49 protein-coding genes, 2 tRNA genes and 1 riboswitch (1 of these 52 only partly in view) are annotated in these 57375 nt (G+C 61.4%); of the genes, 35 read left to right on the forward strand and 16 right to left on the reverse strand.

All coding sequences use genetic code 11. From position 1 onward, the window contains the following. The first annotated feature begins 69 nt into the window (after positions 1 to 69). A complete protein-coding gene (hldE, locus tag RB216_RS02290) occupies positions 70 to 1494 on the forward strand; it encodes a bifunctional D-glycero-beta-D-manno-heptose-7-phosphate kinase/D-glycero-beta-D-manno-heptose 1-phosphate adenylyltransferase HldE (RefSeq protein ID WP_016975611.1) in 1425 nt (474 codons plus the stop codon). Continuing rightward, complete coding sequence (pgnE, locus tag RB216_RS02295) at positions 1487 to 2422, forward strand: UDP-N-acetylglucosamine epimerase PgnE (RefSeq protein WP_305383447.1); 936 nt, start codon at positions 1487 to 1489, stop codon at positions 2420 to 2422. Before hldE ends, pgnE begins: the two co-directional genes overlap by 8 nt. 66 nt (positions 2423 to 2488) lie before the next feature. Here the strand turns inward: pgnE and RB216_RS02300 are convergent, their stop codons facing one another. The 4 genes from RB216_RS02300 to RB216_RS02315 all read right to left on the reverse strand — a co-directional run bounded on the left by RB216_RS02300 (position 2489) and on the right by RB216_RS02315 (position 5939). Then, a complete protein-coding gene (locus RB216_RS02300) occupies positions 2489 to 3448 on the reverse strand; it encodes a hypothetical protein (RefSeq protein WP_028615485.1) in 960 nt (319 codons plus the stop codon). 41 nt (positions 3449 to 3489) lie between these two features. After that, positions 3490 to 4302 carry an aldo/keto reductase gene (locus RB216_RS02305; protein WP_028615486.1) on the reverse strand — a complete coding sequence of 271 codons (813 nt, stop codon included), beginning with the start codon at positions 4300 to 4302 and terminating at the stop codon, positions 3490 to 3492. Then, positions 4299 to 5474 (reverse strand): NAD(P)/FAD-dependent oxidoreductase, encoded by a 1176-nt coding sequence (locus RB216_RS02310; protein ID WP_028615487.1) that lies wholly within the window; start codon positions 5472 to 5474, stop codon positions 4299 to 4301. The genes RB216_RS02305 and RB216_RS02310 overlap by 4 nt, the downstream gene beginning before the upstream one ends. 129 nt (positions 5475 to 5603) lie before the next feature. Next, positions 5604 to 5939 (reverse strand): DMT family transporter, encoded by a 336-nt coding sequence (locus RB216_RS02315; protein ID WP_010213655.1) that lies wholly within the window; start codon positions 5937 to 5939, stop codon positions 5604 to 5606. 102 nt (positions 5940 to 6041) lie between these two features. Here RB216_RS02315 and RB216_RS02320 point away from each other — a divergent pair, with 102 nt between their 5' ends. Together RB216_RS02320 and waaA are read left to right on the forward strand one after the other, a co-directional pair. Then, positions 6042 to 6932, forward strand: a complete 891-nt coding sequence (locus tag RB216_RS02320; protein ID WP_122730552.1) for a LysR family transcriptional regulator — start codon at positions 6042 to 6044, stop codon at positions 6930 to 6932. A 23-nt stretch (positions 6933 to 6955) separates the two neighbouring features. After that, positions 6956 to 8233, forward strand: coding sequence for a lipid IV(A) 3-deoxy-D-manno-octulosonic acid transferase (gene waaA, locus RB216_RS02325; protein WP_028615489.1), 1278 nt, complete (start codon positions 6956 to 6958; stop codon positions 8231 to 8233). Positions 8234 to 8303: 70 nt separating this feature from the next. On the opposite strand, the gene RB216_RS02330 is transcribed toward waaA, so the two are convergent. Further along, a complete protein-coding gene (locus RB216_RS02330) occupies positions 8304 to 9743 on the reverse strand; it encodes a TolC family outer membrane protein (protein WP_028615490.1) in 1440 nt (479 codons plus the stop codon). 196 nt (positions 9744 to 9939) lie between these two features. Then, positions 9940 to 10045: riboswitch (TPP riboswitch) on the forward strand. A gap of 149 nt (positions 10046 to 10194) precedes the next feature. Between RB216_RS02330 and thiC the strand changes: the two genes are divergently transcribed. Beyond that, positions 10195 to 12084, forward strand: coding sequence for a phosphomethylpyrimidine synthase ThiC (gene thiC / locus RB216_RS02335; RefSeq protein WP_028615491.1), 1890 nt, complete (start codon positions 10195 to 10197; stop codon positions 12082 to 12084). A 140-nt stretch (positions 12085 to 12224) separates the two neighbouring features. Continuing rightward, positions 12225 to 13514, forward strand: coding sequence for a putative hydroxymethylpyrimidine transporter CytX (gene cytX, locus RB216_RS02340; RefSeq protein WP_028615492.1), 1290 nt, complete (start codon positions 12225 to 12227; stop codon positions 13512 to 13514). On the opposite strand, the gene RB216_RS02345 is transcribed toward cytX, so the two are convergent. Continuing rightward, entirely contained in the window at positions 13483 to 14220 is a 738-nt protein-coding gene (locus RB216_RS02345; RefSeq protein ID WP_028615493.1) for an RsiV family protein, read from the reverse strand. The two genes, cytX and RB216_RS02345, sit on opposite strands and share 32 nt — an antisense overlap. Before the next feature lie 192 nt (positions 14221 to 14412). On the opposite strand from RB216_RS02345, the gene RB216_RS02350 reads away from it, so the two are divergent. The 8 genes from RB216_RS02350 to RB216_RS02385 all read left to right on the forward strand — a co-directional run bounded on the left by RB216_RS02350 (position 14413) and on the right by RB216_RS02385 (position 23212). Next, entirely contained in the window at positions 14413 to 15030 is a 618-nt protein-coding gene (locus RB216_RS02350; RefSeq protein WP_028615494.1) for an NUDIX domain-containing protein, read from the forward strand. After that, positions 15021 to 15470 (forward strand): DUF1249 domain-containing protein, encoded by a 450-nt coding sequence (locus tag RB216_RS02355; protein WP_003171323.1) that lies wholly within the window; start codon positions 15021 to 15023, stop codon positions 15468 to 15470. Before RB216_RS02350 ends, RB216_RS02355 begins: the two co-directional genes overlap by 10 nt. A 97-nt stretch (positions 15471 to 15567) precedes the next feature. Then, complete coding sequence (cpdA, locus tag RB216_RS02360; RefSeq protein WP_308908277.1) at positions 15568 to 16383, forward strand: 3',5'-cyclic-AMP phosphodiesterase; 816 nt, start codon at positions 15568 to 15570, stop codon at positions 16381 to 16383. 50 nt (positions 16384 to 16433) lie between these two features. Next, positions 16434 to 17042: a YqiA/YcfP family alpha/beta fold hydrolase gene (locus tag RB216_RS02365; RefSeq protein WP_028615496.1), complete on the forward strand. Its 609-nt coding sequence runs from the start codon at positions 16434 to 16436 to the stop codon at positions 17040 to 17042. A gap of 45 nt (positions 17043 to 17087) precedes the next feature. Further along, positions 17088 to 18992 (forward strand): DNA topoisomerase IV subunit B, encoded by a 1905-nt coding sequence (gene parE / locus RB216_RS02370; protein ID WP_028615497.1) that lies wholly within the window; start codon positions 17088 to 17090, stop codon positions 18990 to 18992. Then, entirely contained in the window at positions 18992 to 19987 is a 996-nt protein-coding gene (locus RB216_RS02375; protein WP_028615498.1) for an esterase-like activity of phytase family protein, read from the forward strand. The genes parE and RB216_RS02375 overlap by 1 nt, the downstream gene beginning before the upstream one ends. Before the next feature lie 73 nt (positions 19988 to 20060). Beyond that, a complete protein-coding gene (parC, locus tag RB216_RS02380) occupies positions 20061 to 22325 on the forward strand; it encodes a DNA topoisomerase IV subunit A (protein ID WP_308908278.1) in 2265 nt (754 codons plus the stop codon). Positions 22326 to 22501: 176 nt separating this feature from the next. Continuing rightward, complete coding sequence (locus tag RB216_RS02385; RefSeq protein WP_028615500.1) at positions 22502 to 23212, forward strand: PqiC family protein; 711 nt, start codon at positions 22502 to 22504, stop codon at positions 23210 to 23212. 158 nt (positions 23213 to 23370) lie between these two features. Here the strand turns inward: RB216_RS02385 and RB216_RS02390 are convergent, their stop codons facing one another. Continuing rightward, the gene (locus RB216_RS02390) at positions 23371 to 24873 is read right to left on the reverse strand and encodes an AhpA/YtjB family protein (RefSeq protein WP_028615501.1); all 1503 of its coding nucleotides are present in this window, start codon (positions 24871 to 24873) and stop codon (positions 23371 to 23373) included. 133 nt (positions 24874 to 25006) lie between these two features. Here RB216_RS02390 and serB point away from each other — a divergent pair, with 133 nt between their 5' ends. After that, complete coding sequence (serB, locus tag RB216_RS02395; RefSeq protein WP_028615502.1) at positions 25007 to 26221, forward strand: phosphoserine phosphatase SerB; 1215 nt, start codon at positions 25007 to 25009, stop codon at positions 26219 to 26221. A gap of 130 nt (positions 26222 to 26351) precedes the next feature. Here the strand turns inward: serB and asd are convergent, their stop codons facing one another. From asd to RB216_RS02410, 3 genes are read right to left on the reverse strand one after another with little or no spacing between them, the layout of a single operon-like run. Continuing rightward, positions 26352 to 27212, reverse strand: a complete 861-nt coding sequence (gene asd, locus RB216_RS02400) for an archaetidylserine decarboxylase (protein WP_028615503.1) — start codon at positions 27210 to 27212, stop codon at positions 26352 to 26354. A gap of 15 nt (positions 27213 to 27227) precedes the next feature. Next, positions 27228 to 28043, reverse strand: a complete 816-nt coding sequence (locus tag RB216_RS02405) for a rhodanese-like domain-containing protein (RefSeq protein WP_028615504.1) — start codon at positions 28041 to 28043, stop codon at positions 27228 to 27230. Between the two features lie 57 nt (positions 28044 to 28100). After that, positions 28101 to 29636, reverse strand: coding sequence for an HDOD domain-containing protein (locus RB216_RS02410; RefSeq protein ID WP_068932623.1), 1536 nt, complete (start codon positions 29634 to 29636; stop codon positions 28101 to 28103). Between the two features lie 166 nt (positions 29637 to 29802). On the opposite strand from RB216_RS02410, the gene motA reads away from it, so the two are divergent. After that, a complete protein-coding gene (gene motA, locus RB216_RS02415) occupies positions 29803 to 30654 on the forward strand; it encodes a flagellar motor stator protein MotA (RefSeq protein WP_016976894.1) in 852 nt (283 codons plus the stop codon). A 3-nt stretch (positions 30655 to 30657) separates the two neighbouring features. Continuing rightward, positions 30658 to 31677: a flagellar motor protein MotB gene (motB, locus tag RB216_RS02420; RefSeq protein ID WP_028615506.1), complete on the forward strand. Its 1020-nt coding sequence runs from the start codon at positions 30658 to 30660 to the stop codon at positions 31675 to 31677. Positions 31678 to 31836: 159 nt separating this feature from the next. On the opposite strand, the gene rsgA is transcribed toward motB, so the two are convergent. Then, the gene (gene rsgA, locus RB216_RS02425) at positions 31837 to 32868 is read right to left on the reverse strand and encodes a small ribosomal subunit biogenesis GTPase RsgA (RefSeq protein WP_003171340.1); all 1032 of its coding nucleotides are present in this window, start codon (positions 32866 to 32868) and stop codon (positions 31837 to 31839) included. A gap of 108 nt (positions 32869 to 32976) precedes the next feature. Here rsgA and orn point away from each other — a divergent pair, with 108 nt between their 5' ends. Then, positions 32977 to 33519 carry an oligoribonuclease gene (gene orn / locus RB216_RS02430; RefSeq protein WP_010563317.1) on the forward strand — a complete coding sequence of 181 codons (543 nt, stop codon included), beginning with the start codon at positions 32977 to 32979 and terminating at the stop codon, positions 33517 to 33519. Positions 33520 to 33688: 169 nt separating this feature from the next. After that, on the forward strand, positions 33689 to 34303 hold the full coding sequence (locus tag RB216_RS02435; protein ID WP_028615507.1) for a trimeric intracellular cation channel family protein: 615 nt from the start codon (positions 33689 to 33691) through the stop codon (positions 34301 to 34303). On the opposite strand, the gene queG is transcribed toward RB216_RS02435, so the two are convergent. Next, positions 34300 to 35364 (reverse strand): tRNA epoxyqueuosine(34) reductase QueG, encoded by a 1065-nt coding sequence (gene queG, locus RB216_RS02440; protein WP_122814976.1) that lies wholly within the window; start codon positions 35362 to 35364, stop codon positions 34300 to 34302. The two genes, RB216_RS02435 and queG, sit on opposite strands and share 4 nt — an antisense overlap. Before the next feature lie 63 nt (positions 35365 to 35427). Here queG and RB216_RS02445 point away from each other — a divergent pair, with 63 nt between their 5' ends. The 12 genes from RB216_RS02445 to RB216_RS02500 all read left to right on the forward strand — a co-directional run bounded on the left by RB216_RS02445 (position 35428) and on the right by RB216_RS02500 (position 49777). Continuing rightward, positions 35428 to 36288: an NAD(P)H-hydrate dehydratase gene (locus RB216_RS02445; protein ID WP_068932624.1), complete on the forward strand. Its 861-nt coding sequence runs from the start codon at positions 35428 to 35430 to the stop codon at positions 36286 to 36288. After that, positions 36276 to 36746 carry a tRNA (adenosine(37)-N6)-threonylcarbamoyltransferase complex ATPase subunit type 1 TsaE gene (gene tsaE / locus RB216_RS02450; RefSeq protein ID WP_068932625.1) on the forward strand — a complete coding sequence of 157 codons (471 nt, stop codon included), beginning with the start codon at positions 36276 to 36278 and terminating at the stop codon, positions 36744 to 36746. Before RB216_RS02445 ends, tsaE begins: the two co-directional genes overlap by 13 nt. Positions 36747 to 36761: 15 nt before the next feature. Next, positions 36762 to 38183: an N-acetylmuramoyl-L-alanine amidase gene (locus RB216_RS02455; protein ID WP_028615511.1), complete on the forward strand. Its 1422-nt coding sequence runs from the start codon at positions 36762 to 36764 to the stop codon at positions 38181 to 38183. Then, complete coding sequence (gene mutL / locus RB216_RS02460; RefSeq protein ID WP_032864089.1) at positions 38183 to 40099, forward strand: DNA mismatch repair endonuclease MutL; 1917 nt, start codon at positions 38183 to 38185, stop codon at positions 40097 to 40099. Before RB216_RS02455 ends, mutL begins: the two co-directional genes overlap by 1 nt. Continuing rightward, entirely contained in the window at positions 40099 to 41070 is a 972-nt protein-coding gene (gene miaA / locus RB216_RS02465; RefSeq protein ID WP_028615513.1) for a tRNA (adenosine(37)-N6)-dimethylallyltransferase MiaA, read from the forward strand. Before mutL ends, miaA begins: the two co-directional genes overlap by 1 nt. Before the next feature lie 94 nt (positions 41071 to 41164). Continuing rightward, complete coding sequence (gene hfq / locus RB216_RS02470) at positions 41165 to 41425, forward strand: RNA chaperone Hfq (RefSeq protein WP_028615514.1); 261 nt, start codon at positions 41165 to 41167, stop codon at positions 41423 to 41425. A 12-nt stretch (positions 41426 to 41437) separates the two neighbouring features. Continuing rightward, complete coding sequence (gene hflX, locus RB216_RS02475) at positions 41438 to 42739, forward strand: ribosome rescue GTPase HflX (protein ID WP_016976905.1); 1302 nt, start codon at positions 41438 to 41440, stop codon at positions 42737 to 42739. A 96-nt stretch (positions 42740 to 42835) separates the two neighbouring features. Further along, positions 42836 to 44011, forward strand: a complete 1176-nt coding sequence (gene hflK / locus RB216_RS02480) for an FtsH protease activity modulator HflK (protein ID WP_028615515.1) — start codon at positions 42836 to 42838, stop codon at positions 44009 to 44011. After that, the gene (hflC, locus tag RB216_RS02485) at positions 44011 to 44877 is read left to right on the forward strand and encodes a protease modulator HflC (protein ID WP_010213607.1); all 867 of its coding nucleotides are present in this window, start codon (positions 44011 to 44013) and stop codon (positions 44875 to 44877) included. Before hflK ends, hflC begins: the two co-directional genes overlap by 1 nt. A 294-nt stretch (positions 44878 to 45171) precedes the next feature. Continuing rightward, complete coding sequence (locus RB216_RS02490) at positions 45172 to 46359, forward strand: ATP phosphoribosyltransferase regulatory subunit (RefSeq protein ID WP_028615516.1); 1188 nt, start codon at positions 45172 to 45174, stop codon at positions 46357 to 46359. A gap of 54 nt (positions 46360 to 46413) precedes the next feature. Beyond that, positions 46414 to 47703: an adenylosuccinate synthase gene (locus tag RB216_RS02495; RefSeq protein WP_003217505.1), complete on the forward strand. Its 1290-nt coding sequence runs from the start codon at positions 46414 to 46416 to the stop codon at positions 47701 to 47703. A gap of 139 nt (positions 47704 to 47842) precedes the next feature. Then, the gene (locus RB216_RS02500; protein WP_028615518.1) at positions 47843 to 49777 is read left to right on the forward strand and encodes a methyl-accepting chemotaxis protein; all 1935 of its coding nucleotides are present in this window, start codon (positions 47843 to 47845) and stop codon (positions 49775 to 49777) included. Between the two features lie 77 nt (positions 49778 to 49854). Here the strand turns inward: RB216_RS02500 and RB216_RS02505 are convergent, their stop codons facing one another. The 4 genes from RB216_RS02505 to RB216_RS02520 form a co-directional block, all read right to left on the reverse strand. Beyond that, a complete protein-coding gene (locus RB216_RS02505; protein ID WP_028615519.1) occupies positions 49855 to 51420 on the reverse strand; it encodes an ABC transporter permease in 1566 nt (521 codons plus the stop codon). Beyond that, positions 51420 to 52445 (reverse strand): extracellular solute-binding protein, encoded by a 1026-nt coding sequence (locus tag RB216_RS02510; protein WP_016976911.1) that lies wholly within the window; start codon positions 52443 to 52445, stop codon positions 51420 to 51422. The genes RB216_RS02505 and RB216_RS02510 overlap by 1 nt, the downstream gene beginning before the upstream one ends. A gap of 158 nt (positions 52446 to 52603) precedes the next feature. Further along, positions 52604 to 52690: transfer RNA gene (locus RB216_RS02515), tRNA-Leu, on the reverse strand. Positions 52691 to 52842: 152 nt separating this feature from the next. Then, a tRNA-Leu gene (locus RB216_RS02520) sits at positions 52843 to 52929 on the reverse strand. 225 nt (positions 52930 to 53154) lie between these two features. Here RB216_RS02520 and rnr point away from each other — a divergent pair. The 4 genes from rnr to rpsR all read left to right on the forward strand — a co-directional run. Then, positions 53155 to 55782, forward strand: a complete 2628-nt coding sequence (gene rnr, locus RB216_RS02525; RefSeq protein ID WP_308908279.1) for a ribonuclease R — start codon at positions 53155 to 53157, stop codon at positions 55780 to 55782. Beyond that, entirely contained in the window at positions 55779 to 56534 is a 756-nt protein-coding gene (gene rlmB, locus RB216_RS02530) for a 23S rRNA (guanosine(2251)-2'-O)-methyltransferase RlmB (RefSeq protein WP_005784248.1), read from the forward strand. Before rnr ends, rlmB begins: the two co-directional genes overlap by 4 nt. 271 nt (positions 56535 to 56805) lie before the next feature. Continuing rightward, positions 56806 to 57228, forward strand: a complete 423-nt coding sequence (gene rpsF, locus RB216_RS02535; protein WP_003236224.1) for a 30S ribosomal protein S6 — start codon at positions 56806 to 56808, stop codon at positions 57226 to 57228. A 28-nt stretch (positions 57229 to 57256) separates the two neighbouring features. Next, on the forward strand, positions 57257 to 57375 hold the 5' portion of the coding sequence (rpsR, locus tag RB216_RS02540) for a 30S ribosomal protein S18 (protein ID WP_002551829.1). It continues 112 nt past the right edge of the window; the window shows 119 of its 231 coding nt (coding positions 1-119); the start codon lies at positions 57257 to 57259; its stop codon lies off the right edge, out of view.

Genomic DNA, 57375 nt, shown 5'->3' on the forward strand with positions numbered 1-57375 from the left:
CCTCCCGCAATCCTCCTGTAACCCTGTGCTAATATCGCGCCCCTGTTCATTTTGTATGTGGGTTGCTCCATGAAGTTGTCCATGCCGCGATTCGATCAAGCCCCTGTCTTGGTGGTCGGCGATGTCATGCTCGACCGTTACTGGCATGGCGGTACCTCACGGATTTCCCCTGAGGCGCCGGTACCGGTAGTCAAGGTCGAGCAAATCGAAGACCGTCCAGGCGGCGCTGCCAACGTTGCCCTCAATATTGCCGCCCTCGGCGCCCCGGCCTCCCTGGTGGGTGTGACCGGCGACGATGAAGCCGCCGACAGCCTGGCCAATAGCCTGCGCGGTGCTGGCGTGCGCGCACTGTTCCAGCGCATTGCCCACCAGCCGACCATCGTCAAGCTGCGGGTCATGAGCCGGCACCAGCAATTGCTGCGTATCGATTTCGAAGAACCCTTCAGCACCGACGCCCTCGCCCTCAGTAGCCAGGTCGACCAGTTGCTCGAAGGCATCAAGGTGCTGGTGTTGTCCGACTACGGCAAAGGCGCCTTGAAGAATCACCAGGAACTGATCCAGGCCGCCAAGGCCAAGGGCATTCCGGTATTGGCCGATCCCAAGGGCAAGGACTTCTCGATTTATCGCGGAGCCAGCCTGATCACGCCGAATCTCAGCGAATTTGAAGCCATCGTCGGCGGTTGCACCGATGAGCACGACTTGGTGACCAAGGGCGCGGCGTTGATGGCCGACCTCGACCTGGGCGCCTTGCTGGTGACCCGTGGCGAGCACGGCATGACCTTGCTGCGTCCCGGCCACCCGGCGATGCACCTGCCGGCACGTGCCCGTGAAGTGTTCGACGTTACCGGCGCCGGCGACACCGTGATCTCCACCCTGGCCGCCTCGATTGCGGCGGGCGAAGAACTGCCCCACGCCGTGGCCCTGGCCAACCTGGCGGCGGGCATTGTGGTGGGCAAATTGGGTACTGCTGCCATCAGCGCGCCTGAGTTGCGTCGTGCGATCCAGCGCTCCGAAGGTTCGGAACGCGGTGTGCTGACCATCGAGCAACTGCTGCTGGCGATTGACGATGCCCGCGCCCATGGCGAAAGCATTGTGTTCACCAATGGCTGCTTCGACATCCTGCACGCTGGTCATGTGACTTACCTGGAGCAAGCAAGCGCCCAAGGCGACCGCCTGATCGTGGCGGTCAACGATGACGCTTCGGTGAGTCGCCTGAAAGGCCCTGGCCGTCCGATCAACAGCGTCGACCGTCGCATGGCGGTGCTGGCTGGCCTGGGCGCGGTGGACTGGGTGATCAGCTTCCCTGAAGCGACCCCGGAAAACCTGCTGGCCCAGGTCAAGCCGGACGTTCTGGTCAAGGGTGGCGATTACTCCGTCGATCAGGTCGTAGGGGCGGATATCGTCAGCGCCTACGGCGGCAAGGTCAAAGTGCTGGGCCTGGTCGAGAACAGCTCGACCACCGCCATTGTCGAGAAGATCCGCAACAATGAGTAACGCTGATAAGTGGGTCCTGATCACCGGCGGTGCCGGCTTTATCGGTTCGCACCTGGTCGATGCACTGCTTGCCAAAGGCTATGGCGTGCGAGTGCTGGATAACCTGTCCACCGGCAAGGGCAGCAATTTGCCGCTGGACAATCCACGCGTCGAACTGCTGGAAGGTGATGTGGCCGATGCCGAGCTGGTGGCCCGTGCCGCTGTCGGCGCAACGGCGGTGGTGCACCTGGCGGCAGTGGCCTCGGTGCAGGCCTCGGTGGATGATCCGGTCAGCACGCACCAGAGCAATTTCGTCGGCACCTTGAATGTCTGCGAAGCCATGCGCAAGGCCGGCGTAAAACGCGTGGTGTATGCCTCCAGCGCGGCGGTCTATGGCAACAATGGCGAAGGCGCTTCGATTGACGAGGACACCACCAAGGCGCCGTTGACGCCCTATGCGTCCGACAAGCTGGCCAGTGAGTTCTACTTCGACTTCTACCGTCGCCAGCATGGCCTGGAACCGGTGATCTTCCGCTTCTTCAATATCTTCGGGCCCCGCCAGGACCCGTCATCGCCGTATTCCGGCGTGATCAGCATCTTCAGCGAACGCGTGCAGCAGGGCGTGCCGATTGCCGTGTTTGGCGATGGCGAGCAAACCCGTGACTTCATGTACGTGGAAGACCTGGTGGACGTGTTGGTGCAGGCCATCGAAGCGCCGGACGCACCGGTGGGCGCGATCAACGTGGGCTGGAACCGCACGACCACCCTCAAGCAGGTGCTGCAGGCGTTGGAAGAAATTGTCGGCAAGTTGCCGACGGTCACTTACGGGCCGGCGCGTTCCGGGGATATTCGCCACTCGCGGGCGAATAACCAGCGCTTGCTGGCGAGCTTCAGGTTGCCCGAGCCCACACCGTTGAAGGTGGGGCTGGAACGCTTGCTCGAAGGCTGAACGCAATCAAATGTGGGAGCTGGCTGGCCAGCTTCCACAATAGCCAGTTCCCATATCGCGTTGGCGTCAGGCCTTTGCTTTTTTCTTGGGCACAATCTTGCGCAGTACCCGCTGTGCCAGGCGCTTCAATTTCGACTCCTTCTCCGGCTCCGCCAAGCCCTGCTGGCGTAGCCAATCCTTCCAGCGAATCCGCTCCTCACGCACCAGCCAGCCTTCCTGCTGGGCGAAGCTTTCCGCCAGGTACAAACCCCGTGTACTCGCCGGGTACAGCTGGTCTTTCTTGACGGTGTACAGCTCGGCCAGAGGCTGGCCGTCTTTCAACGGCATCAGGTACAGGTCAGGACGCTGGCGGTCCAGGCGTGCCACCAGTTGATCGCCTTCCAGGCGCTCGTCCACATGGAACAGGCTCAGGGACTTGGCTTCCTTGGGCACTTCCAGACGCAGGTCATAGATCAGTTGCAGGGAGGCGGTGGGCAGGTGCACATAAGCGCGTGGGCGCTCGATCAATTGGGTGGTGGCGCAACGTACCGGGCGGGCGGCACCGGACAGCGGGCTGAGGCGAAAGGGCAGGGCTTCACGGTAATGCAGCGCTGCGGAATAGGGCGCGGGTAGCCAGGTGTCGTTGAAGCGTCCGCCCAGCCAGCCTTCCGGCGTCTCCAGCAGGCACTCTTCGGCGATTTCCTGGATGGCGGTGTGCAGCGGCAGGTTCAGTTCATGGGCGGGCACGTAGCCGGAGATCAGCTTGAGCACCACATCGCCACGGTCCTGGCGGCGTTGGCGCACCAGCACCCAGTAATCGCGGTTCTGCCAGTGCAAAGTCAGGCGAACCGATACGCCGAGGTTGGCCAGTTCCAGGGCGAAACGTTCTGGGTCGGCCACTTCCACCGGTTTGCGCCGTTGCAGGGTCTGGGCAAAGTTGAGCGGCATGCCGACGCTCTGGTAACTCAGGCCTTCGGGGGTGGCTTCGACGTGCAGCGGCAGTGTCTTGAAGTTGCTGGGGTTTTTTCTTATGAGCGTTCGCGGCATGTCGGCTCCTTCTTGCGACGGGGTCGGCCGCATGGGCGGCATCAGAGTTGACGAATGACCTGGGCAGCGGTCGCCACGTTATGGGCCAGGTGCAGCGGATTAATGGTCCCGACAATAGCACTGGCGACGCCCGTTTGCGCAAACAACAGCATGAAACTCGCACGAATTGGATCCATTCCAGGCTCCAGACAAACATGGCCACTGGCCAAGGCCTTTTTCACCAGGATGCCTTTGCCGTGGACCGCCGCATAATCAATGACGGCTTTCTCGGCCTGTTCGTTCAAATTGTAGGTGACCATGGCGCAATCGCCCTGTTCCAGAGCCTTCACCCCGCCTTCGACGGTTTTGCCGGAGAAGCCGAAACCACGGATCTTGCCTGCCTTTTTCAGCTCGGCCAGGGTCTGGTAGACCTCACAGTCGTTGAGGATATGCAGGTCGTTACCGTCGGAGTGCACCAGCACCAGGTCGATAAAATCGGTTTCAAGTCGTTTCAAACTGCGCTCGATCGACAGGCGGGTGTGGGCCGCGCTGAAGTCGTGACTGGACAGGCCATTTTCGAACTCTTCACCGACCTTGCTGACAATCACCCAGTCCTGGCGTTGACCGCGCAACAGTGGCCCCAGGCGTTCCTCGCTCATGCCATAGGCCGGCGCGGTGTCGATCAGGTTGATGCCCAGTTCGCGTGCCTGTCGCAATAGCATGCGCGCCTCGTCGTCACCAGGAATCTGGAAGCCGCTGGGGTACTTCACCCCTTGGTCGCGGCCCAGCTTGACGGTGCCCAGGCCCAGTGGCGAGACCATCAGGCCGGTGCTGCCCAGGGGGCGATGCAGGTCGTGCAGGGTGGGCAGGCTCATGGCAACAGTTGCTCCCAGGCAGGTACGCCGATGGCGGGTTTTGGCAGGTCGGGCAGGGGCTCGCTGGCGCTTGGGCGGATGCCGTCACGTTCCAGGCTGGTGATCACCCGATCGGCGAAGTCCGGCGCCAGGGCCAGTTTGGTCGGCCAGCCCACCAACAGGCGGCCTTCCTCGGCGATGAAGGCGTTGTCGGGACGGGTCAGGCCCGATTGCAGTGGCTCGGCACGGTCGACCCGCAGGGTAGCCCACTGGGTTTGGCTCATGTCGATCCACGGCAACAGCTGAGCAAGCTCTTTCTGCGCGGTGGCGATCTGCTCTTCCGGCGTGCGCGCTACGCCGTCGGCTTCGGCAATGTCGCCGCCCATGTACCACACCCAGTTGCCATCGGCGGCCGGGTGAGTGGTGACGGTAATGCGCGGCTTGGTGCCGCCGCCCAGGCAGTGGGCGTACAACGGCTTCAGGCCAGGCCCTTTGGCGATGATCATGTGCAGGGGGCGCGTTTGCATCGCCGGCTGGCTCAGGCCCAGCGCGGTCAGCAGATCCGCCGTGCCCGCGCCGGCACTCAACACGATGCGCTGGGCGCGGATCTCGCGGCCGTCTACTTTCAAACCGATGAGTGTGTTGCCTTCCAGCAAGGGTTCGATGTGCTGCCCAGCGAGCAAACCATCACCGGCCAGCTGGGCCAGTCGCTTGATCAGGCTCGGTACGTCGATAACCAGCTCTGCCAGGCGATAGACCTTGCCCTTGAAGCGACGGTCTTGCAGGGCTGGCGGCAGGTCGTCGCCCTTGACCTGATCGACACGGCCGCGCACGGCCTTGCTGGCGAAGAAGCTGGTGAGGTTGCCAGCAATCGTACCGGGCGACCACAGGTAATGGGCTTCGGACAGCAGGCGCACGCCGGTCAGGTCCAGCTCACCGTTGCCTGCCAGCGCTTCACGCCAGCGGCGCGGCATGTCGGCAATGGCTTCGGAGGCGCCAGTGAGGGCGCCGTGCAGAGCGTATTTGGCACCGCCGTGAATGATCCCCTGGGACTTCACGCTTTGCCCGCCACCCAAGGTGGCGCTTTCCACCAACACCGTGGAAAACCCCTGGCGGCGCAGGCGCGCATTCAGCCAGAGGCCGGCAACCCCGGCGCCGACAATCAGAACGTCGGTGGAAATAACGGATGGCATGGGCGACCTCAGTGTTCAAGACAAGAGGCGCAGTATACAGGGATCACTATTTGTAGGAGCCCGGCTTGCCGGCGATGGCGTCTGAGAGACCGCCATCGCCGGCAGGCCGGGCTCCTACAGGTGTGTAGTTCAGTGCCCGGCGGTTTTCGAGAACAACTGGATCACCACCACACCCAGTACAATCAGGCCCATCCCCAGCATCGCCGGGATATCCAACTTCTGCCCGTAGATAAACAGCGCCGCGATGCTCACCATCACGATGCCCATCCCGGCCCACACGGCGTAGGCCACGCCCACCGGCACCGTACGCACCACCAGCGTCAGCATCCAGAACGCCACGCCGTAGCCGACGATTACCAGCAGCAGTGGGATCGGCGTGCTCCAGCCCTTGATGGCTTTCATGGAAACGGTGGCGATCACTTCCGAGCAGATGGCAATGGCCAAGTAGTAGTAAGCGACGTTCATGGGGTAATCCTCGGGGTAAAGCGATCAGATAAGGCTGGCATTCTAGAGTCTAATCAGATGGGGTAAAGTCATTACCTATCCGAATAAGAGATAGGTTGAGCCATGAGCGTGCAGTGGGATCTTGAGCAAATGCGTCTGTTTGTCAGCGTCGCCGAGCAGCGTTCGTTTTCGGCTGTGGCGCGTCAGCAGCGCAAGGCGCAGTCAGCGGTAAGCAATGGGATTGCGATGCTGGAGGCGGACCTCGGCGTCAGCCTGTTCGAGCGCAGTAGCGGGCGCCAACCACGACTGACCGAAGCCGGCAGCGTGTTGCTGGAGGAAGCGCGCGAAGTGCTGCGCCAATGTGAGCGGCTCAACGGCCGGGCGCTTTCACTGACGCGCGGCGAAGAGGCGTGTCTGCGCCTGGCCCAGGATGAGGCCATGTTGTTTCAGCCGGTACTCGACAGCCTGGAGGCGTTGGCGGGCAAGTACCCGTTGCTGGAAGTGCAGCTATCCAGCGCCGCCCAGGGCGACGTGGCGCGCAAGTTGGTAGAGCGCAAGGCCGACCTGGGTCTGCTGTTCTACCACGACCAGATTCCCGAAGCCCTGGAGCGGCGTGTGGTCGGCAGTGTGGAGATGGTCACGGTGTGTGGCGTCAATCACCCGCTGGCCAAGGAAAAGTACGTGACGTGCCAGCGCCTGGCGCAGTTCCGCCAGCTACTGATGTCGACCCAGACCAGTGTCTACCCCGGCAGCGAAGCGGCCAGCCCGTTGGTGTGGCGCGCCGACAGTTTCTACGTGTTGGCCGAGTGGCTGATGAGCGGCCTGGGCTGGGCCTGGCTGCCCCGACATATCGTGCAGTACCCGACGTATCAACAACAAATGATCGAGTTGGACAGTGAATGGACGCCGCCGGCCCTGGTGGTGGAGTTGGTCTGGCGCCGCGACGAACACCTGGGACCTGCCGCACGCTTCCTGGCCAAACGATTTGCCGAGTGCTTGCAGGCGATCGACTGAAAAAGCCGATAAACTCCGCCGCCATGAATAGAACTCTCTATAGCTGTCTGTTTTACCTGGCGCTGCCCTTGGTGGCTTTACGTCTGTGGCTGCGTGCGCGCAAGGCGCCGGCCTATGCCGAGCGCGTCGGTGAGCGCTTCTCCTATGGCTTGCCGGTGATGCAGCCCGGCGGGATCTGGGTGCATGCCGTGTCGGTAGGCGAGAGCATTGCCGCCGCACCCATGGTGCGCGGGTTGCTGGCGCGTTATCCGACGCTGCCGATCACGGTTACGTGCATGACGCCCACCGGGTCCGAGCGCATCCAGGCGTTGTTCGCCAACGAGCCGCGCATCCAGCATTGCTATTTGCCGTATGACTTGCCGTGCGCGGCCAAGCGTTTCCTCGACCGTGTGCAGCCGAAACTGGCGGTGATCATGGAAACCGAGCTGTGGCCCAACCATATCCACGCCTGCGCCCAGCGTGGGATTCCGGTGGCATTGGCGAATGCGCGGCTGTCGGCGCGTTCGGCCAAGGGCTACGCGCGCTTTGCCAGGCTGACGGCGCCGATGTTGTCGCAAATGAGCCTGTTTGCCGTACAGACGCACGCCGAAGCCCAGCGCTTCCTGAGCCTCGGTGCTCGCCCGGAAACCGTCGAAGTCACCGGCTCGATCAAGTTCGACCTGACCATCGACCCCGAACTGCCCGTGCGGGCGGCTGCGTTGCGCGAGCAATGGGGCGCCAGCGAACGTCCGGTGTGGATCGCCGCGAGCACCCATGAAGGTGAAGATGAAGTCGTCTTGGCAGCCCATCGCCAATTGCTCGACAGCTATCCCAACGCACTGCTGATTCTGGTGCCGCGCCACCAGGAACGCTTCGGGCCGATGTTCGAGCTGTGCCAGCAACAAGGTTTTGCCACCGTGCGCCGTTCCAGCGGCGAAGCGGTCACCGCGCAAACTTCGGTACTGCTCGGTGACACAATGGGTGAACTGCTGTTTCTCTACGCCTTGGCCGACAGCGCTTTTGTCGGCGGCAGCCTGGTGGCGACCGGCGGGCATAATCCACTGGAGCCGGCGGCATTGGCCAAGCCTGTGATCATGGGCCCGCACGTATTCAACTTCCTCGAAATCACCGCGATGATGCGCGAAGCCGGGGCGCTGCGAGAGGTGGATGACGCCGAAGGCTTGGCCGAAGCCGTGCGGCAATTGTTCGAATTGCCGCAGGATGCGCGCAAGATGGCGCAGGCGGGTCTCAAGGTGATGCAGGCCAACCAGGGCGCGTTGAAGCGCTTGCTGGATGGCCTTGATCGACTCATCACCCTGTAGGAGCCGGTTTGCCGGCGATGGCGATCTTAGGGACGCCATCGCTGGCAAGCCAGCTCCTACAGAAGGTATGTCAGTAGCCGGGGCGGGCCTTGAGCTGCTCGGCCGCAGCCTTGGCCAGATCTGGCGGCAGGAAGTCGCGGTCCGGGTTGTAGTCAGCCTTGAGGTAGCGCGCCAAATCCTGCAAGTCGCCTGGATTCAAAGTGCCCGCCGCCTGCTTCAAGCGCAAGTTGTCGAGGATGTAGTCATAACGGCTGTTGTTGTAGTTGCGCACCGACGCATAGAGCTGGCGTTGTGAATCCAGCACATCGACGATGTTGCGCGTGCCCACCTGGTAACCGATTTCCGTGGCTTCCACCGCACTCTGGTTGGAGATGATCGACTGGCGGCGCGCCTGTACCTGCTCCACATCAGTGTTGACTGCACGGTGCAGGTTGCGGGTGTTTTCCACTACCTGGCGGCGCAGGCCTTCGCGCTGTTGCTCGGTCTGGCCAAGGCGTGAGTAGGACTCGCGCACTTGCGAACTGGTCAGCCCGCCGCTGTAGATCGGGATGCTCAGGCGCAGGCCGATGGTGCGTTGTTCCACATCGCCACGGTACGGCGTGCCGAACGCATTCGGGTTGCTGAAGCCCAGGGCGTCGTTGTCGCCTTTTTCGTATTGCGCCACGGCGTCCAGGGTCGGCGCATGCCCGGCCTTGCGCTGCTTGAGGGTTTCCTCGGCGGCGGTGACGGCGTAGTTGCTGGCGAGCAGATTGAGGTTCTGGCGGCCGGCGGTTTCGACCCAGGCCTTGGCGTCGTTCGGCAGCGGCGGCAACACCGGCAGGGTGTGGACAATGCCCTGGATCGAGTTGTACTGGCGGTTGGTCAAGGTGATCAAGGCTTCGAACGCGTCTTCCACCTGGCGTTGGGCCAGGATGCGGTTGGCGCGGGCGGTGTCGTAGCTGGCCTGGGATTGCAGCACGTCGGTCTTGTCCGACAGGCCGACGTCGAAGCGCTCGTTGGACTGGTCCAGTTGGCGCTTGAATGCGTTCTCTTCGGCCTTGGTCGACGCCAGGTTGTCCTGGGCGCGCAGCACGGCGAAGTAATTTTCGGCACTTTGCAGGATCAGGTTCTGCTCGGTGGCCGACAGTTGCAGCGCGGCCTGCTCGTTGGTGGCCTCGGCCGCCTGCAATTGGAACCAGCGGTCGGCGCGGAACAGCGGCTGGCTCAAGGTGGCCCGCCAGGAATGCGCATCGCGGTTGGCGGTAGCGGCGGGCGTGTCGATCTGGGTGCGTACGTTATTGATATCGGCGCCACCGGTCAGGTTTGGCAGCAGCCCGGCGCGGGCCTGGGGCACCACTTCTTTTTGCGCGCCGTATTGGGCGCGGGCGGCGGCCAGGTCGGCGTTGTTGTCCACCGCTTCCTGGTAGACGCTGACCAAGTCAGTTTTAGCGGACAAGGGCGCTTCTGCTGCCCAGACCATTCCGTTGGTCGCACAAGACACGGCGAGCGCCAGTGAGAGTTTGCGCAGCATGAGGCGATCCCTAGTTTTAATATTACGGTGATAATTTAGCGCCCAAGGCTAAGGCGGCCCATTCCTGGCGTCAAGCACTGTAGCGGCAACCGAGTGTAGTGGTGCTGACTCGGCGCAACAATCCCGCAATCACGCCATTCATCACGCTGAATGCACCGCTATTGGCAATTTGCCCACGCCATGGTCTAGACTGGCCGCGTTCTTGTCGGGGTGCCTTGTTGGAAGGCTGAGATCGGTAAATACCGGATCCCGTTGAACCTGATCAGGTTAGCGCCTGCGTAGGGAACAAGATTTCTCGTCACCCGGCGAGTCCTCTTGTGCTTCGTCCGGGATGCTGTTCATTTATTGAACAGCCCTCGTGCACAGAGCACAGCACTGGTTTCAGTGCGTCCATCCGTCACAGGTTCGCTCCGACAAAAATCCACCGCCTGGATAAGTTGGAGAGCCCGTGATGAGTACAAGACCAAAAAATACCGTGCACCTGAGTGAGTCGGCCAAAGTCGACTCCGGCTCCGTGCAACCCTTTACCCGCTCGCAAAAAATCTACGTACAAGGCACCCGCCCGGACATTCGTGTGCCGATGCGCGAAATCAGCCTGGACGTGACCCCCACCGACTTCGGCGGTGAAATCAACGCGCCGGTCGTGGTTTATGACACCTCCGGCCCGTACACCGACCCTAACGTCATCATCGACGTGCGCAAAGGCCTTGGCGATGTGCGCTCGCCGTGGATCGAAGTGCGTAACGACACCGAGCGCTTGCCAGGCCTCAGCTCCCACTTCGGCCAGCAGCGCTTGAGCGATGCCGAACTCACCGCGCTGCGCTTCGCCCATGTGAAGAACCCGCGCCGTGCCAAGGCCGGCGCCAACGTCACGCAGATGCACTACGCGCGCAAAGGCATCATCACCGCCGAGATGGAATACGTCGCCATCCGTGAAAACATGAAGCTGGAAGAAGCCCGCGCCACTGGCCTGCTCGACCAGCAACACGCCGGCCACAGCTTTGGCGCCAGCGTGCCGAAGATCATCACGCCTGAATTTGTGCGCGAAGAAATCGCCCGTGGCCGCGCGATCATCCCGGCCAACATCAACCATACCGAACTGGAACCGATGATCATCGGCCGTAACTTCCTGGTGAAGATCAACGGCAACATCGGCAACAGCGCACTGGGTTCGTCCATCGAAGAAGAAGTGGCGAAACTGACCTGGGGCATTCGCTGGGGTTCCGACACCGTGATGGACTTGTCCACCGGCAAGCACATCCACGAAACCCGTGAGTGGATCATCCGCAACTCGCCCGTGCCGATCGGCACCGTGCCGATCTACCAGGCCCTGGAAAAAGTCGGCGGCGCCGCCGAGGACCTGACCTGGGAGTTGTTCCGCGACACCCTGATCGAACAGGCCGAGCAGGGCGTGGATTACTTCACCATTCACGCCGGCGTACTGCTGCGCTATGTGCCGCTGACCGCCAAACGCGTGACCGGCATCGTGTCCCGTGGCGGTTCGATCATGGCCAAGTGGTGCCTGGCGCACCACAAAGAGAACTTCACCTACACGCATTTCGACGAAATCTGCGAAATCATGAAGGCTTATGACGTCAGCTTCTCCCTCGGCGACGGCCTGCGCCCTGGCTCGATTGCCGACGCCAACGACGCCGCGCAATTCGGCGAGCTGGAAACCCTTGGCGAGTTGACCAAGACCGCCTGGAAGCACGACGTGCAAACCATGATCGAAGGCCCTGGCCACGTGCCGATGCAGTTGATCAAGGAGAACATGGACAAGCAGCTCGAGTGCTGCGACGAAGCGCCGTTCTACACCCTCGGTCCACTGACCACCGACATTGCGCCTGGCTACGACCACATCACTTCCGGCATCGGCGCGGCGATGATCGGCTGGTTCGGTTGCGCCATGCTCTGCTACGTCACGCCCAAGGAACACCTGGGCCTGCCGAACAAGGATGACGTGAAGACCGGGATCATCACCTACAAGATCGCCGCCCACGCGGCTGACCTTGCCAAAGGCCATCCGGGCGCGCAGATCCGCGATAACGCCTTGAGCAAGGCGCGCTTCGAATTCCGCTGGGAGGACCAGTTCAACCTCGGCCTGGACCCGGACACGGCGCGTTCGTACCACGATGAAACCCTGCCGAAGGACTCGGCCAAGGTCGCGCATTTCTGCTCGATGTGCGGGCCGAAGTTCTGCTCGATGAAGATCACCCAGGAAGTGCGTGAGTACGCGGCCAACCAGCGCATTGAAGCGGTGGATGTGGATGTGGCCAAGGGCTTGGCGGAGCAGGCGGAGCGGTTCAAGCAGGAAGGTAGCCAGTTGTACAAGAAGGTCTGATCCAGAGGCGGCGGTGACTGTGCCGCCGCCATCGCGGGCAAGCCCGGCTCCCACATTTGAAATGCATTCCGGTGTGGGAGCCGGGCTTGCCCGCGATAGCGATCGGCCAAACATCAAAGTGTCCCTCAGAGATAACACCCTTGAGCATTCAACCCAGCACCTACTCCCCAGACATCGCGGTTCCCGCTGACAAAAGAGTCTTCGGCGCTCGCGACCTGTTCTCCCTCTGGTTCTCCCTCGGCATCGGCCTGATGGTCCTGCAAACCGGCGCATTGCTCGCGCCGGGCCTGGGCCTGTCCGGTTCGTTGCTGGCGATTTTCCTCGGCACCCTGGTGGGCGTCCTGTTACTGGCCGCCGTCGGCGTGATCGGCAGCGACACCGGCCTGTCCGCCATGGCAGCCCTCAAGCTCAGCCTCGGCGCCAAAGGTGCGAGTGTGCCGGCGCTGCTCAACCTGCTGCAGCTGATCGGCTGGGGTTCGTTCGAAATCATCGTGATGCGCGACGCGGCCAGCTTGCTAGGCACGCGGGCCTTCAGTGACGGCAGCCTGTTCGCCAGCCCATTGTTGTGGACCCTGTTCTTCGGTGGTCTGGCGACGCTGTTGGCGGTCAGTGGCCCGCTGACCTTTGTGCGTCAGATCCTGCGCAAATGGGGCATCTGGCTGCTGCTCGCCGCTTGCCTGTGGCTCACCTGGAACCTGTTCGCCAAGGCCGACCTCGCCGCACTTTGGGCCAAGGCGGGTGACGGTTCGATGCCGTTTGCGGTGGGTTTTGATATCGCCATCGCCATGCCGCTGTCGTGGCTGCCGCTGATCGCGGATTACTCACGTTTCGGCAAGCGCGCCAAAAGTGTGTTCGGCGGCACGGCGCTTGGGTTCTTTATCGGAAATTTCTGGCTGATGGGCCTGGGTGTGGCCTACACCCTGGCGTTTGCGCCGAGCGGTGAAGTCAACGCGCTGTTGCTGGCATTGGCCGGGGCTGGCCTGGGGATTCCGCTGCTATTGATCCTGTTGGATGAATCGGAAAACGCCTTCGCCGATATTCACTCGGCGGCGGTTTCCAGCGGAATATTGTTGCGTTTGAAGGTCGAGCACCTGGCACTGGCTATCGGTGTGATCTGCACGCTCATTGCCTGCTTTGCGCCATTGGCCCAGTACCAGAACTTCCTGCTGCTGATCGGCTCGGTATTCGCGCCGCTGTTTGGCGTGGTGCTGGTGGATCACTTCATTCTGCGCCGTCGTAGCGCGGGTGCAGTAGCCAGTCTGCGCTGGCCGGCATTGGTCGCCTGGCTGGGCGGCATTGCGACTTACCACCTGCTGGCCAATCTGTATCCGGACGTCGGCGCGACCCTGCCGGCTTTGGTGCTGGCAGGGCTGTTGCAACTCATCCTGGGCCGGGCCTTCAGCGGCGCGCGGGCACCAGTTCAGGCTTGAGAATGCCGTCCAGGCGCGAGTAGGGAATCTGCAACTCGACGTGGCCCAAGGCATACGGCGCAATGGTGGTGGTGGGGTACTTGAGGATCACGCCACCGTAGGTGAGCGCCACGTTAGGGGTTTTCTGGAAAGGGTACTGTTTCACGTACTCCGGCTCCAGGCTCAGGCGGGTGCTGATCAGCCAGCTGTTATGGGCCACCTGGGCGGCTTTCCAGAACGCGTCTTCCTTGCCGGGCAACAACATGTCGGTGAGGGTCAGGGCTTTCTGCTGCTGGCGCGAATAGTTGATGAACGCACGGCCTGGTTCGCCGTGGGTGGCGCCCTGGTCCAGGTAGCTGGAGAGTTCGATGATCACCAAGCCGTCATGCTGCTCACGTACCTTGGCCTGCAAGTACATGCTGTTGCGTGGGGCGGCGGTGCGCAGGAACTGCTCGCTGTACGTCGCGAGGCTGCTCGGCAGCGGGTCGGTCTGGGTCATTTCCAGCAGGCGCTGTTCGATCAAGGCGTCCAGCTTGGGTTCCTTGGCAAAGTGCACCGTGTCGATGTTCACCAGCGGGCAGTCGGCGCTGGCGCAGCCTGGCTTGCTTTGCTCGGTGGCGTCGCGGGTGGCGTCCAGCGGGGTTTTGTAGCTTGGCTGGAACAGGCTTTGGCAGGCACCGAGGGTCAATGCGATGCAGGCCACGGAGGCGATTTTTAAAAGCGACATGTAGGGTCTTCGTCCGTCGATAAGAGCGAAATTGTGCAGCTTCGACTACCGGCAAGGCAGTCAGTTCGCCACTAAGCTGATTAGAGTGAGTTTGACGCCCGCCGTCTATCCCGGCAACTGGAAAGGGGCTGCATCTGGAGGCATGAGCGCGTTAGGATGGCGCCAAATGCGCAGGCTCAATGAGGAAGGGATATGACGGACATTGCAAAATCGACGCCGAGCACCATCGAGATTGTTCAGCGCGACAATGCGTATCAGGGCTTCTACAAGCTTGATCGCGTGCAACTGCGTCACGAGAAATTCGATGGCGGCATGAGCCGGGTGATCAACCGCGAAGTCTTCGTTCGTCATGATGCCGTGTGTGTATTGCCTTACGACCCGCAGCGCGACGAAGTGGTGCTGATCGAGCAGTTCCGCGTAGGTGCCATGGGCCGAACCGACAACCCGTGGCTGGTGGAGATGGTTGCCGGCCTGATCGACAAGGATGAAGAGCCGGAGGAGGTTGCACACCGCGAAGCCGAGGAGGAAGCTGGGCTGACATTCTCCGCGCTGTGGCCGATCACCAAGTATTTCCCGTCGCCCGGCGGCAGTACCGAATTTGTCCACTTGTACCTGGGCCGTTGCGACAGCTCGGGCGCCGGTGGCGTCCATGGACTGGAAGAGGAAGCTGAAGATATCCGTGTCACCGTCTGGGCTTTCGAAGATGCCCTGCAAGCGGTGCGCGACGGCAAAATTTCCAACGCAGCCAGCATTATCGCCCTGCAATGGCTTGCGCTTAATCGCGCGGAAGTGAGGGGGTTATGGCAGTAAAGGCACGGGAACGTTATCGAGTCGACCTGATCGGGTTGCAAGCGGCCTGCGAGGCCAACTATGCGCGGCTGATGCGCCTGCTCCCCGACATGCGCCATGCTCCCGAGGCGCGGCGTATCGGCGTGACCCACGGCGACCAGATGCTCGGCGTGCTGGCGCTGGAAGTCATCGTCAATTGCCCGTACACCACCACCCTGCGTGTGCGCCAGGAACACAGCCTGCCGTGGCTGCCGGTGCCGCAACTGGAAGTGCAGGTGTACCACGACGCGCGCATGGCCGAAGTCATCAGCGCCGAACATGCACGACGCTTTCGCAGCATCTATCCTTACCCCAACGTGTTCATGCACCAGCCCGATGAGAAAGCACAGCTCAATGTGTTCCTCGGTGAGTGGTTGAGCCATTGCCTGGCCCTGGGCCATGAGTTCGAAGTTGTGCGGTAGATGTGAACTGCATCTGCTTCCTATGGTTTCCTCTTGTGTCCTGCCCCAGCATAATCACGCCAAACGTCCATTCCTGTGATTGCCTTGGGAGAGCGCCTTGCCGAGCGTATCCACTGTGAGTCCCGATGCGCCCGCATTGCTGGTGCAGCTGTCTGATAGCCATTTGTTTGCCGAGGCCGACGGCACGCTGCTGGGCATGAACACCCGTGAAAGCCTGCAAGGCGTCATCGAATTGGTGCGCGCGCAGCAGCCGCACATCGATTTGGTGTTGGCTACGGGGGACCTGTCACAGGACGGCACGCTGGAGTCGTACCAGCAATTTCGTGACATGACCCGGCAGATCGACGCCCCGGCGCGCTGGATTCCCGGTAATCATGACGAACCGCAGATCATGGCCCGCGCCGCGGTGCACAGCGATTTATTGGAGCCGGTGGTCGATATCGGCAACTGGCGCGTCACCCTGCTGGACTCCGCTGTTCCCGGCTCCGTGCCGGGCTACCTGCAGGATCAACAACTGCAACTGCTCGTCCAGGCCCTGAGCGAAGCGCCGAACCGTCATCATCTGGTGTGTTTTCACCATCATCCGGTGTCCATCGGTTGCGCCTGGATGGAGCCCATTGGCTTACGCAATCCTGAGGCGTTGTTTGCCGTGCTCGACCGTTTCCCGCAGGTGCGGGCGGTACTGTGGGGGCATGTGCACCAGGAGATCGACCGCGAACGCAACGGCGTACGCCTGCTGGCATCGCCGTCCACCTGCATCCAGTTCGCACCGGGCAGCGAGGATTTCAAGGTCAGCGAGCAGGCGCCGGGCTACCGCTGGCTGCGGCTGCATGCCGACGGACGGTTGGAAACGGGCGTAGAACGCTTGGCCGGCTTCGTGTTTACAGTGGATTACGGTAGCAACGGCTACTGAGATTTACCTGTAAACTGCGCCTTTTTTGGCGCAAGCATGGAGAGCCCGGCATGTCCGCTTCGATCCTGTATATCCACGGTTTCAACAGTGCGCCGGCGTCCAATAAGGCCAGCCAACTGATCACCGTGATGGACACTCTCGGCCTGGCCGACCAACTGCGCGTACCGGCCCTGCATCACCATCCCCGTCAGGCAATTCCGCAATTGGAAGCAGCGATCGCCGAGCTGGGGCGGCCACTGCTGGTCGGCAGCTCACTCGGCGGCTACTATGCAACCCATCTTGCCGAGCGCCATGGCCTCAAGGCGTTGCTGGTGAACCCGGCGGTCAGCCCTCATCGGATGTTCGACGGTTACCTGGGCACCCAGAAGAACCTCTACACCGATGAAACCTGGGAACTGACCCACGACCACGTTACGGCGCTGGCCGAGCTGGAAGTGCCGGCGCCCCAGGATGCGGCGCGGTATCAGGTGTGGTTGCAGACCGGGGATGAAACCCTGGACTATCGCCTCGCCCAGCAGTACTACCGGGCCTGTGCCTTGCGCATCCAGGCCGGGGGCGACCATGGTTACCAAGGGTTCGCCCAGCAATTGCCGGCCATGTTGAGCTTTGCCGGTATTGGCGCAGATCAGTATCAATCCTTCGATTTTTCTTCATTGTGAGAATCGCAGGTCACTTTTTAATCGAACGACTCACGACGAGACCCCATGGCCACTCCCAGCGCTAGCTCTTATAACGCCGACGCCATCGAAGTCCTCTCGGGCCTCGACCCGGTGCGCAAACGCCCCGGCATGTACACCGACACCAGTCGGCCGAACCACCTTGCCCAGGAAGTCATCGACAACAGCGTCGATGAAGCCCTGGCCGGCCACGCCAAGTCGGTGCATGTCATTCTCCACGCTGACCACTCCCTGGAAGTGTCCGACGATGGTCGCGGCATGCCGGTGGACATCCACCCGGAAGAGGGTGTGTCGGGCGTCGAGCTGATCCTCACCAAGCTCCATGCGGGCGGCAAGTTCTCCAACAAGAACTACCAGTTCTCCGGCGGCCTGCATGGCGTGGGTATTTCGGTGGTCAACGCCTTGTCCACGCTGGTGCGGGTCAAGGTCAAGCGCGACGGCAACGAGTACCAGATGACCTTCGCCGATGGCTACAAAGCCACCGACCTGGAAGTAATCGGCACCGTGGGCAAGCGCAACACCGGCACCAGCGTGTACTTTGCGCCGGATCCGAAATACTTCGATTCGCCAAAATTCTCCATCAGCCGCCTCAAGCACGTGCTCAAGGCCAAGGCTGTACTGTGCCCAGGCCTGCTGGTGACTTTTGAAGACAAAGGCACCGGTGAGAAGGTCGAGTGGCACTATGAAGACGGCCTGCGTTCGTACCTGGAAGACTCCGTCAGCGACTTCGAGCGCCTGCCCAACGAGCCGTTCTGCGGCAGTTTGGCCGGTAATAAAGAAGCTGTGGACTGGGCGCTGCTGTGGTTGCCGGAAGGTGGCGACAGCGTGCAGGAAAGCTACGTCAACCTGATCCCGACGGCCCAGGGCGGCACCCACGTCAACGGTTTGCGCCAGGGCTTGCTGGATGCCATGCGCGAATTCTGCGAATACCGCAGCCTGCTGCCGCGCGGTGTGAAGCTGGCGCCGGAAGACGTGTGGGAGCGCATCGCGTTCGTGCTGTCGATGAAAATGCAGGAGCCGCAGTTCTCCGGCCAGACCAAAGAGCGCCTGTCGTCCCGCGAGGCGGCGGCGTTTGTCTCCGGCGTGGTCAAGGATGCCTTCAGCCTGTGGCTCAACGAGCATCCTGAATTGGGCCTGGCCCTGGCGGAGTTGGCGATCAACAACGCCGGTCGTCGTTTGAAGGCCAGCAAGAAGGTCGAGCGCAAGCGCATCACCCAGGGCCCGGCATTGCCCGGCAAGCTGGCCGATTGCGCCGGGCAAGACCCGATGCGCTCCGAGCTGTTCCTGGTGGAAGGTGACTCCGCCGGCGGTTCCGCCAAGCAAGCGCGGGACAAGGAATTCCAGGCGATCCTGCCGTTGCGCGGCAAGATCCTCAACACCTGGGAAGTCGATGGCAGCGAAGTCCTGGCCAGCCAGGAGGTGCACAACATCGCCGTGGCCATTGGCGTTGATCCCGGCGCAGCGGACATGAGCCAACTGCGCTACGGCAAGATCTGCATCCTCGCCGACGCCGACTCCGACGGCCTGCACATCGCCACGCTGCTGTGCGCGTTGTTCGTTCAGCACTTCCGCCCGTTGGTGGATGCCGGTCACGTCTACGTTGCGATGCCGCCGTTATATCGGATCGACCTGGGCAAGGAGATTTACTACGCCCTGGACGAAGCCGAGCGCGATGGCATCCTCGATCGCCTGGTCGCCGAGAAGAAACGCGGCAAGCCACAGGTCACGCGATTCAAGGGCCTGGGTGAAATGAACCCGCCGCAGCTGCGCGAAACCACCATGGACCCGAATACCCGGCGCCTGGTGCAGTTGACCTTGGAAGACTACGCCGCCACCTCGGAAATGATGGACATGCTGCTGGCGAAGAAACGCGCGCCTGACCGTAAGTCCTGGCTGGAGTCCAAAGGCAACCTGGCCGAGGTTCTGGGCTGATGCGCACAGGTTTCGCCCTGGCGATCCTGATGTTGAGCGGGTTGGTGGCTACCACGGTAGTTGCCGCGCCCGTGGCTGAGCTAAAGCTGATGTCCGAACACCCGGTGGACGGCATGCGCGGCGGCAACCTGTCGGGCCTGGCCTTGTGTGGCAAGGAGTTGTGGACGGTTTCCGACCGCGATGACGACCAGATCTACCGCCTGGATGTCAGTGCGCCAACCTGGCAGGCCGAGGCGGTAAAGATCGACGTGCCACCGGTGCCGGAATCCGGACTGCCGTGGGGTTTGCGTTCGCGCACCAAGGCTGCATCGTTCATTCGCGGTGGCGATTTGGACTTTGAAGGCATCACCTGCGATGCCGCCGGCAACCGCTACGTAGTCAGCGAAGCCCATGCGGCGGTGCTGCAAGTGCCGGTGACGGGTTCGCCTGAGTGGTTGAAGATCGCGCCGGGCATGGTGCGTGAAGCGCGGGCCAGCGGCATGTTACTGCACTTCAACGCCTTGTTTGAAGGCCTCGCGATCAATCCCGAAGGCAATCAGATTTGGCTGGCAGCCGAGCGCGAACGACGGGGGCTAATTTCGATCAAGCGTCCGCAAAGCCTGTGGGATTGTGACGGCCCCTGCGTATTGTTGAGCGAAGCCGGCCAGGAAGTGCAACCGGCCCAGTTCCCGAACCCCAAGGCGGTGTCCAAGGACTTCGCCGACCTGGCGCTGTTCAACGGCAAGCTGTTTACCCTGGAGCGCAATGCGTTCCAGATTTGCCGGCGTGATGCGGTCACGGCCAAGGTCGAACTGTGCTGGTCGTTTGCCGACGAGACCCTGACGCCCGAGCGGCGTTATCCTCAGCCCTATGGCCTGGCAGAAGCCCTGGTGGTGGACGCCGACGGTGCCTGGCTGGGCATCGACAACAATTTCGGCCCGCGTGCCGATGGTGAAAAGCGCCCCGTGGTCTATCGTTTCGCCGCCCCTGTCGGTGGCTGGAGCGCTCGCCCATGAGCCCCTGTTTTTTTGAATTGACCCGGTGCAGCGGCAGTTCCGCAGCACCTTACCCGACCATGATGAGGCCCGCATGAGTGACATCCTCGCAGACAGCTTAGATGGCGTAGAACGCCGGTCGCTGGCTGACTTCACCGAAAATGCCTACCTCAACTACTCCATGTACGTGATCATGGACCGTGCCTTGCCGCATATCGGCGACGGCCTCAAGCCCGTACAACGGCGCATCATCTACGCCATGAGTGAGTTGGGCCTGGACGCTGATTCCAAGCACAAGAAGTCGGCGCGTACCGTCGGTGACGTGCTCGGTAAGTTCCACCCCCACGGTGATTCCGCCTGCTACGAAGCGATGGTGCTGATGGCGCAGCCGTTCAGCTATCGCTACACACTGGTAGACGGCCAGGGCAACTGGGGTGCGCCGGACGATCCCAAATCGTTCGCTGCGATGCGATACACCGAAGCGCGTCTGTCGCGTTATTCGGAAGTCCTGCTGAGCGAATTGGGCCAGGGCACCGCCGACTGGGGGCCTAATTTCGACGGCACCCTCGACGAGCCGCTGGTGTTGCCGGCACGTTTGCCGAATATCCTGCTCAATGGCACCACCGGTATTGCTGTGGGTATGGCCACTGACGTGCCGCCGCATAACCTGCGTGAAGTCGCCACCGCCTGCGTGCGCTTGCTCGATGAGCCCAAAGCCACGGTAGAACAGCTCTGCGAGCACATCCAGGGGCCGGATTACCCGACCGAAGCGGAAATCATCACGCCGCGCGCCGACCTGCTGAAGATGTACGAAACCGGCAAGGGTTCGGTGCGTATGCGCGCTGTTTACCACATCGAAGATGGCGACATTATCGTCACCGCGTTGCCGCACCAGGTGTCCGGTGCCAAGGTGCTGGAGCAGATCGCCGCGCTGATGCAGGCCAAACCGTCGAAATTGCCGCAGGTTGCCGACCTGCGTGACGAATCCGACCACGAAAACCCTTGCCGCATTGTGATCATCCCGACCAACAGCCGGGTCGACCACGAAGTGCTGATGCAGCATCTGTTTGCCAGCACGGACCTGGAGTCCAGCTACCGGGTCAACGTCAACATCATCGGCCTGGACGGCAAGCCGCAGCTGAAAAACCTGCGCAACCTGCTGGTGGAGTGGCTGGAGTTCCGGGTCAACACCGTGCGTCGCCGCCTGCAATTCCGCCTGGATAAGGTCGAGCGCCGCCTGCACCTGTTGGACGGCTTGCTGATTGCCTACCTCAACCTGGATGAAGTGATCCACATCATCCGTACCGCCGAGCACCCGAAAGCCGAGTTGATTGCGCGTTTCGAGTTGAGCGAGATTCAGGCTGACTACATCCTCGACACCCGCTTGCGTCAGTTGGCGCGACTGGAAGAAATGAAGCTGCGCGACGAACAGGACGCGCTGCTCAAGGAGCAAGCCAAGCTGCAAGCGCTGCTGGGCAGCGAAGCCAAGCTGAAGAAGCTGGTGCGCAGCGAGCTGATCAAAGACGCCGAAACCTACGGCGATGACCGTCGTTCGCCGATCGTGCAGCGCGCAGAAGCGAAAGCGCTGACAGAAACCGAGTTGCTGCCAAACGAGAAAATTACCGTCGTTCTGTCGGAAAAGGGTTGGGTTCGCTCCGCCAAAGGGCATGATATTGACGCCACTGGCTTGTCGTACAAGGCGGGTGACGGGTTCAAGACCGCTGCCGCCGGGCGTTCCAACCAGTTTGCGGTGTTTATCGATTCCACCGGGCGCAGTTATTCGGTACCGGCCCACACCTTGCCGTCTGCACGGGGGCAGGGTGAGCCATTGACCGGGCGCCTGACGCCGCCGCCAGGGGCGAATTTCGAGTGCGTGCTGCTGCCGGACGACGATGCGCTGTACGTGATCGCCTCCGACGCGGGCTATGGGTTTGTGGTGAAAGGTGAAGACCTGCAGGCCAAGAACAAGGCGGGCAAGGCTCTGCTGAGCTTGCCTAACCACGCCAAGGTGATCCTGCCGCGGCCGGTGGACGACCGAGAGAGCAACTGGCTGGCGTCGGTGACTACCGAGGGGCGTTTGCTGGTATTCAAGATCAGCGACCTGCCGCAGTTGGGCAAAGGCAAGGGCAACAAGATCATTGGCATTCCCGGCGAGCGAGTGGCCAGTCGCGAAGAGTATGTGACCGACATCGCAGTGATCCCGGAAGGCGCGACGTTGGTGCTTCAGGCCGGTAAACGTACCCTGTCGTTGCGTCCTGACGACCTTGAGCATTACAAGGGTGAGCGCGGTCGGCGTGGTAACAAATTGCCTCGTGGCTTCCAGCGCGTGGATGCTTTGCTGGTGGAAACGCCGGTTTAACGCGTATTAGAGCCCTCGATCTACGATTTAACGCGTAGATCGACGCTTTGGCGCTGGAGTCATGGCGCATATTCACGGATGATATGGCCTTTCCAGCGCCGGCGTGGCCGAGCGTGTTTAGGTTATTTTTAGTATTACATTGTGGTTCGCCTTGTGGCAGCCACCTGGATGGGATGATGACTGCTCCACGCCTTCCTTTATTTTTCGTGCTCGCTGGCCTTTTGGGGCTGGCGGGTTGCAGCACACATCAACCGGTGTCGCTGTACCAGCTGGACAGCGGAAGTCCGGCTCAACCTGCACAGACCGCCGGCATGGCCGTCTTGCTGGGCCCGGTAGTTGTCGCCGACTACCTGCAACGCGAAACGCTGCTACAACGTCAGAACGACGGCAGCCTGCAAGGTTCCACCGATGGTCGTTGGGCGGGCAGTTTGTCGTCCGACATCAACCAATTGATGTTGCGTCAGGTCGCAGGTCAACTGGACAGCCAGCGTGTGGTGCTGGCGCCCGCGCCGACCGGGTTTACTCCGGACGTGCAGGTGTTGCTGACGATCACCCGTCTTGACTCCGGTACGTCGCAGCCGGCGATTCTCGATGCGCAATGGCGCTTGATCGATCGTCGTGGCCAGGTACGCGATAACCGCATCGTGCACCTGCAGGAGCAGCACACCGGCACCACCGCGTCCCAGGTCCAGGCCCAGGGCGTGTTGTTGCAACATCTGGCACAGCAGTTGTCGGTGGCCCTCAAGCCATTGGCCAACCAACCGCCGATTGCCGAAGCGCCGCGCAAGCAGAGCGCCCCTGCGCAGGCTAAGCCGGCAGAACCGCAGAAGCCGAAGATGCCAATGGCGACGCCGATTCGCACGGATATGGAAGTGTTCAGGTTCTGATCTGAATCGCAGATACAAAAAAGGCCCGCTGATTCAGCGGGCCTTTTTATTGGCTGTAAACCCGATCCCTGTAGGAGCCGGCTTGCCGGCGATAAGGTCGTCGAGGCCGGTGGTGATGGTGAGATGGCCATCGCCGGCAAGCCGGCTCCTACATAAGATCAGGGCTTGCGGGTCTCGTGCATCCGCGCCAACTGCCGCTCCAGCATCGAGGGATACGGCTCCATCAACCGCTCCACACAGCTTGCACCCTCTGGGCTGGCAATCGGGCGGATGCGTGCGCGCTGGCGGATCAGTGTGTCTTCACTGATCTTACGTTCCACCAGCAACAGGTTGCGGCTGTGCTGCGACAGCGCCAGGGCGTCCTGGGCGCTTTCGGTGAGCAGCAGGTCGATCTGGCTCATGCCAAACAGGTCATCGCTCACCGTCAGGCCCAACTGCAGTTGCAGCGTGATGCCACTGTCGGCCACTTCGATCTGCAGGGCATGGCCCAGGGCGCGAAGCAACTCGCCGCAGCAGATGGCGTTGGTCAGGTAGTCTTCGCCGCTGTCTTCACTGTGGAACAGCATCAGCGTGCTGCCGTCGTTCAGGGTGTGCAGCTCGCTCTGGTACAGCGAAGCGGCCTGGTCGAGGCAGTCGCGGTAGCGCTCCAGCAGCTCGGTCAGGCGTGCGCGGGGCAGGCGACGCAGTTGGTCCTGAGCGCCCAGTTGCACAGCCAATACGGCGCTGAACTGGGGTTCGGTGTTCTTCACCGGGACTGGCTTCGGTGCGACGGCCGGTTCGCTGGCCGAGGTGTCGCGCAGGTCGGCGAAGGGGTCTTCGTCGTCCAGTTCGTCTTCTTCGGCTTTGAACGCCTGGCGGGTGGCAGGCTTCAGGCCCGCTACCGGCGCTTCTTGTACTTCAAACGCAGGCTCGTCGTCGTAGTCTGTTTCGTCGAACTCAGGCTCTGGCTCTACTTCGCGCACCACCGGTTCCGGGGCGAAACTGGCGTGCAACTGGCGGGCGAGGTCACCGATCTCATCCTGGCGTTCAGTGGCCGGGGTGTGTTCGTCGATATCGCGCAGCCAGATGCGCAACTGCATCAGTGGCGTGGAGATGTGTCGACCCAGGCGCAGACTCAACGCCAACGCCAGTGCCAGCAGGATCGCGCTCAAGATGCCCATGCTTTGCAGGCTGATGGTCATCGGCTGCTGGAATTGCTGCATGTCCAGGCTGATGCGCAGTTGGCCGGCCTTCACATCCTGAAACGTAATATTGCTCTGGTAGAGACCTTCGGCTTCACCCAGCAGGCCGTTTTTCGGGCGTTGCCCGGCTTCGGCCATGATCCGGTTGTCCACGCTGTAGATGGCGGCGTGGGCCACCAGCGGGTTCTTGGTCAGGTTGTTGAGCAGCACGTTGAGGCTGAGGATGTCATTGGACACCAACAACTCAGTCGCCGAGGTGGCGGTCTGGGTGGTCAAGCTCTCGCCCAGGGCGTCGGCTTGCTCATGCATGGCCTGTTTGAACTGCAAACCCATCACGCAGGCGTAGATCACCAGGGCCAGGGCGACCAGGATCACGTTATGGCTGGCGATGCGTAATGCGATCGGTACACGGCGGTGGCGCAGTGCCCGGAAGATCAGCAGGAAGAAATTATCGGTTTTTACTGGCGTGGGCCGGTTCACTTGCGCTCGGCTCTTGGTCCGTGAAGTTGACGCGCAGTATAGCGACAGCCCTAGAACCGGCAAAGCGCTGGCTGTGCCCGATGGTCACTGAAAGTGGGTAGAATGCGGTTTTTTTCCAGCCTGGGGGTGCGCCTTGCGCGAAATTGTCCTGATAAACATCACGGGGGAAGACCGCCCAGGTCTGACCGCAGCCATTACCGGTGTTCTGGCCCAGGGTGGTGTGAACATTCTCGACATCGGTCAGGCGGTGATCCACGACACCTTGTCCTTCGGCATCCTGGTCGAGATCCCGAGCACTGAACAGGCGTCTTCGGTGCTCAAGGACATCCTGTTTACGGCGTACAAGCTGGATCAACAGGTGCGTTTCACCCCGGTCTCCGAGGAGGACTACCAGCAATGGGTCGCCGGCCAGGGCAAGAAACGCCACATCGTGACGCTGCTGACCCGCAAGGTCACCGCCGAACAGTTGCAGCGCGTCAGCTCCATTACTGCGCAATACGGCCTGAATATCGACCATATTGACCGTCTGTCGGGTCGTATGCCGCTGGACACCCCGGCCGACAAAGGCAAGGGCTGCATCGAGTTCTCCGTGCGCGGTGAACCGGCCGACCCGCAAGCCCTCCGCGCCGAGTTCCTCAGCGTGGCCCAGGAGCTGAATGTCGATATCGCGTTCCAGGAAGACTCGCTGTTCCGCCGCAACCGCCGTCTGGCGGTGTTCGACATGGACTCCACGCTGATCGAGGCTGAAGTCATCGACGAGTTGGCCAAAGCCGCCGGTGTGGGCGAGCAGGTTTCCGAAATCACCGAGCGCGCCATGGCCGGTGAGCTGGATTTCCGCGCCAGCTTCAAGGAGCGCCTCGCGCTGCTCAAAGGTCTGGATGTGAGCGTGCTGGACTCCATCGGCGCCTCCCTGCGCCTGACCGAAGGCGCCGAGACCCTGTTCGCCGAACTCAAGCGCCTGGGTTACAAGACCGCGATCCTGTCGGGTGGCTTCACCTACTTCGCCAAGCAATTGCAGGCCAAGCTGGGCATTGACTACGTGTTCGCCAATGAGCTGGAAGTGGTGGATGGCAAGGTGACCGGCGTGGCCGTGGAGCCGATTGTTGACGCGCAGCGCAAGGCGGACCTGTTGAAGGAGTTGGCCCACAAGGAAGGGTTGCGTCTGGAACAGACCATTGCGGTCGGCGACGGTGCGAATGACCTGCCGATGCTGGCGATCGCCGGGTTGGGTGTGGCGTTCCGTGCCAAGCCGCTGGTGAAGCAGTCGGCCAAGCAGGCGATTTCGACGCTGGGGCTCGATGGCGTGCTGTATCTGCTGGGCTTCCGCGACCGCGACGGCCAGCTTTAGGCCGTCACGCCACCCCCTGTAGGAGCGAGCTTGCTCGCGAAAATCGTCAACGATTACACGGGCATTCTGGATGCCCGCGGTGTTCTTGAGTTCTTCGCGAGCAAGCTCGCTCCTACAGGGTCTGTGTCGATCAGGCTTTAGGTGCGGCGATGCCTTGGCCCATCTGTACCGGAGTACCAGCGGCCAGTTCTTCAGCCCACTTCACCTGATCCGGCCCGAACAGTACGATTGCGGTCGAACCCAGCTTGAAGCGACCCAACTCCGCACCTTTTTCCAGATGAATCGGCGCACGTGCAGCCTCGTCGTAGCGGAAGGTTTTCAGCTCGCGCTTCGGCGGTGTCACCAGGCCGGCCCATACGGTTTCAATCGACGCGACGATCATCGCGCCCACCAATACCACGGCCATCGGGCCGCGCTCGGTGTCGAAAATGCAGGCAACGCGCTCGTTGCGCGCGAACAGTTCAGGTACGTTTTCAGCGGTAGTCTGGTTCACCGAGAAGATGCGACCCGGGATGTAGACCATCTCACGCAGCGTGCCGGCCAGCGGCATGTGCACCCGGTGGTAGTCCTTCGGCGACAGATAGATGGTGGCGAAATCACCACCCATGAACGGCGCTGCTACGGCCGAATCACCACCTAGCAACTCCAGCACGCTGAAGCTGTGGCCCTTGGCCTGGAACACCCGGCCATGCTCGATCGGGCCCAGTTGGCTGACCGCACCATCGGCAGGGCTCAACACCGCGCCTGGGGTTTGATCCAGTGGGCGCGCGCCGTCTTTCAGGGCGCGGGTGAAGAAGGCATTGAAGTGCTCGTAAGCGGTCAGGTCCTCAACCAGGGCTTGGGACATGTCCACTTGATAACGCTTGGCGAACCACGTGGTGAACGCATTTTTGAACCAGCGCACGCGGCACTCGGCAACGCAACCGGCCAGGCGCGACAGCAAGTGGTGCGGCAGCAAGTACTGGCTGAGGATAAACAACTGCTTTTTCATAACTGTCCTTAAACCTTAAATCTCGACGGGGGTGTCGGGGTGGTTGCCCCATTCGCCCCAGGAACCGGCATAACCTTTGACTCGCGGATAACCGAGCGCCTTGGCCACCAGGTAGGTGAAGCCAGAGCGGTGGTGAGTCTGGCAGTGGGTGATGATTTCTTTGTCGCGGGTCAGCCCGAGGTCTTCGAGGATCTGCGGCATGTCACGGCGGATACGCAGGTTGCGCGTCTTGTCCATGCCGGCGGTCCATTCGAAGTTCACCGCGCCGGGGATGTGTCCGCCTTTGGCTGCGAGGACCTTCTCGCCGGAGTACTCCAGCGGACCGCGTGCGTCCCAGATGCCCAGGTCGGCAGCGCCCAAGCGGCTTTGCAGGTATTCGCGGGTGGCGGTGGGGCCGTCGTGCAGCGTGAGGCTGACCGGGCCGCCGACGGGGGCGGGCACCTCGGTCGAGACCGGGTGCTTTTCTTCCAGCCAGGCCAGCAGGCCGCCGTCCAGGTAGTGGTACTTCTGGTGGCCGATCACGTCGAGCATCCAGATGAATCGTCCGGCCCAGCCGCCGCCTTCGTCGTCGTAGACCACGTAGGTGGCGTCCGGGGTATGACCCAGTTCGCCGAACAGTTTCTCAAGATCAGCCTTGTTGGGCAGCAGGCCGGGCGCCGGCGGCTGGCCCAGTTGGGTGCGCTTGGGGTCAACGAAATGCGCGCCGGGGATATGCCCTTCGGCGTAGCGGGCGGCACTGGTGAGGTCCACCAGTATCAGGTGTTCGGCATCGAGGCGACCAAGCAGGTCGCTGGATTCGATCACCAGCGGCAAGCCAGAGAAGTCAGGCATGTGAGGTCTCCTGGGCACAAATGTTGGCGATAAAAGACGGCGATTGTAGCGCAAGCATCAGGCGCTGCGGTTGGTAAAGCAGTGCAGGGCTTTCTCGATGCATTGGGCAGTTTTGCCGAAGGCCTGCACGGTGGTTTCCGAGAACGGGCCGCCGCCCTGGTCGGCCACCATCAGCATCACCACCTTGCCATTGCAGCTCAAGGAGCGCAGCAACAGGTGTTCGCCGGTGAACAGGCGGCGCAGGATCGGCGGCAGCAAAGCCGAAAACTGCGCGTGGTTTTCAGGGTTGAGGCGTACTTGGGCGGACTTTTCCAGCAAGCGCTGCAGCAACGTACTGTTGACCACATCCAGGCTCAAATTGGCCGCATCCTTGGGCAGGCCATCGGCCTGGTGCACACGCAAGGTGCTCATGGCGCGGTCAGCCATCAACAACATGACCCGCTGCATACCACTGGCCACCAGGGCCTCCTTGGCGCAGGTGGTCAGGTGCATGGCGTTGGCAAAGCGGCTCGGCTCTACCAGCAGCTCGGTGCAGCGCTTGCGCCACACGGCCAGAGCCTCGGCAGTGGGCGGCGGCGCTGGGAGCAGGCCGCGATGAATCTTCTGTACATGCCACGGCCAGATCAGCGACAGCGCCGGGTGCCAGAGGTCGGGCATCAAGGCGGTGCGGGCGCTGGTGACAGCCTGTTGGTGGACCAGTTGCTGCACCTCGCCCAAAGGCTGTTGCAGGTACAGCGCAGTGAGCAATTGCCAGCGTTCGGTGTGCGGGCAGGTCCAGGACTCTTGGGCCGACATCGCCAGGCCGTTGGCCAGCAGCACGGTGTTGGCCGGCTGGTTCAACCAGCGGCGCAGATTGGGTTCGGCGTCGAGCAATTGCTGGTGGCGCAGTGGGTCGTCCTCGCGGGCGATGTGCAGCGCCTTGACCAGCAAGCGTTTCTCGCTCATCAGCAGCTTGTAGCCCTGGGATACCCAGATCGGTAAGTGCCAGGCTTCGGTCAGGGCGACGCACAGGTCCAGCAAGCGCACGCCGAACAACGCTTGCTCGACCTCGCGCGCCGATTGGCCTTTGTGGATCACCCGCAGTTCCCATTCTTCGAGGAGTTTGGGGTAGGCGACCGCCATCGGCCACAGCGGCGACAGAAACAGCAGGCTGCCCCAGTGAATGTCCTGCCACAGTCGCGCCAGGCGGCTGCCGAACAAACCGTTGGCTTGTTGCGACGCGTGCTGGCTCACCAGCAGCAATTGGCGCAACGCCACGGGAATCTCGTTGGCCGGCACCGACGGCAGGCGTGCCAGCAGTTCTTCGGCGCGCTTGAGGCCCAGGCGATTGAGCGCCACTTCGAGGTTTTCCGCCGGTTCCGCCAGGCTGCCATGGGTGTGGCTGTTGGCCTCGCGCATCACGCTGAGCACGAGCGCCGGGCTGCTTTGCATCAGCTCGGCAATATCTCGCAATGAACTGCGGCTGTCGCGGATGCCTTTGCACACACGGTCGTGGCTGGCCTGGGGCACAGGCAGCAGCACATCGTCCAGGCGCTTGACCCAAGCGGCGAGAGAGGTCGGTTTTGCAGTTGGGACTGTCGTTTCATTAGCCATGATAGGGGCGCGATCATCACTTGCGGTCTACACGCCCGGAGCGGGCCGAACTGGCTTTTCGCCTTAACGGGCTATAGTCTGGCGCAGTTTTGCCGATAAGTAGAACAAGAGTTTTCTGCTACACCCAATATGTCCATGAACCCGACGGCGCAAGTACTCATCCCCTATGGCTAAAATTATCGGCATCATCGTCGTCATCGCAAGCGTGCTCGGTGGCTACGTCCTGTCCCACGGTAAAATTGCTGCGTTGATCCAGCCCTTCGAAGTGCTGATCATCGGTGGTGCGGCGTTCGGCGCATTCTTGCAGGCCAACCCCGGCTACATGACCATGCACGTGGTCAAGAAGTCCCTGGGCATGTTCGGTTCGCGCTTCACCCACACCTTCTATCTGGAGGTTCTGGGCCTGGTCTACGAGATCCTCAACAAAAGCCGCCGCGAAGGCATGATGGCCATCGAGGCTGACATCGAAGATGCCGCCGCCAGCCCGATTTTCGCCAAGTACCCGGCCGTGCTCAAAGATGAGCGCATGACCGCCTACATCTGTGACTACCTGCGCATCATGTCCTCCGGCAACATGGCCCCCCATGAGCTGGAAGGCCTGTTCGACATGGAGTTGTTCAGCCTTAAAGAAGAGCTGGAGCATCCCTCCCACGCCGTGACAGGGATCGCTGACGGTATGCCGGGGTTCGGTATCGTTGCGGCGGTACTCGGTATTGTGGTGACCATGGCGTCCCTGGGTGAGGGCGACCAGGCTGCCATCGGTATGCACGTCGGTGCGGCACTGGTCGGTACCTTCTTCGGTATTCTCGCGGCCTACGGCTTCTTCGGCCCGCTGGCCACCTCCCTGGCCCATGACGCCAAGGAAGAAATCAACCTGTACGAATCGATCAAGGCCAGCTTGGTCGCCTCAGCCTCCGGCATGCCGCCGTCGCTGGCGGTGGAATTCGGCCGCAAGGTGCTGTACCCGAAACATCGCCCAAGCTTCGCCGAGCTGGAACAAGCGGTTCGCGGTCGCTAAGCCATGGAAAACAACCAGCCGATAATCATCAAGCGCGTCAAGCGCTTCGCTGCGGGGCACCATGGCGGCGCCTGGAAAATCGCCTTCGCCGACTTTGCGACGGCGATGATGGCGTTCTTCCTGGTGTTGTGGCTGATGTCCACCGCCACGCCGGAACAGAAGATCGCCATCGCCGGTTACTTCAAAGACCCAATTGGTTTCTCGGAAAGCGGCACGCCCTTCGTGATCGACCTGGGCGGTTCGCCGCAGTTGGCGCCTGAGCGCACCATCAACCCGGAAGTGCAGACCGAATCGCCCCAGGAAAAAATCCCGATCGAGCGCGATACCGTTGAATCCATGGCCGAACAGGTCGAGCAGGAACGGCTTGAACTGTTGCTGCAAGAACTGCAGACCAAGGTTGAGGAAAACCCGCAACTGCTGAAATTCAAGGACCAGATTTCATTCGAGATCACGCCTGAAGGTTTGCGTATCCAGATCACCGACGCGGCCAACCGGCCGATGTTCGACTCCGGCAGTGCACGCTTGAAGCCGTACTTTGAAGACATCCTGCTGGCCATGGCCGACACCATCAAGGCAGTGCCGAACAAGATCAGCATCAGCGGCCACACCGACGCCAAGCCGTACGCAGGCCAGGGTGACTTCGGCAACTGGGAACTCTCGGCCAACCGCGCCAATGCCGCTCGCCGCGCGCTGGTAGCCGGCAGCTATCCGGACCCGCAAGTGGCGCGTGTCGTGGGGTTTGCTTCATCGCAGTTGTTTGATCATCAAGACCCGTTTAACCCGGTCAACCGACGGATCGACATCGTAGTGCTGACCAAAAAGGCCCAGCGTGCGATTGAGGGTGATCAGCCGCCAGCGCCGCAACCCACCCAAGGTGCAGGCGCACCGGGTGAAGTACCGGTCGACCCGAACGCCATTCCGCCAGGGCAAGAGCCGCTGCCGGCGCATGAGCTGCGCCAGAAGCTGAATTTGTTTGATGATGGTGGGGTGAAGGATCCTACGGTGCCGGGTACGGGTTCGTAAGCTTTACACATAAAAAGGCCGCGATGATCGCGGCCTTTTTATACCTGCCTGTAGGAGTGAGCTTGCTCGCGAAAGCGTCAACGATAACGCGTTCATCCAGGATGCCCACGTCGTCTGTGTGTTCTTCGCGGGCAAGCTCGCTCCTACAGCGGCGGTGGTTTAGTAACTGCTCTCCGGCAAACTCGCAATAATCGACCGATAGCTATTCATCCGTTGCTGCTGCACACGCCCATCCTCCAGCGCCTTGAGCAACGCACAGCCCGGCTCGCGGTCGTGTTTGCAGTCGCGGAAGCGGCAAGTGCCGATCAGGTCGTTGAACTCGATAAAGCCCGCTTCCACATCGCTGCGGCTGACGTGGCCAAGGCCGAATTCGCGGATGCCTGGGGAGTCGATCAACTCACCGCCGCCGGGGAAATGGAACAACCGCGCGGTGGTGGTGGTGTGGGTGCCCTGGCCGGACAGTTCCGACAGCGGGCCCACACGGGTGTCGACTTCCGGCAGCAGGCTGTTGACCAGCGAGGATTTGCCCACGCCCGACTGGCCGACAAACACGCTGATGCGCCCGTCCAACTGCTGTTGCAGCTGTTCCATGCCATTGCCGTGATGCGCCGAAACTTCCAGCACCGGGTAGCCGAGCGTGCGGTATACCGCCAGCAAGGCATTCAGCGCGGGAGCGTTTTGCTCGTCGATCAGGTCGAATTTGTTCAACAGCAACAGTGGGCGAATGCCAGCGTGCTCGGCTGCGACCAGGTAGCGGTCGATCAGGTTGGCATGCGGCTCCGGCAGCGGCGCGAACACGATGACGATCATGTCGACGTTGGCCGCCACCGGCTTGAGTTGGCCACGGCTGTCCGGGCGACGCAGTTCGGTGGTACGTGGCAACTGGGCAACGATCACGCCGATGCCTTGGTTTCCGGCGCGCCAGACTACTTTGTCGCCGGTGACCAGCGCCGGCAGGTTGGCGCGCAAGTGGCAACGGGAGACCGAGCCTGCGAGTTCGCCTTCCAGCGCCTCGACTTCGACCTGCACACCAAAGTGCGCGATCACCAGGCCCGTTTGCTCGGGGCCCAGGTCGCCGCCTTCAAGCGCTTCTACGGCGGAGGATTCACGTTTGGCGGCGCGAGCGGCGCGTTCACCTTGAATCTTTTCGATGCGCCAGTTTTGGCGACGATTGAGCTGGCGTTTGGCCATTGGTGTTCCGTGTCGATAATGCAAAGGTTGGGTAAAACGATGGCGAGTCTAGCACGCCCCCGCCTGCTAAACTGCGCAGCTACGCCACGGTGCCAAGAGAATCAAGCCATGCAAAACCCACAGAACCTGATTTGGATCGATCTGGAAATGACCGGTCTGAACCCCGACACCGATGTCATCATCGAGATGGCGACGATTGTCACCGACAGCAACCTCAACACCTTGGCCGAAGGTCCGGTGATCGCCATCCACCACAGCGACGCCGTGCTCGCCACCATGGACGAGTGGAACACCCGCACCCACGGTAACTCCGGCCTGACCCAGCGCGTGCGCGACAGCCGCGTCAGCATGGCCGAAGCCGAAGCCGAAACCATCGCCTTCCTGGAAAAGTGGGTGCCTAAGGGCAAGTCGCCGATCTGCGGCAACAGCATCTGCCAGGACCGTCGTTTCCTTTATACGCACATGAAGGCGCTGGAAAGCTACTTCCACTACCGCAACCTGGATGTGTCCACGCTTAAAGAGCTGGCCGCGCGTTGGGCGCCGGAAGTCAAAGACAGCTTCCATAAAGGCAGCACGCACCTGGCGCTGGACGATATCCGCGAGTCGATTGCCGAGCTGCAGCATTACCGCAAGCATTTCATCAAGGCTTGATGACCGTCATCCTGTAGGAGCCCGGCTTGCCGGCGATGGCGCCCCAAAGATCGCCATCGCCGGCAAGCCGGACGCCACAGGATCGAGTTTGCGGCAGATAATGGCTTGCCCTCTTTTGGTGCCATCAGCAAATGATTAGACTGCCGGCCTCTTTGCAAGGATCGCCCTCATGCTGCTGATGCTCTACCTCATCGCCATCACTGCCGAAGCCATGACCGGCGCGCTGTCGGCCGGGCGGCGCGGCATGGACTGGTTTGGTGTAGTGCTGATCGCCTGCGTCACAGCGTTGGGCGGTGGATCGGTGCGCGACGTGCTGCTCGGGCATTACCCGCTGACCTGGGTCAAACACCCGGAGTACCTGGTGCTGACCTCGATTGCCGCACTGGTGACGATCTTTATCGCACCGCTGATGCGTCGTCTGCGCTCGTTGTTCCTGGCGCTGGACGCCGTGGGCCTGGTGGCGTTCACCCTGATTGGTTGCATGACCGCGTTGGAGATGGGCCACGGCATGCTGGTGGCGTCGGTCAGTGGTGTGATCACTGGAGTTTTCGGTGGCATCCTGCGAGACATTTTCTGCAACGACATCCCGCTGATCTTCCGCCGCGAGCTGTACGCCAGCGTGTCGTTCCTCGCCGCCTGGTTCTACATGCTCTGCCTTTATCTGGAGCTGCCCAGCGAGCAGTCGATCCTGCTGACCCTGTTCAGCGGCTTTCTATTGCGGCTGCTGGCGATCCGTTTTCACTGGGAAATGCCCAAGTTCGTCTACAACGACGACGTGCACTAGCGCGTAGCGTGCTGGTTCAGCGCCCATTCCACATGCTCTCGTACCAATTCCGAGGGGTAATCCCGGCGCGCCTTCAAGGCCTCCAACACTGGAATGCTCGACGGCGCATTGCCCAGGCCCACCGCAAGATTGCGCAGCCAGCGCTCGTAGCCGGCGCGACGCAGCGGTGAGCCTTCGGTGCTGCTGAGGAATTTATCCTCGTCCCACATAAACAATTCGGCCAACTCCGCGTTATCCAGATTGTGGCGTGGCTTGAAATCGCTTTCAGCGCTAGGGCGGGCGAAACGATTCCATGGGCATACGATCTGACAGTCATCGCAACCGAACACACGGTTGCCGATCAGGGGGCGCAGCTCCTCGGGGATCGCGTTCTTCAGCTCGATGGTCAGGTAGGAAATGCAGCGTCGGGCGTCCAGTACGTAAGGGCCGACGAAGGCATTGGTGGGGCAGATATCCAGGCAAGCAGTGCAACGGCCGCAATGTTCGGTGCTGTGGGGCGCGTCGATCGGCAGCGGCAAGTCGACAAACAGTTCGCTGAGGAAGAAATAGCTGCCGGCCTTGCGATTGAGGACCAGGGTGTTTTTACCGATCCAGCCCAGCCCGGCTTTTTCGGCGATGGCTTTTTCCAGCACAGGCGCGCTGTCGACAAAGGCGCGGAAGCCGAAAGGGCCGATCTGCGCTTGAATGCGGTCGGCCAGTTGCTGCACGCGCTTGCGGATCAGCTTGTGGTAGTCGCGGCCCAAGGCGTAGCGGGAGATATAGGCTTTTTCCGGCTTGGCCAGCAATTGGGCCATTTGCGTATCGCCCGGCAGGTAGTCCATGCGCAGCGACACCACGCGCAAGGTGCCCGGCACCAGTTCGTCGGGGTGGGAGCGTTTGCTGCCGTGGGCGCCCATGTAGTCCATCTCGCCGTGGTAGCCCGCGTCGAGCCAGCGTTGCAGGTGCTGCTCATGCTCGGCGAGGTCCAGGCCGCTGATGCCGACTTGTTGAAAGCCCAGCTCGCGGCCCCAGTCTTTGATCGATTGGGCGAGGGCGGGAAGATCGGACGTAATAGCAGGCATGAGACACGGGAAACCACAGGTTAGATGCGTATAATTCTGCCAGACATCGGAGCTTGAAGACGCATGCCGCAGACAAAACACGCAATAACCGACGTACAGCCCCTCTTGCACGGCCATCTGCCGCAACTGGCGGCGCGTTCCCCGGACGCCCATAAAGGCCAGTTTGGCCACCTGTTAGTCATTGGCGGCGACCGCGGCTTTGGCGGCGCAGCCTTGCTGAGCGCCGAAAGTGCCTTGCGCAGTGGTGCGGGGATGGTGTCCCTGGCGACGCGCCTGGAACACGTGTCGGCCGCTTTGGCCCGCTTGCCGGAAGTCATGACCGTCGGCGTGAGTTCGGCCAATCAACTGATGGGCCTGTTGGAAAAGATCTCGGTCATTGTGATCGGGCCTGGGCTGGGTGACGCGTCCTGGGGTAAAAGCCTGCTGTCCGTCGCCGCCAACGCGAAGCAGCCACAAGTCTGGGATGCCGACGCCTTGAACCAACTTGCCAGTGGCGGCGTCAGCTTGCCGGCCAACTGCGTGATCACCCCGCATCCAGGGGAAGCCGCGCGGTTGCTGGGTATTTCGACAGCCGAGGTTCAGGCCGATCGTCTTAAGGTGGCGCGCGCGTTGAGTCAGACATTCAATGCAGTGGCTATCCTCAAGGGGGCTGGAACTTTGATTGCCAGTCCGGACGGACGTGTTTCACGGTGTGACCAGGGCCATCCAGCGATGGCAACGGCGGGCCTGGGTGATGTCCTGGCCGGTCTGGTGGGCGCGTTGCTGGCCCAGGGCATGCCGGCTTATGAGGCAAGCTGCCTGGCCGTGTGGTTGCACGCCACGGCGGGAGATCGCCAGGGCACCTTTGGTCGCGGCTTGGCCGCCAGCGACCTGATACCCGCCATTCGTCAATTGCTGGAGGAACAGTCGCCGTGTCTGAAGTAATTCTTTTCCTGGCCGATGAAGAGGCCATGGTCAGCTTCGGCCAGCACATTGCCCAGGTCACGGCCGGGGCGGGGCTGATCTTTCTGGAAGGCGACCTGGGGGCGGGCAAGACCACGCTGTCCCGGGGGATCATTCGCGGGTTGGGCCACACCGGCGCGGTAAAAAGCCCGACGTTCACCCTGGTAGAACCCTATGAGATTGGCGACGTGCGAGCGTTCCATTTCGACCTCTATCGCCTGGTGGACCCCGAAGAGCTGGAATATATGGGGATCCGCGATTACTTCGATGAAGATGCGTTGTGCCTGATCGAGTGGCCAGATAAAGGCACAGGCTTTTTGCCAAAGCCTGACATGACCATTACCATTACGCCGCATGAGCATGGACGTCAGTTGAAGTTGTTGCCCCAGAGCACGCGCGGCCAGTCTTGGTGCGCCGCTTTGGCATTGGAATTCAAATAATTGGTGGGGTTAGGTATGCGCTTTCGCGCGTTGGTTGCTGTCGTGGGGGTGTTGCTTGCGGCAATGACTGTCAATGCTCTGGCTGCTTCACAGGTGAAAAGTGTTCGCCTGTGGCGAGCGCCGGATAACACGCGACTGGTGTTCGACCTGTCTGGCCCGGTCCAGCACAGTGTCTTTACCTTGACGTCGCCTGATCGCCTGGTGATTGACATCAACGGTGCGACCCTGGCCGCGCCGTTGAAAGTGTCCACCGCCAACACCCCGATTACCGCCATGCGCTCGGCGCAGCGTACGCCGACTGACCTGCGTGTGGTGATCGACCTGAAAAAGGTCGTGACCCCAAAAAGCTTCTCCCTGGCGCCCAACGCCCAGTACGGCAACCGACTGGTGGTCGACCTGTTCGACAACGCCGCCGATGCCAACCCGCCGCCTGCACCGCCTCCAAGCGTCGCGACGGTGCCGGCGGTGCCGGTCAACCCGTCGCAACCGCAGGTCAAGCTGCCTCCGCCGCCACCGGCTCCGGCCGGCAAGCGTGACATCATCGTAGTGATCGACGCTGGTCACGGCGGTGAAGACCCGGGCGCCTCCGGCTCACGCGGCCAGCATGAAAAAGACGTGGTACTGGCGATCGCCCGTGAACTGCAGCGCCAGATCAGCGCGATGAAAGGTTATCGCGCTGAGCTGACCCGTACCGGCGACTACTTCATTCCGTTGCGTGGCCGTACCGAAATCGCCCGTAAGAAGGGCGCCGACCTGTTCGTCTCGATCCATGCCGACGCCGCGCCTTCTACTGCGGCCTTCGGTGCCTCGGTGTTCGCTCTGTCGGATCGCGGCGCGACGTCCGAAACCGCGCGCTGGCTGGCCGACAGTGAAAACCGTTCTGACTTGATCGGCGGGGCCGGCAACGTCTCCCTCGATGACAAGGACAAAATGCTCGCCGGCGTGCTGCTCGACTTGTCGATGACCGCTTCGCTGACGTCCAGCTTGAACGTCGGTCAGAAAGTCCTCAGCAATATCGGCCGTGTTACCTCGCTGCACAAACAGCGCGTGGAACAAGCAGGATTCATGGTGTTGAAGTCGCCGGATATTCCGTCGATCCTGGTAGAAACCGGGTTTATCTCCAACTCCAATGAAGCCTCGAAGCTGGCCAGTGCCAGCCACCAGCAAGCGCTGGCGCGTTCCATCAGTGCCGGTGTGCGCCAGTTCTTCCAGCAGAATCCGCCACCGGGCACCTACATCGCCTGGCTGCGCGACTCCGGGAAAATCGCCCAGGGCCCGCGCGACCATCGCGTACAGCCCGGCGACACCCTGGCCATGCTGGCTGTGCGTTTCCAGGTGTCGGCCGCTACCTTGCGCAGCGCCAACAACCTGAAGACCGATGAATTGAAAGTCGGCCAGGTGCTGACCATCCCTGGCACCGAATTGGCGGCGCAGTAATGAGCGACTCGATCCTGGATAACGGCTCACGCATCGAACTGCTCAGCCCGCGCCTTGCCAACCAGATTGCGGCGGGCGAGGTTGTGGAACGTCCGGCATCGGTGATCAAGGAGCTGCTGGAAAACAGCATCGACTCCGGCGCCAAGCGCATTGATGTCGACGTGGAGCAGGGTGGCGTCAAGCTGCTGCGCGTGCGTGACGATGGTAGCGGTATCTCGTCCGACGATCTGCCGCTGGCCCTGGCCCGTCACGCCACCAGCAAGATTCGCGACCTGGAAGACCTTGAGCGGGTGATGAGCCTGGGCTTTCGTGGTGAGGCCCTGGCGTCCATCAGTTCTGTGGCGCGCTTGACCCTGACGTCCCGTACCCGCAGCGCCGAGCAGGCCTGGCAAGTTGAAACCGAAGGTCGCGACATGGCGCCTCGGGTCCAGCCGGCAGCCCATCCCGTCGGTACGTCGGTGGAAGTGCGCGACCTGTTCTTCAACACCCCGGCGCGGCGTAAATTCCTCAAGGCTGAGAAAACCGAATTCGATCACCTGCAGGAAGTCATCAAGCGCTTGGCTTTGGCTCGCTTCGATGTGGCGTTCCACCTGCGGCATAACGGCAAGACCATCCTCAGCCTGCACGAAGCCCACGATGACGCCGCGCGCGCTCGCCGTGTGTCGGCGATTTGCGGGCCGGGTTTCCTTGAGCAGGCGCTGCCGATTGAAATCGAGCGCAATGGATTGCGCCTGTGGGGGTGGGTCGGTTTGCCGACCTTCTCCCGCAGCCAGGCGGACTTGCAGTATTTCTTTGTGAATGGTCGTGCGGTGCGCGACAAGCTGGTGGCCCACGCGGTGCGCCAGGCCTATCGCGACGTGCTGTTCAACGGGCGTCATCCGACGTTTGTGCTGTTCTTCGAGGTCGACCCGTCGGTGGTAGACGTCAACGTGCACCCGACCAAGCACGAAGTACGCTTCCGCGATGGGCGCATGGTGCATGACTTCCTCTATGGCACCTTGCACCGCACGCTGGGTGATGTACGTCCGGATGATCAGCTGTCCGCGCCGATTGTGACGGCCGTGGTCCGCCCGAGTGGCCCGCAAGCCGGTGAGTTCGGCCCTCAGGGCGAAATGAGCCTGGCGGCCAACCTGCTGCAATCGCCGCAGTCGCAACCTGCCTATACCGCGCCGAATGCTGGCGCCGGCTCGGGTTATCAATACCAATATACGCCGCGCCCTCAATCGGCAGTGCCGGTGGCTGAGGCCCAGGCGGCTTACCGCGAGTTTTTCGCGCCGCTGCCAGGTGCCGAACCGGGCACGCCTGTGGCCTTGCCGGAAGGCGGTGGAGATATCCCGCCGCTGGGCTACGCGTTGGCGCAGCTGAAGGGCATCTACATTCTGGCGGAAAACGCCCATGGCCTGGTGCTGGTGGACATGCACGCCGCCCACGAGCGGATCATGTACGAACGCCTCAAGATCGCCATGGCCAGCGAAGGTCTCAGCGGCCAGCCGCTGCTGGTGCCGGAGTCCCTGGCCGTCAGTCAGCGTGAGGCCGATTGTGCCGAAGAACACCACGGCGTGTTCCAGAAGCTGGGCTTTGAATTGCAGCGCCTGGGCCCGGAAACCCTGGCCATCCGCCAGATTCCTGCGTTGCTCAAACAGGCCGAGGCCAACCGCCTGGTCGCTGACGTGCTGGCGGACCTGATGGAATACGGCACCAGTGACCGCATTCAGGCGCACATCAACGAATTGCTCGGCACCATGGCCTGCCACGGCGCCATCCGCGCCAATCGTCGCCTGGCCCTGCCGGAAATGAACGGCCTGCTGCGCGACATGGAAAACACCGAACGCAGCGGGCAATGCAACCATGGCCGACCGACTTGGACCCAAATGGGCCTGGACGATCTGGACAAACTGTTCTTGCGCGGCCGTTGATGAGTGCCTTGCCCCCCGCGATCTTTCTGATGGGCCCCACGGCCGCCGGCAAGACCGACCTGGCCATCGAGCTGACCAAAGTGCTGCCGTGCGAGCTGATCAGTGTCGACTCTGCCCTGGTTTACCGGGACATGGACATCGGCACCGCCAAGCCTTCCAAAGAGCTGTTGGCCCAATACCCGCATAAGCTGATCGACATCATCGATCCGTCGCAGAGCTATTCGGCCGCGGATTTTCGCAGCGACGCCCTGGCGGCCATGGCCGACATCACCGCACGGGGCAATATTCCGCTGCTGGTGGGCGGTACGATGCTCTATTACAAGGCTTTGCAGGAAGGACTGGCGGATATGCCGCCGGCCGACGCCCAAGTGCGCGCCGAGCTGGAAGAAGAGGCTGCACGCCTTGGCTGGCAAGCCTTGCACGACCAGTTGGCCGCCGTGGACCCGGTGTCCGCTGCGCGCATTCACCCCAATGACCCCCAGCGCCTCACTCGCGCTCTGGAAGTCTGGCGTGTCAGCGGGCAGACCATGACTGAACACCGGCTGAAACAAAGTGCGCAAAGTGCTGACGCAGGCGCATCTGGCGCGTCACAATTGCCCTATACTGTGGCGAATCTGGCCATCGCTCCGGCAAATCGCCAGGTGCTGCATGATCGAATTGCACAAAGATTCACAATTATGTTGGAACAGGGGTTTGTGGACGAGGTCGTAGCTCTGCGTTCCAGAGGTGACCTGCATCCAGGGTTACCTTCGATACGTGCCGTAGGCTACCGCCAAGTCTGGGATCATCTGGATGGCAAGCTGACGTCAGCCGAAATGCAGGAGCGCGGCATCATTGCCACGCGCCAATTGGCGAAACGCCAGTTCACCTGGTTGCGCAGCTGGAGCGATTTGCACTGGCTGGACAGCCTGGACAGCGACAATCTGTCACGCGCCTTGAAATACTTGGGAACGGTCTCCATATTGAGCTGAGTCCTTGCAATTGCCGTCTATCCTTGGGGGTGTGACGGCCATAAGCTATCTATTTTCCGATTTTTTATTATTGATCCTTAAAGGAGTGCGGCACATGTCAAAAGGGCATTCGCTACAAGACCCTTACTTGAATACTTTACGTAAAGAGAAAGTGGGGGTTTCCATCTATCTGGTCAACGGTATCAAGCTGCAAGGCACGATCGAGTCGTTCGACCAGTTCGTGATCCTGCTGAAAAACACCGTCAGCCAGATGGTCTACAAGCACGCTATCTCGACAGTCGTCCCTGTTCGTCCAATCCGTCTGCCTAGCGCAGCAGGTGATGATGCAGTTGACGCTGAGCCAGGTAACGCCTGATAGGAGTCTCCTTTGTTCTTTGAGCGCCACGGTGGTGGTGAGCGAGTAATCCTCGTTCACTTGGATGGACAGGACCCTGAGGCGCGCGAAGATCCGCAGGAGTTTCAGGAGTTGGCAAATTCGGCCGGCGCCGAGACCGTTGCGTTTTTTAACGTACCGCGTCATCGGCCAACCGCCAAATTCCTGATTGGCAGCGGCAAGGTCGAGGAACTGCGCGACCTGGTGCACGCCGAAGAAGCCGATCTGGTGATCTTCAATCACGTCCTCACGCCCAGTCAGGAACGTAACCTCGAACGTGTCTTCGAGTGTCGCGTGATCGACCGTACCGGTCTGATTCTCGATATCTTCGCCCAACGCGCCCGTACCCATGAGGGCAAGCTCCAGGTTGAACTGGCCCAGCTTGACCACATGAGCACCCGCTTGGTCCGCGGCTGGACTCACCTTGAGCGTCAAGGTGGCGGCATCGGCATGCGCGGTCCGGGTGAAACCCAGCTCGAAACCGACCGACGCCTGTTGCGGGTTCGCCTGCGCCAGATCAAGGGTCGTCTCGAGAAGGTACGCAGCCAGCGTGAGCAATCGCGCCGTGGGCGTACCCGCGCGGATATCCCGACCGTGTCCCTGGTGGGCTATACCAACGCCGGCAAATCCACACTCTTCAATAATGTGACGAAATCGGACGTGTACGCGGCCGACCAACTGTTCGCCACCCTCGACCCGACCTTGCGTCGTCTGGATCTGGACGACCTGGGGCCGATTGTCCTGGCCGACACCGTGGGTTTCATTCGTCATTTGCCGCACAAGCTGGTCGAGGCATTTCGGTCTACGCTCGAAGAGTCGAGCAATTCCGACCTGCTGCTGCACGTGATCGATGCGGCCGAACCGGATCGCATGTTGCAGATTGAACAGGTGATGCTGGTGCTGGGCGAGATTGGTGCCCAGGACTTGCCGATCCTCGAGGTCTATAACAAACTCGATTTGCTTGAAGGCGTTGAGCCACAAATCCAGCGCGATGAGAACGGCAAGCCCCAGCGGGTCTGGCTGTCGGCACGTGATGGCAGTGGCCTTGAGTTGCTTGAACAGGCCATTGCCGAGTTGCTCGGCGGCGATTTGTTCGTTGGTACCTTGCGCTTGCCTCAGCGTTTTGCTCGACTGCGTGCACAGTTTTTCGAGTTGGGCGCGGTACAGAAAGAAGAACACGACGAAGAAGGTGTCAGCTTGCTGGCCGTTCGATTGCCGCGCTCGGAGCTGAATCGGCTGGTCAGCCGTGAGGGCGTTGTACCGACAGAGTTCATCGAACAACACACTTTGCAATAAAAGCCTCCTAAAGCGGTTGTGCCGCAGTGGCAGGCATTCTGTAGCATTGGTCGGCGCGCCGTGGGTGCGTCTTTGCTTTATCAGATGGAGAGCGCTATGGCTTGGAATGAGCCGGGTGGCAACTCGAATAATCAGGATCCTTGGGGTGGTAAACGCCGCAATAATGGCGACCGCAAGGGGCCACCAGATCTCGACGAGGCCTTCCGAAAGCTGCAGGAAAGCCTGAATGGGTTGTTCGGTGGTGGAAAAAAACGGGGTGGTGACGACGGCGGTCGCACAAGCAAGGGCGGCGGCTATGGCCTGCTGGGCCTGGGTCTTGTCGTGCTGGCGGCCGTATGGCTGTACAGCGCCGTGTACGTGGTGGACGAGCAGGAGCAGGCCGTGGTGCTGCGCTTCGGCAAGTACTACGAGACTGTCGGCCCTGGCCTGAACATCTATTTCCCGCCGATCGACAAGAAGTACATGGAAAACGTCACGCGTGAGCGTGCCTACACCAAGCAGGGCCAGATGCTGACCGAAGACGAGAACATCGTCGAAGTGCCGCTGACCGTGCAGTACAAGATCAGCAACCTGCAGGACTTCGTGCTGAACGTTGATCAGCCGGAAATCAGCCTGCAACACGCTACCGAAAGTGCCCTGCGCCATGTCGTCGGTTCGACCGCGATGGACCAGGTGCTGACCGAAGGTCGTGAATTGATGGCCAGCGAGATCAAGGAGCGCCTGCAACGGTTCCTCGATACCTATCGCACCGGTATTACCGTCACCCAGGTCAACGTACAGAGCGCAGCTGCACCGCGCGAAGTGCAGGAAGCCTTCGATGACGTGATCCGTGCCCGTGAAGACGAGCAGCGTTCGCGCAACCAGGCTGAAACCTACGCCAACGGTGTCGTACCGGAAGCCCGTGGTCAGGCCCAGCGTATCCTCGAGGATGCCAACGGTTACCGCGACGAAGTGGTCTCTCGCGCCAAGGGTGAGGCGGATCGCTTTACCAAGCTGGTCGCCGAGTACCGCAAGGCGCCGGAAGTCACGCGTGAGCGTCTGTACCTGGACACCATGCAGGAAGTCTTCAGCAACACCAGCAAGGTTCTCGTGACCGGCAGCAAAGGTGGGCAGAACAACCTGCTGTACCTGCCGCTGGACAAGATGATCGAAGGTGGTCGTAGCAGCACCAGTGCACCGTCCACCGGTTCCAATGCCGCTGCCAACGAAGCGAGCGCCCGTGCGGCCGCCGACTTGCTGCAACAGCAAACACGTACCAGGGAGAGTCGTTGATGAGCAATAAATCGCTGACCGCCCTGATTGTGGGCGTCGTCGTGGTCATCGCTGCCTGGAACTGCTTCTACATCGTGGCTCAGACCGAGCGTGCGGTGCTGCTGCAATTCGGTCGCGTGGTCCAGGCAGATGTCCAGCCGGGCCTGCATGTGAAAGTCCCCTACGTCAACCAGGTGCGCAAGTTCGACGCCCGCCTGATGACCCTGGATGCACCGACACAGCGCTTCCTGACCCTGGAAAAGAAAGCCGTGATGGTTGACGCCTACGCCAAGTGGCGCGTCAAGGATGCCGAGCGCTTCTACACCGCGACCTCCGGCCTCAAGCAGATTGCCGACGAGCGCTTGTCGCGCCGTCTGGAGTCGGGTCTGCGTGACCAGTTTGGTAAGCGCACCCTGCATGAGGTGGTATCCGGTGAGCGCGACGCGCTGATGGCTGACATCACGCGTTCGTTGAATACGATGGCGGAAAAAGAGCTGGGCATCGAAGTGGTTGATGTCCGGGTCAAGGCGATCGACCTGCCGAAGGAAGTGAACCGCAGCGTGTTCGAGCGTATGAGCACCGAGCGTGAGCGTGAAGCCCGTGAGCACCGCGCCAAGGGTAACGAGCTGGCAGAAGGTATCCGTGCGGATGCCGACCGTCAGCGCCGTGTACTGTTGGCCGAAGCTTATCGCGAGTCTGAAGAGGCCCGTGGTGATGGCGATGCTCAAGCTGCGGCGATCTACGCCAAGGCCTACGGCCAGGACCAGGAGTTCTACGCGTTCTACCGTAGCCTGCGCGCCTACCGTGAAAGCTTCGCGAACAAAACCGACGTCATGGTGTTGGACCCAAGCAGCGACTTCTTCCGCTACCTGGAAAAGTCCAAGTAACCGGCCTGTGATTCTGTAGGTTTCACTCCCGTCGGGCGGCTAAAACGCCTGGCGGGGTGATCCTTTCAGAAAACGGGTGTATGATGCGGCAGCCGGGAAATTCCCGGCTTTTTTGCGTCTGCATGTTTGATTCGGCAGGCGTGACAGGTTTTTCGAGGAAAGTGCCCGACGAGGCCGATTACAGGCCGTTCGTCACGTCGCTCTTGCGCGTGGTTTATGCAGGGGGCGGGTGTTTTCTGCTTCACTCAAGGCTCGGCCGAGGGCTGGCCGCCCGGATCAAAGGGGAATGGCGTAATGGCAACGGTAGACCGCTGGCTGCTGCCAGATGGCATCGAAGAAGTACTGCCACCAGAAGCTGCGCGCATTGAAGTAGCGCGCCGCCAGGTGTTGGATCTGTTCCAGAGCTGGGGTTACGAGTTTGTCGTGACCCCCCATATCGAGTACCTGGAATCGCTGCTGACCGGCGCGGGCCAGGACCTGGATCTGCGCACCTTCAAGGTCATCGACCCGCAATCGGGCCGGCAAATGGGTTTCCGTGCCGACATCACGCCGCAAGTGGCGCGCATCGATGCGCACACCCTGCGCCGAGAAGGTCCGAGCCGCCTGTGCTACGCCGGCAGTGTGCTGCATGCACAGCCGCGTGCCTTGTCGTCGTCCCGTAGCCCGATTCAACTGGGCGCTGAGTTGTACGGCGATGCCAGCCCGAGCAGCGACGTTGAAGTGATCAGCTTGATGCTGGCCATGCTGCAACTGGCCGACGTGCCGGATGTCCACATGGACCTGGGTCACGTCGGTATCTACCGTGGCCTGGCCCGTGCGGCCGGTTTGTCCGGTGAAGTGGAACAACAGCTGTTCGATGCCCTGCAACGCAAGGCCATCGATGAAGTGATTGCCCTGACGGCGGGTGTGCCTGCCGATCTGGCTGACATGCTGCGTGCACTGGTCGACCTGTGCGGCGGCCGTGAAGTGCTGGTGGCTGCCCGTGAGCGCCTGGCCAAGGCGCCGGCGCCGGTGCTGGCTGCACTGGACGACGTGCTGGCGATTGCCGAGCAGTTGTCGGCGCGCTTCCCGGAGCTGCCGCTGTACTTTGACCTGGGTGAGTTGCGCGGCTACCACTACCACACCGGTGTGGTGTTCGCTGTATTTGTACCGGGTGTTGGCCAAGCCATCGCCCAGGGTGGTCGTTATGACGATATCGGCGCCGACTTTGGTCGTGCGCGTCCGGCCACTGGTTTCTCCACCGATTTGAAAACCCTGGTGACCCTGGGGCGTGCTGAGGTCGAGCTACCGTCTGGTGGCATTTGGATGCCCGACAGTACGGACGCAGCACTCTGGCAGCAGGTTTGCCAGTTGCGCAGTGAGGGTCAGCGTGTCGTCCAGGCTTTGCCTGGGCAGCCATTGGCCGCCGCCCGTGATGCGGACTGCGACCGGCAATTGATTCTGCAGAACGGGCTTTGGCAAGTATCGCCACTGGCTTCTTGAGTTTTCCTGCCGGCCATCGCCGGCACCAAGTTTGCGCGAATGAGGACAAGTGTTATGGGTAAGAATGTCGTAGTCCTGGGCACCCAATGGGGTGATGAGGGCAAAGGCAAGATCGTTGATCTGCTGACCGAACATGCTGCCGCCGTAGTGCGCTACCAAGGTGGCCACAACGCTGGCCACACCCTGGTCATCGATGGCGAAAAAACCGTCTTGCACCTGATCCCATCGGGCGTGCTGCGCGAAGGCGTGCAGTGCCTGATCGGCAACGGCGTGGTGGTTGCACCTGACGCTTTGCTGCGTGAGATCACCAAGCTGGAAGAGAAAGGCGTACCGGTGCGCGAGCGCCTGCGTATCAGCCCGTCCTGCCCGCTGATCCTGTCGTTCCACGTTGCGCTGGACCAGGCCCGTGAAAAGGCCCGTGGCGAGCTGAAGATCGGCACCACCGGTCGTGGCATCGGCCCAGCCTACGAAGACAAGGTTGCACGTCGTGGCCTGCGTGTGGGCGACCTGCTCAACATGCCGCGCTTTGAAGACAAACTGCGTGAATTGGTGGATTACCACAACTTCATGCTGGTCGGTTACTACAAAGAGCCAGCCATCGAGTTCGAAAAGACCCTGGCCGAGTGCAAGGAATACGCTGAGCTGCTCAAGCCACTCATGCTGGACGTGACTGCCGAGCTGCACGACCTGCGTCGTGCCGGCAAAGACATCATGTTCGAAGGCGCCCAAGGCTCCCTGCTGGACATCGACCACGGCACCTATCCGTACGTGACCAGCTCCAACACCACCGCTGGCGGCGTTGCGACCGGTTCGGGCGTTGGCCCGATGTTCCTGGACTACATCCTGGGCATCACCAAGGCTTACACCACTCGCGTAGGTTCGGGTCCGTTCCCGACTGAACTGTTCGACGACGTCGGCGCTCACCTGGCCAAGCAAGGTCACGAATTCGGCGCGACCACCGGCCGTGCTCGTCGTTGCGGCTGGTTCGACGCCGTCATCCTGCGTCGCGCTATCGATGTGAACAGCATCTCGGGTATCTGCCTGACCAAGCTGGACGTACTCGACGGCCTGGAAACCATCAATATCTGCATCGGCTACAAAGATGCCGAAGGCAAGGACGTTGCTCCGACCGACGCCGACAGCTACGTAGGTCTGCAGCCAGTGTACGAAGAAGTGCCGGGCTGGACCGAATCGACCGTGGGCGCCAAGACCCTGGAAGAGCTGCCAGCTAACGCCCGTGCCTACATCAAGCGAGTTGAAGAGCTGATCGGTGCGCCGATCGACATTATTTCGACAGGTCCGGACCGCAACGAAACCATCGTTCTGCGTCACCCGTTCGCTTAATAAGCTGTTGATGTGAAAAGCAAAGGGCTCCTTCGGGAGCCCTTTGTCGTTTCTGTCGCCTGGGCGGCACGACCCTTGCTTTGGTTCTTTCTTTCGCGGTGCTATCAAATTAATGGCACCCGTGGTGGAGGGATTCCCGATGTCTGCCGTTCTCTCATTGTTACAAAGCCGTCTGTTGCGGCCGGTGTTCGTTACCCTAGGTATCGCCCTTTTGGTGCAAGTGCTGGTTGCCGTCGCCCTGACGCGAAGCACCGTCACAGCGTTGGAAGCTGATTTGGGTAATCGCCTGGGTATCGACAGCCAGAAACTGTCGGGTGAATTGGCCCAGGCCGGTAAAGAAGTCACGTCCAGCCTGGACAGCTTGTCGACGAGTACCCGTCAGCGTCTGACCGCGGGGCTTTCAACCCGCCTGCAGGAAGAGCAGAAGCAACTGCGTGCGACCCTGGAAAAAGACCTGAAAGACTCCGCCAATGACATGGCGCAACTGCTGGCCTCGGTGGCGCCCCGCGCTATGTGGGACAGCGACGTGCCGACGCTGTCGGAGTTCGCCCGGCGTGCCCAGCGCAACCCCAACGTGCTGTTCGTGGTCTACGACGACGCGGCGGGTGAGCATCTGACCCGCTACCTCAACCGTGAAAACCCGATTAACCAGGCGCTGTTGGAAAAAGGCAAGGGTGACCGCGCCCTGGATAAAGTGTTGGATGCGGCGAAAGATGACCCTTCGGTGTTTTATGTTGAAGCGTCCATCAGCCCCAACGGCGTGGAGATCGGTAAGGTGCGCATGGGGGTTTCCACGACCGCAGTGGAGGCTGATCTGGCCGCGCTGGATAAGCGCTTCGCCGCACTGATCGCCAGCGGTGACCAGTTGGTGGGCGACAGCCTCAAGGGCGCAGCGGCCGATAGCGCTGCCGCCATGGGCGCGCGCCTGCAATCCGCGCAAGCCACCGCTACACAGATGACCGCCAACACCACCAGCGCCGTCCAGGACGCTGCCGGCACCTTGCGCTGGCGCATCGGCATGGGCCTGGCGCTGGTCGGTCTGGGCGTGTTGCTGTTGATCGCCATCGTGCTCGGGCGCCGCGTGGTCAATCGCCTGAAGCTGCTGATTGCGGCCATGGACGACTTGGCGGCGGGTGAGGGTGATCTCACCAAGCGTGTGCAAATCAGCAGCAAGGATGAAATCGGCGACATGGCTTCGGCGGTCAATCGCTTTGTGGATAAGTTGCAGCCCATCGTGCGCGAGGCGGGGGATGTAGCCCAGCGTACTGGCGTGGAAATCGGCGCCATGACCTTGCGCAATGCCGGTGCTGACGCTGCGGCCGGTTTACAGCGCGATGAAGTGGCCGAGAGCTTGCGCGCACTGTCGCAGATGGCCGACGAAGCGCAGGCTGAGAGCCATGCGATGCAGGCGGCGTTGCAGCAGGTGGTGGATATTCGCCAGGCCACGGATGAGAACTCGCGGACCTCGGCTGAGGTCGGCAGTTTGATCGAGGCGCTGGCGGGCCAAGTACAAGCGGGCTCCACGGTCATCGAGCGCCTGGCCCAGCAAAGCCAGCAGATCGAGGTGGTGCTGACCGTGATTCACGGCATCGCCGAGCAGACCAATCTGTTGGCGCTCAACGCGGCCATCGAGGCGGCGCGTGCTGGTGAGACCGGTCGCGGCTTTGCGGTGGTGGCGGATGAAGTGCGTGCGCTGGCCAGCAAGACGCAAAGCTCCACGGGCGATATTCAGGCGCATATCGTGGCGCTGCAGCAAGGCGCGCGGGAGGCGGTGGAAACCATCGGCAAGGCCGGGCGCCAGGCCAGTGAAGGTTTGCTGGTGTTGCGCGACAGCGTGCGCCTGCAACAGACGGTGCAGGCCTCGGTGGAGCAAGTGCATGCGGCGATTGGCTTGGCGACGCGCGCGGCTGAGCATCAGGCCCAGGGTGCCCATGCGGTGCGTGGGCGGGTCGAGGTAATCCATGCTCAGGCCGAACGTGCCGCCCAGGCGGTGGTTGAGACCACCGCCAGTGGCAAGGTGCTGGATGGGTTGGCGGCGCAGTTGAAGGCGAGCCTGGGGCAGTTCAGGGCTTAGTGGCCTCATCGCTGACAAGCCAGCTCCTGCAGGTTATGCGCAACCCTTGTAGGAGCCGGCTTGCCGGCGATGATGTCCTAGCGACTCAGATACATCCGAGTCGTGAGCAAATACACCGGCAACCCCGACACTAGAATCAACAGCGCCGCATAAGGCGCCGCCGCCGCAAACTCTACATTCGAGGTATGCGCCCACACCGCCGTCGCCAATGTATTCAACCCTGTCGGGCTAAGCAGCAACGTCGCGGTCAATTCCTTCATCGCATCCAGGAATACCAATGCAAATGCAGCGCCGAGCGCCGGGAAAATAATCGGTAAGGTGACCCGACAAAACGCACTGAACGACGAAGCCCCCAGCGTGCGCGCAGCTTCTTCAAGCTGCGGCGCTGCCTTGTTCAGCGCGGTGCGAATCGGCGCCTGAGCCAGCGGCAGAAACAACAGCGCGTAAGCAATCAACAACAACGCTGACGTCTGGTACAGCGCCGGCACGTAGTGCAGGGCGAAATACACCAGGGTCAGCGCAATCACCAAGCCGGGCAGTGCGTGCAGCAGGTACGGCAGGCGTTCGGCCCAGATTGCCAGTTGGCCTTTGTAGCGTACCACCAGCAGACCGACCGGCACCGCCAGCACCAGGCAAAGCGCGGCGCCTCCGAGGGACAGCGCGAGCGAGGACAGCAACGCTTCACCGATCTCTGCTACTGGGAAGGCAGCAGAAGATCCCACTGCCAACCAATAACCGAGCATTCCCAGCGGAATCCCGCTGCCGATGATCGCAAGCGCCAGGCAATAAACCTGACCCAATGGCGTCCACTTCCCCAGTCGAACCTGCTCCGCATGCCGCGCCGCGCCCTGGCCGATACGCACATGCCGGCCCTTGCCGCGCACGCGCAACTCCAGCCACAGCAATGTCAGGCACATCACCAGCAGCACTGCCGAGAGCATAGCGGCATTCGCGTTGCTGAACTCAAGCTCGAACTGTTGGTAGATCGCGGTGGTAAAGGTCTGCAAACCGATGATCGACAGCGCGCCAAACTCCACCAGCATATGCAGCGCAATCAACAATGCTCCGGCCAGCAGTGAAGGCCACAGCAGCGGCAAGGTGATGCGAAAGAACACGCCCCAGCGATTCAGTCCGAGGGTGCGGGCCGACTCTTCCAGGGACGGGTCAAGATTGCGCAGGGTCGCTGCCACCGGCAGAAACACCAGCGGGTATTTCGACAGGCTCATCACCAGGATGGCCCCGCCAAGCCCTTCGAAACTGGCGCTCAGCGATACCCAGGTAAAGCTGCTGACAAACGCCGGCACCGCAAACGGCAGGCACAGGATCACGCCCCAGATACGTCGTCCCGGCAGATTGCTGCGCTCCAGCAGCCAGGCCAGGGACAGGCCGATCACGCCACACGTCACCGTCACCCCGATCATCAGCGCCAAGGTATTGCGCAGCAACCCGAACACATATGGCCGCCACAGCAGGTGCACCGCCTCCGCCCAACCGGCTTGCCACGCCTTGAGCCCGACATAGGCCAGCGGCAGCAAGCTCAAGCCGACCAGCAACAGTACGGGCAGCAACAGCCAGATCGACGGGCGCTTGCGCCTTGGGCTGAAACCCCCGCGCAGGGCGGGGGCGGGTAGCGATGGGTTCATCAGTTCAAGCCAACATCGCGTTCCAGGTCCAGGGCTTCTTCGGCGTTGCCAAGGTCCGCAGGGGTGACTTTCGGCGGTTGCAGCTCGCTGAACGGCTTGAGACCACGGCTGGATTCCATGCCTTTACGCAGCGGGTATTCAGCCGAGGTGTTGGTGATGACGCGCTGGCCCTCTTCACTGGCCATGAACGCCAGCAGTTGCTGGGCTTCTTTCGGATGCTTGCTGGATTTCAGCGCCGCCGCCGAAGATACGGTGATCAAGCCACCGGCATCGCCATCGGTGAAGTAATGCAGTTGGGAGTCCAGGTTGGTTTTTTCTTTCTTCAGGGCGAACCAGTAGTAGTTGTTCACCAGCACGGTAGCCACTTCGCCATTTTCAACGGCTTTGAGGGCGACCATGTTGTTGCTGTAGACCTTGCCGAAGGCACGCAGGCCGGTCAGCCATTCTTCGGCGGCTTCACGCCCGTGCAGCTTGATGATCGCCACGGCCTGCTCCTGGAAGGCGCCGCTGGTAGGTACGAAGCCGACCTTGCCTTGCCATTCGGGGCCGGCAAAATCCAGCACCGATTTCGGCAGGTCTTTTTCCGCGATCAATTTCGGATTGAACGCCACGACGCGGGTGCGCGCAGTCACGCCCATCCAGTCGCCATTGGCGCCGACATAATCCTTGGGCAATACGTCGAGGGTGCTGGCGTCGATCTTGGCCAGCAGGCCTTGTTCGCCGAGTTTGTTCAATGGTGGCGATTCTTCGGTGTAGATCACGTCGGCAGGCGAGCGGTCGCCTTCTTCCACGACTTGGCTGGCGAGCTGGTTGCTGCTGCCTTTGCGCACGTTGACGTGAATACCGGTCTTGGCTTCGAAGGCCTTGGCCAGTTCATCGCCGACTTCTTTATGCTGGCCGTTGTACAGGGTCAGGGAAACCTTGTCGGCGGAGTAGGCGGTGGGCGAGAGCAGGGTCAGGCCGAGCAGAGTGATGGTCAGGCCGCGCAGAAGGGATGTCTTGAGATGGGTATCGCGGATCATCATCCGGGTTGTTCCTCACTTGTATGCAACAAATACTTACAAGGATAAACGATAAAGTTTCTCAGGTGCGGGCGAGGGGGCAAATCGCTGGGAAAGATTCAGGTCAGGTTTTTCAAACCCCGGAAACGAAAAAACCCGCTTTCGCGGGTTTGATCTGAATTTGGTGCCCAGGAGAAGACTCGAACTTCCACGACCTTGCGATCACCAGCACCTGAAGCTGGCGTGTCTACCAATTTCACCACCTGGGCATTATCAGCAGCGCTTGCGCTGTTGATGGGACGAACTATACGGAGGGCTTTTTGATCTGTAAACCCCTGATTAGAAAAAATAAATCAAGTTTTCCGTTAAAAATCAAAGGCCTGAAACGAAAAAACCCGCTTTCGCGGGTTTGATCTGAATTTGGTGCCCAGGAGAAGACTCGAACTTCCACGACCTTGCGATCACCAGCACCTGAAGCTGGCGTGTCTACCAATTTCACCACCTGGGCATTATCAGACAACGTTGCCGTCGTCGATGGCGCGCACTATACGGAGGGGATTTTAAGCTGTAAAGCCCTGCCATGAAAAAAGCCTGGAAAATTTCGCCAATGGTCGTGCAAGGTGTCCGCCGGGGGCTGCAAAGGGCTTTAAAAGGCTTGTTGGCGTCTGAAATTTCCCGTTTCAATACGCGTATGCCAAACTAACCCGCATATAGACAAGGTGAAAACTCTCTAATGGCCGATTGGCAGTCCCTCGATCCCGAGGCCGCTCGTGAAGCGGAAAAATATGAAAACCCTATTCCTAGCCGCGAACTGATCCTGGCGCACCTCGCTGATCGGGGTTCGCCTGCTAGCCGCGAGCAGTTGGTTGAAGAGTTCGGTCTGACCACCGAAGACCAACTCGAAGCCCTGCGCCGCCGTTTGCGTGCCATGGAGCGTGATGCTCAACTGATCTACACCCGCCGTGGCACTTACGCGCCTGTGGATAAGCTCGACCTGATCCTGGGCCGCATTGCCGGCCATCGTGACGGTTTCGGCTTCCTGATCCCGGACGACGGCAGCGATGACCTGTTCATGAGCCCGGCGCAAATGCGCCTGGTGTTCGATGGCGATCGTGCCCTGGCGCGCGTTTCCGGCCTGGACCGTCGCGGTCGCCGTGAAGGCGTGATCGTCGAAGTGGTGTCCCGTGCCCATGAGTCCATCGTCGGCCGTTACTTCGAAGAAGGCGGCATTGGCTTTGTCGTGCCGGATAACCCGAAGGTCCAGCAGGAAGTGCTGATCACCCCAGGCCGCAATGGCGCCGCCAAGGTCGGCCAGTTCGTCGAGGTGAAGATCACTCACTGGCCAACGGCGCGCTTCCAGCCCCAGGGCGATATCGTTGAAGTGGTCGGCAACTACATGGCGCCGGGCATGGAAATCGACGTTGCGTTGCGCACCTACGATATTCCTCACGTCTGGCCTGAAGCTGTGCTCAAAGAAGCCGGCAAGCTCAAGCCTGAAGTGGAAGAGAAAGACAAAGAAAAACGCATCGACCTGCGCCATCTGCCGTTCGTCACCATCGACGGCGAAGATGCCCGCGACTTCGACGATGCGGTCTACTGCGAAGCCAAGCCGGGCAAGCTGCGCCTGTTCTCCGGTGGCTGGAAGTTGTTCGTCGCGATTGCCGACGTATCCAGCTACGTGAAGATCGGTTCGGCCCTGGATAACGAGGCCCAAGTGCGCGGCAACTCCGTGTACTTCCCGGAGCGCGTGATCCCGATGCTGCCTGAGCAGCTGTCCAACGGCCTGTGCTCCCTGAACCCGAAAGTCGACCGTTTGGCCATGGTGTGCGAGATGACCATCTCGAAAACCGGCGAAATGACCGACTACCAGTTCTACGAAGCGGTGATCCACTCCCAGGCGCGCCTGACCTACAACAAGGTCAGCACTATCCTGGAAGCGCCGAAGACCAGCGAAGCCAAGGCCCTGCGTACTGAATACGCTGGCGTGGTGCCGCACCTCAAGCAGCTTTATGCGCTATACAAGGTGTTGCTGGGCGCTCGTCACGTGCGTGGCGCTATCGATTTTGAAACCCAGGAAACCCGGATTGTCTTTGGTTCCGAGCGCAAGATCGCTGCGATCACCCCGACCACGCGTAACGATGCGCACAAACTGATCGAGGAATGCATGCTGGCGGCCAACGTGGCCACCGCGGAATTCCTGAAGAAGCATGAGATTCCTGCGCTTTATCGCGTTCACGATGGCCCGCCGCCGGAGCGTCTGGAAAAACTGCGCGCCTTCCTCGGCGAGCTCGGCCTGTCCCTGCACAAAGGCAAGGACGGCCCGACGCCGAAGGACTATCAGGCGCTGCTCGCTAGCATCAAGGACCGTCCGGATTACCACGTGATCCAGACCGTCATGCTGCGCTCATTGAGCCAGGCGGTGTACAGCGCCGACAATCAGGGCCACTTCGGTCTGAATTACGAGGCTTACACCCACTTCACCTCGCCGATCCGTCGTTACCCGGACCTGCTCACGCACCGCGCAATCCGCAGCGTGATCCACTCCAAGCAGAACACCCCGCACGTCAAGCGCGCCGGTGCCATGACCATTCCGAAAGCACGGATCTATCCGTACGACGAAGCGGCCCTGGAACAGCTGGGCGAGCAGTGCTCCATGAGCGAGCGCCGTGCCGACGAAGCCACGCGCGACGTGGTGAACTGGCTCAAGTGCGAGTTCATGAAGGATCGCGTAGGCGAGACTTTCCCTGGCGTGATCACTGCCGTGACCGGTTTTGGCCTGTTTGTCGAACTGACCGACATCTACGTCGAAGGCCTGGTGCACGTCACCGCCTTGCCGGGTGACTACTACCACTTCGACCCTGTGCACCACCGCCTGGCGGGCGAGCGCACCGGTCGCAGCTTCCGTTTGGGCGATACCGTGGAAGTGCAGGTCATGCGCGTCGATCTCGACGAGCGCAAGATCGACTTCGGCATGTCCGACAAGCCAGCCGAATCGCCGGGCAGCCGTAAAAAACGTGGCAGCGAACCGACCGGCAAAGGCAAAGCCGCGCCTGCGAAAGCAGCGACCGCCGAGCCTGCGCCAGCCAAAACTGGCCGTCGCTCGACAACCAAGGAAAAGGCCCCTGATGCCTACCGCCCAAGCGACGCTGCGGCGAAAAACGCCGAGCTGCGCAAGAGCCGCGAGTTGAAGCAGCAGTTGCTCAACGAAGCCAAAAGCGGTGGTAAAGCGGCGTCTGGGGGAAAGTCCCACGGGGCGGAAAAGCCGTCGAGCAAACCAAGTAAACACCGTAAAGGCCCGCCAAAAGCGGGTTCGGGCCCTGCCAAGAGCGGCGGGTCGCGCAAACCTAAGGCCAAGTCATGAGTCTGGAAAAAATCTACGGCGTCCACGCCGTAGAAGCACTGCTGCGTCACCACCCGAAACGCGTCAAGCAAGTGTGGCTGGCCGAAGGCCGCAGCGAGCCGCGCGTACAGGCGCTGGTTGAACTGGCGACCCAAAACAAGGTTGCCATCGGCCAGGCCGAGCGTCGCGAAATGGACGTGTGGGTCGAAGGCGTGCACCAGGGCGTTGTCGCGGACGTCAGCCCGAGCCAGGTCTGGGGCGAAGCGATGCTCGACGAGCTGCTCGACCGTACCGAAGGTGCGCCGTTGCTGCTGGTGCTGGACGGCGTGACCGATCCGCACAACCTCGGCGCTTGCCTGCGTTCGGCTGACGCTGCCGGCGCGCTGGCGGTGATCGTGCCTAAAGATAAGTCCGCGACCTTGACGCCGGTCGTGCGTAAAGTCGCCTGTGGCGCGGCGGAAGTGATTCCGCTGGTGGCCGTGACCAACTTGGCGCGCACCCTGGAGAAACTCCAGCAGCGTGGTCTGTGGGTGGTGGGTACGGCAGGCGAGGCCGAGGTCAGCATTTATGACCAGGACCTCACCGGCCCGACCATCCTGATCATGGGCGCCGAAGGCAAAGGTATGCGTCGCCTGACCCGCGAACATTGCGATTACCTGGTACATCTGCCGATGGCCGGTAGCGTCAGCAGCCTCAACGTGTCGGTTGCCACCGGCGTGTGCCTGTTTGAAGCCCAGCGTCAGCGTGGCGCCAAGGCCAAGACCAAGAAGTAAACCTCTCGACTGTAGGAGCCGGCTTGCCGGCGATAGCGATCTTCCGGACGCCATCGCTGGCAAGCCGGCTCCTACAATTGGTTTGTGGTGTTTGGGAGGTTGTTCAAATAATCACCAATCACCTTGCACGCTTCCTCCCCCTTCTCTACAATTGCGCCCCTTGCCTTCCTGGCAGGCACCGATGTGCCTCCCTGCGGCAAGATCCATAAGTGTCATTCACTCCTTGTCTGACCGTTTTTGAGCGGCAGGCTACAACCCGTAAGGAGCATTCATGCGTCATTACGAAATCATCTTTTTGGTCCACCCGGATCAAAGCGAGCAAGTCGGCGGCATGGTTGAGCGTTACACCAAGCTGATCGAAGAAGACGGCGGCAAAATCCACCGTCTGGAAGATTGGGGCCGTCGTCAACTGGCCTACGCAATCAACAATGTTCACAAGGCTCACTACGTGATGCTGAACGTTGAGTGCACTGGCAAGGCCCTGGCCGAGCTGGAAGACAACTTCCGCTACAACGATGCTGTGATCCGTAACCTGGTCATCCGTCGCGAAGAAGCCGTTACCGGCCAATCCGAGATGCTCAAGGCTGAAGAAAACCGCAGTGAGCGCCGTGAGCGTCGCGACCGTCCTGAGCACGAAGGCGCTGATAGCGCTGATAGTGATGACAGCGACAACAGCGATAACGCTGACGAGTAATCCACGGACCTTTTAAGGAGCCTATCAAATGGCACGTTTCTTCCGTCGTCGTAAATTCTGCCGCTTCACCGCTGAAGACGTGAAAGAGATCGATTACAAAGATCTCAACACTCTGAAAGCCTACGTATCCGAGACCGGCAAAATCGT

Origin of the sequence: Pseudomonas canadensis, assembly GCF_030980095.1 — a bacterium.
In the GTDB taxonomy this organism is placed as follows: Bacteria; Pseudomonadota; Gammaproteobacteria; order Pseudomonadales; family Pseudomonadaceae; genus Aquipseudomonas; species Aquipseudomonas canadensis.

What these genes read in the sequence shown, in the direction of transcription:
- hldE (WP_016975611.1), top strand. Translation starts at nt 70, where the DNA reads ATGAAGTTGTCCATGCCGCGATTCGATCAAGCCCCTGTCTTGGTGGTC.
- RB216_RS02500 (WP_028615518.1), top strand. Translation starts at nt 47,843, where the DNA reads ATGTCTGCCGTTCTCTCATTGTTACAAAGCCGTCTGTTGCGGCCGGTG.
- RB216_RS02445 (WP_068932624.1), top strand. Translation starts at nt 35,428, where the DNA reads ATGCCGCAGACAAAACACGCAATAACCGACGTACAGCCCCTCTTGCAC.
- rpsF (WP_003236224.1), top strand. Translation starts at nt 56,806, where the DNA reads ATGCGTCATTACGAAATCATCTTTTTGGTCCACCCGGATCAAAGCGAG.
- RB216_RS02405 (WP_028615504.1), bottom strand. Translation starts at nt 28,043, where the DNA reads ATGCCTGACTTCTCTGGCTTGCCGCTGGTGATCGAATCCAGCGACCTG.
- RB216_RS02345 (WP_028615493.1), bottom strand. Translation starts at nt 14,220, where the DNA reads ATGTCGCTTTTAAAAATCGCCTCCGTGGCCTGCATCGCATTGACCCTC.
- RB216_RS02300 (WP_028615485.1), bottom strand. Translation starts at nt 3,448, where the DNA reads ATGCCGCGAACGCTCATAAGAAAAAACCCCAGCAACTTCAAGACACTG.
- RB216_RS02435 (WP_028615507.1), top strand. Translation starts at nt 33,689, where the DNA reads ATGCTGCTGATGCTCTACCTCATCGCCATCACTGCCGAAGCCATGACC.
- RB216_RS02320 (WP_122730552.1), top strand. Translation starts at nt 6,042, where the DNA reads ATGAGCGTGCAGTGGGATCTTGAGCAAATGCGTCTGTTTGTCAGCGTC.
- RB216_RS02365 (WP_028615496.1), top strand. Translation starts at nt 16,434, where the DNA reads ATGTCCGCTTCGATCCTGTATATCCACGGTTTCAACAGTGCGCCGGCG.
- miaA (WP_028615513.1), top strand. Translation starts at nt 40,099, where the DNA reads ATGAGTGCCTTGCCCCCCGCGATCTTTCTGATGGGCCCCACGGCCGCC.
- waaA (WP_028615489.1), top strand. Translation starts at nt 6,956, where the DNA reads ATGAATAGAACTCTCTATAGCTGTCTGTTTTACCTGGCGCTGCCCTTG.
- RB216_RS02490 (WP_028615516.1), top strand. Translation starts at nt 45,172, where the DNA reads ATGGCAACGGTAGACCGCTGGCTGCTGCCAGATGGCATCGAAGAAGTA.
- asd (WP_028615503.1), bottom strand. Translation starts at nt 27,212, where the DNA reads ATGAAAAAGCAGTTGTTTATCCTCAGCCAGTACTTGCTGCCGCACCAC.
- queG (WP_122814976.1), bottom strand. Translation starts at nt 35,364, where the DNA reads ATGCCTGCTATTACGTCCGATCTTCCCGCCCTCGCCCAATCGATCAAA.
- RB216_RS02495 (WP_003217505.1), top strand. Translation starts at nt 46,414, where the DNA reads ATGGGTAAGAATGTCGTAGTCCTGGGCACCCAATGGGGTGATGAGGGC.
- RB216_RS02510 (WP_016976911.1), bottom strand. Translation starts at nt 52,445, where the DNA reads ATGATGATCCGCGATACCCATCTCAAGACATCCCTTCTGCGCGGCCTG.
- orn (WP_010563317.1), top strand. Translation starts at nt 32,977, where the DNA reads ATGCAAAACCCACAGAACCTGATTTGGATCGATCTGGAAATGACCGGT.
- rnr (WP_308908279.1), top strand. Translation starts at nt 53,155, where the DNA reads ATGGCCGATTGGCAGTCCCTCGATCCCGAGGCCGCTCGTGAAGCGGAA.
- RB216_RS02350 (WP_028615494.1), top strand. Translation starts at nt 14,413, where the DNA reads ATGACGGACATTGCAAAATCGACGCCGAGCACCATCGAGATTGTTCAG.
- pgnE (WP_305383447.1), top strand. Translation starts at nt 1,487, where the DNA reads ATGAGTAACGCTGATAAGTGGGTCCTGATCACCGGCGGTGCCGGCTTT.
- RB216_RS02305 (WP_028615486.1), bottom strand. Translation starts at nt 4,302, where the DNA reads ATGAGCCTGCCCACCCTGCACGACCTGCATCGCCCCCTGGGCAGCACC.
- motB (WP_028615506.1), top strand. Translation starts at nt 30,658, where the DNA reads ATGGAAAACAACCAGCCGATAATCATCAAGCGCGTCAAGCGCTTCGCT.
- RB216_RS02410 (WP_068932623.1), bottom strand. Translation starts at nt 29,636, where the DNA reads ATGGCTAATGAAACGACAGTCCCAACTGCAAAACCGACCTCTCTCGCC.
- rsgA (WP_003171340.1), bottom strand. Translation starts at nt 32,868, where the DNA reads ATGGCCAAACGCCAGCTCAATCGTCGCCAAAACTGGCGCATCGAAAAG.
- parE (WP_028615497.1), top strand. Translation starts at nt 17,088, where the DNA reads ATGGCCACTCCCAGCGCTAGCTCTTATAACGCCGACGCCATCGAAGTC.
- parC (WP_308908278.1), top strand. Translation starts at nt 20,061, where the DNA reads ATGAGTGACATCCTCGCAGACAGCTTAGATGGCGTAGAACGCCGGTCG.
- hfq (WP_028615514.1), top strand. Translation starts at nt 41,165, where the DNA reads ATGTCAAAAGGGCATTCGCTACAAGACCCTTACTTGAATACTTTACGT.
- RB216_RS02355 (WP_003171323.1), top strand. Translation starts at nt 15,021, where the DNA reads ATGGCAGTAAAGGCACGGGAACGTTATCGAGTCGACCTGATCGGGTTG.
- hflC (WP_010213607.1), top strand. Translation starts at nt 44,011, where the DNA reads ATGAGCAATAAATCGCTGACCGCCCTGATTGTGGGCGTCGTCGTGGTC.
- RB216_RS02385 (WP_028615500.1), top strand. Translation starts at nt 22,502, where the DNA reads ATGACTGCTCCACGCCTTCCTTTATTTTTCGTGCTCGCTGGCCTTTTG.
- RB216_RS02375 (WP_028615498.1), top strand. Translation starts at nt 18,992, where the DNA reads ATGCGCACAGGTTTCGCCCTGGCGATCCTGATGTTGAGCGGGTTGGTG.
- rlmB (WP_005784248.1), top strand. Translation starts at nt 55,779, where the DNA reads ATGAGTCTGGAAAAAATCTACGGCGTCCACGCCGTAGAAGCACTGCTG.
- mutL (WP_032864089.1), top strand. Translation starts at nt 38,183, where the DNA reads ATGAGCGACTCGATCCTGGATAACGGCTCACGCATCGAACTGCTCAGC.
- RB216_RS02330 (WP_028615490.1), bottom strand. Translation starts at nt 9,743, where the DNA reads ATGCTGCGCAAACTCTCACTGGCGCTCGCCGTGTCTTGTGCGACCAAC.
- hflK (WP_028615515.1), top strand. Translation starts at nt 42,836, where the DNA reads ATGGCTTGGAATGAGCCGGGTGGCAACTCGAATAATCAGGATCCTTGG.
- RB216_RS02310 (WP_028615487.1), bottom strand. Translation starts at nt 5,474, where the DNA reads ATGCCATCCGTTATTTCCACCGACGTTCTGATTGTCGGCGCCGGGGTT.
- motA (WP_016976894.1), top strand. Translation starts at nt 29,803, where the DNA reads ATGGCTAAAATTATCGGCATCATCGTCGTCATCGCAAGCGTGCTCGGT.
- RB216_RS02455 (WP_028615511.1), top strand. Translation starts at nt 36,762, where the DNA reads ATGCGCTTTCGCGCGTTGGTTGCTGTCGTGGGGGTGTTGCTTGCGGCA.
- RB216_RS02315 (WP_010213655.1), bottom strand. Translation starts at nt 5,939, where the DNA reads ATGAACGTCGCTTACTACTACTTGGCCATTGCCATCTGCTCGGAAGTG.
- thiC (WP_028615491.1), top strand. Translation starts at nt 10,195, where the DNA reads ATGAGTACAAGACCAAAAAATACCGTGCACCTGAGTGAGTCGGCCAAA.
- RB216_RS02505 (WP_028615519.1), bottom strand. Translation starts at nt 51,420, where the DNA reads ATGAACCCATCGCTACCCGCCCCCGCCCTGCGCGGGGGTTTCAGCCCA.